General features: G+C 64.2%; 53 protein-coding genes (1 of these 53 cut by a window edge). 32 read left to right on the top strand and 21 right to left on the bottom strand.

The features are described 5' to 3' along the window. A protein-coding gene (gene truB, locus ABJ196_RS07495) for a tRNA pseudouridine(55) synthase TruB (RefSeq protein ID WP_347305884.1) crosses the window boundary here: on the bottom strand, positions 1-330 show its beginning. The gene continues 561 nt to the left of window position 1, outside the view; only the first 330 of its 891 coding nucleotides appear in the window; its start codon is at positions 328-330; its stop codon lies beyond the left edge, outside the window. 38 nt (positions 331-368) lie between these two features. On the opposite strand from truB, the gene ABJ196_RS07490 reads away from it, so the two are divergent. The 4 genes from ABJ196_RS07490 to ABJ196_RS07475 all read left to right on the top strand — a co-directional run bounded on the left by ABJ196_RS07490 (position 369) and on the right by ABJ196_RS07475 (position 3,118). Further along, positions 369-1,391, top strand: a complete 1,023-nt coding sequence (locus ABJ196_RS07490) for a bifunctional riboflavin kinase/FAD synthetase (protein ID WP_347305883.1) — start codon at positions 369-371, stop codon at positions 1,389-1,391. Then, on the top strand, positions 1,392-2,324 hold the full coding sequence (locus tag ABJ196_RS07485; protein WP_347305882.1) for a nucleoside hydrolase: 933 nt from the start codon (positions 1,392-1,394) through the stop codon (positions 2,322-2,324). It abuts the gene before it with no gap. A gap of 101 nt (positions 2,325-2,425) precedes the next feature. After that, positions 2,426-2,695: a 30S ribosomal protein S15 gene (gene rpsO, locus ABJ196_RS07480; protein ID WP_066486675.1), complete on the top strand. Its 270-nt coding sequence runs from the start codon at positions 2,426-2,428 to the stop codon at positions 2,693-2,695. A gap of 120 nt (positions 2,696-2,815) precedes the next feature. Beyond that, the gene (locus ABJ196_RS07475) at positions 2,816-3,118 is read left to right on the top strand and encodes a DUF4288 domain-containing protein (RefSeq protein WP_347305915.1); all 303 of its coding nucleotides are present in this window, start codon (positions 2,816-2,818) and stop codon (positions 3,116-3,118) included. Positions 3,119-3,131: 13 nt separating this feature from the next. Here ABJ196_RS07475 and ABJ196_RS07470 read toward each other — a convergent pair whose 3' ends face one another. Next, complete coding sequence (locus tag ABJ196_RS07470; RefSeq protein ID WP_347305881.1) at positions 3,132-3,638, bottom strand: CPBP family intramembrane glutamic endopeptidase; 507 nt, start codon at positions 3,636-3,638, stop codon at positions 3,132-3,134. A 151-nt stretch (positions 3,639-3,789) separates the two neighbouring features. Here ABJ196_RS07470 and ABJ196_RS07465 point away from each other — a divergent pair, with 151 nt between their 5' ends. Beyond that, on the top strand, positions 3,790-6,033 hold the full coding sequence (locus ABJ196_RS07465) for a polyribonucleotide nucleotidyltransferase (RefSeq protein WP_347305880.1): 2,244 nt from the start codon (positions 3,790-3,792) through the stop codon (positions 6,031-6,033). A gap of 141 nt (positions 6,034-6,174) precedes the next feature. On the opposite strand, the gene ABJ196_RS07460 is transcribed toward ABJ196_RS07465, so the two are convergent. Next, a complete protein-coding gene (locus tag ABJ196_RS07460) occupies positions 6,175-6,870 on the bottom strand; it encodes a hypothetical protein (protein ID WP_347305879.1) in 696 nt (231 codons plus the stop codon). Positions 6,871-6,970: 100 nt separating this feature from the next. On the opposite strand from ABJ196_RS07460, the gene ABJ196_RS07455 reads away from it, so the two are divergent. From ABJ196_RS07455 to ABJ196_RS07415, 9 genes are all read left to right on the top strand, one after another. Further along, positions 6,971-7,585, top strand: a complete 615-nt coding sequence (locus tag ABJ196_RS07455) for a TIGR03943 family protein (protein WP_347305878.1) — start codon at positions 6,971-6,973, stop codon at positions 7,583-7,585. Then, positions 7,575-8,579, top strand: coding sequence for a permease (locus ABJ196_RS07450; RefSeq protein WP_347305877.1), 1,005 nt, complete (start codon positions 7,575-7,577; stop codon positions 8,577-8,579). Before ABJ196_RS07455 ends, ABJ196_RS07450 begins: the two co-directional genes overlap by 11 nt. A gap of 75 nt (positions 8,580-8,654) precedes the next feature. Then, the gene (dapB, locus tag ABJ196_RS07445; RefSeq protein WP_347305876.1) at positions 8,655-9,401 is read left to right on the top strand and encodes a 4-hydroxy-tetrahydrodipicolinate reductase; all 747 of its coding nucleotides are present in this window, start codon (positions 8,655-8,657) and stop codon (positions 9,399-9,401) included. Further along, complete coding sequence (gene thyX, locus ABJ196_RS07440; protein WP_347305875.1) at positions 9,401-10,150, top strand: FAD-dependent thymidylate synthase; 750 nt, start codon at positions 9,401-9,403, stop codon at positions 10,148-10,150. Before dapB ends, thyX begins: the two co-directional genes overlap by 1 nt. A 97-nt stretch (positions 10,151-10,247) precedes the next feature. After that, the gene (gene dapA / locus ABJ196_RS07435) at positions 10,248-11,156 is read left to right on the top strand and encodes a 4-hydroxy-tetrahydrodipicolinate synthase (RefSeq protein WP_347305874.1); all 909 of its coding nucleotides are present in this window, start codon (positions 10,248-10,250) and stop codon (positions 11,154-11,156) included. A gap of 2 nt (positions 11,157-11,158) precedes the next feature. After that, positions 11,159-13,300, top strand: a complete 2,142-nt coding sequence (locus ABJ196_RS07430; RefSeq protein WP_347305873.1) for a ribonuclease J — start codon at positions 11,159-11,161, stop codon at positions 13,298-13,300. 139 nt (positions 13,301-13,439) lie between these two features. Then, positions 13,440-14,078 (top strand): TIGR03085 family metal-binding protein, encoded by a 639-nt coding sequence (locus ABJ196_RS07425; RefSeq protein ID WP_347305872.1) that lies wholly within the window; start codon positions 13,440-13,442, stop codon positions 14,076-14,078. Positions 14,079-14,200: 122 nt separating this feature from the next. Further along, positions 14,201-17,593, top strand: coding sequence for a DNA translocase FtsK (locus ABJ196_RS07420; RefSeq protein ID WP_347305871.1), 3,393 nt, complete (start codon positions 14,201-14,203; stop codon positions 17,591-17,593). A 246-nt stretch (positions 17,594-17,839) separates the two neighbouring features. Then, the gene (locus ABJ196_RS07415) at positions 17,840-18,949 is read left to right on the top strand and encodes a TerC family protein (protein ID WP_347305870.1); all 1,110 of its coding nucleotides are present in this window, start codon (positions 17,840-17,842) and stop codon (positions 18,947-18,949) included. Between the two features lie 69 nt (positions 18,950-19,018). Here ABJ196_RS07415 and ABJ196_RS07410 read toward each other — a convergent pair whose 3' ends face one another. Further along, positions 19,019-19,315: a YciI family protein gene (locus tag ABJ196_RS07410; RefSeq protein WP_347305869.1), complete on the bottom strand. Its 297-nt coding sequence runs from the start codon at positions 19,313-19,315 to the stop codon at positions 19,019-19,021. A gap of 60 nt (positions 19,316-19,375) precedes the next feature. On the opposite strand from ABJ196_RS07410, the gene pgsA reads away from it, so the two are divergent. From pgsA to ABJ196_RS07390, 4 genes are all read left to right on the top strand, one after another. Further along, entirely contained in the window at positions 19,376-19,927 is a 552-nt protein-coding gene (gene pgsA, locus ABJ196_RS07405; protein ID WP_347305868.1) for a CDP-diacylglycerol--glycerol-3-phosphate 3-phosphatidyltransferase, read from the top strand. Continuing rightward, positions 19,920-20,411, top strand: a complete 492-nt coding sequence (locus ABJ196_RS07400; protein ID WP_347305867.1) for a nicotinamide-nucleotide amidohydrolase family protein — start codon at positions 19,920-19,922, stop codon at positions 20,409-20,411. Before pgsA ends, ABJ196_RS07400 begins: the two co-directional genes overlap by 8 nt. A gap of 44 nt (positions 20,412-20,455) precedes the next feature. Further along, positions 20,456-20,812 (top strand): helix-turn-helix transcriptional regulator, encoded by a 357-nt coding sequence (locus ABJ196_RS07395; protein ID WP_066509623.1) that lies wholly within the window; start codon positions 20,456-20,458, stop codon positions 20,810-20,812. A gap of 311 nt (positions 20,813-21,123) precedes the next feature. Continuing rightward, on the top strand, positions 21,124-21,984 hold the full coding sequence (locus ABJ196_RS07390) for a PspA/IM30 family protein (RefSeq protein ID WP_347305866.1): 861 nt from the start codon (positions 21,124-21,126) through the stop codon (positions 21,982-21,984). Between the two features lie 136 nt (positions 21,985-22,120). On the opposite strand, the gene ABJ196_RS07385 is transcribed toward ABJ196_RS07390, so the two are convergent. Genes ABJ196_RS07385 through ABJ196_RS07375 form a run of 3 tightly spaced genes read right to left on the bottom strand, consistent with a single transcriptional unit; the run spans position 22,121 to position 24,017 of the window. Continuing rightward, the gene (locus tag ABJ196_RS07385; RefSeq protein ID WP_347305865.1) at positions 22,121-22,741 is read right to left on the bottom strand and encodes an energy-coupling factor transporter transmembrane protein EcfT; all 621 of its coding nucleotides are present in this window, start codon (positions 22,739-22,741) and stop codon (positions 22,121-22,123) included. A 3-nt stretch (positions 22,742-22,744) separates the two neighbouring features. Further along, on the bottom strand, positions 22,745-23,437 hold the full coding sequence (locus ABJ196_RS07380) for an ABC transporter ATP-binding protein (protein WP_347305864.1): 693 nt from the start codon (positions 23,435-23,437) through the stop codon (positions 22,745-22,747). Then, a complete protein-coding gene (locus ABJ196_RS07375; protein WP_347305863.1) occupies positions 23,430-24,017 on the bottom strand; it encodes a biotin transporter BioY in 588 nt (195 codons plus the stop codon). Before ABJ196_RS07375 ends, ABJ196_RS07380 begins: the two co-directional genes overlap by 8 nt. Positions 24,018-24,140: 123 nt before the next feature. On the opposite strand from ABJ196_RS07375, the gene ABJ196_RS07370 reads away from it, so the two are divergent. The 3 genes from ABJ196_RS07370 (at position 24,141) to recX (ending at position 26,330) form a co-directional block, all read left to right on the top strand. Continuing rightward, positions 24,141-24,356, top strand: coding sequence for a DUF3046 domain-containing protein (locus ABJ196_RS07370; protein WP_257034814.1), 216 nt, complete (start codon positions 24,141-24,143; stop codon positions 24,354-24,356). 237 nt (positions 24,357-24,593) lie between these two features. After that, positions 24,594-25,727: a recombinase RecA gene (gene recA / locus ABJ196_RS07365; RefSeq protein WP_347305862.1), complete on the top strand. Its 1,134-nt coding sequence runs from the start codon at positions 24,594-24,596 to the stop codon at positions 25,725-25,727. A 3-nt stretch (positions 25,728-25,730) separates the two neighbouring features. Beyond that, positions 25,731-26,330 carry a recombination regulator RecX gene (gene recX, locus ABJ196_RS07360; protein ID WP_347305861.1) on the top strand — a complete coding sequence of 200 codons (600 nt, stop codon included), beginning with the start codon at positions 25,731-25,733 and terminating at the stop codon, positions 26,328-26,330. Positions 26,331-26,375: 45 nt separating this feature from the next. Here recX and ABJ196_RS07355 read toward each other — a convergent pair whose 3' ends face one another. From ABJ196_RS07355 to gluA, 4 genes are all read right to left on the bottom strand, one after another. Next, positions 26,376-27,314 (bottom strand): amino acid ABC transporter permease, encoded by a 939-nt coding sequence (locus ABJ196_RS07355; protein WP_347305860.1) that lies wholly within the window; start codon positions 27,312-27,314, stop codon positions 26,376-26,378. After that, entirely contained in the window at positions 27,314-28,000 is a 687-nt protein-coding gene (gluC, locus tag ABJ196_RS07350; RefSeq protein WP_049063442.1) for a glutamate ABC transporter permease GluC, read from the bottom strand. Before gluC ends, ABJ196_RS07355 begins: the two co-directional genes overlap by 1 nt. 63 nt (positions 28,001-28,063) lie before the next feature. Next, entirely contained in the window at positions 28,064-28,951 is an 888-nt protein-coding gene (locus ABJ196_RS07345) for a glutamate ABC transporter substrate-binding protein (RefSeq protein ID WP_066486575.1), read from the bottom strand. Between the two features lie 28 nt (positions 28,952-28,979). After that, complete coding sequence (gene gluA, locus ABJ196_RS07340; protein WP_049145056.1) at positions 28,980-29,708, bottom strand: glutamate ABC transporter ATP-binding protein GluA; 729 nt, start codon at positions 29,706-29,708, stop codon at positions 28,980-28,982. Between the two features lie 266 nt (positions 29,709-29,974). Here gluA and miaB point away from each other — a divergent pair, with 266 nt between their 5' ends. Further along, the gene (gene miaB / locus ABJ196_RS07335; protein ID WP_347305913.1) at positions 29,975-31,597 is read left to right on the top strand and encodes a tRNA (N6-isopentenyl adenosine(37)-C2)-methylthiotransferase MiaB; all 1,623 of its coding nucleotides are present in this window, start codon (positions 29,975-29,977) and stop codon (positions 31,595-31,597) included. A 21-nt stretch (positions 31,598-31,618) separates the two neighbouring features. Next, the gene (locus ABJ196_RS07330) at positions 31,619-32,212 is read left to right on the top strand and encodes a hypothetical protein (RefSeq protein WP_347305859.1); all 594 of its coding nucleotides are present in this window, start codon (positions 31,619-31,621) and stop codon (positions 32,210-32,212) included. Between the two features lie 6 nt (positions 32,213-32,218). Here ABJ196_RS07330 and ABJ196_RS07325 read toward each other — a convergent pair whose 3' ends face one another. Both ABJ196_RS07325 and ABJ196_RS07320 read right to left on the bottom strand, forming a co-directional pair. After that, a complete protein-coding gene (locus ABJ196_RS07325; RefSeq protein ID WP_347305858.1) occupies positions 32,219-33,328 on the bottom strand; it encodes a GNAT family acetyltransferase in 1,110 nt (369 codons plus the stop codon). After that, positions 33,329-34,660 (bottom strand): DUF349 domain-containing protein, encoded by a 1,332-nt coding sequence (locus ABJ196_RS07320; RefSeq protein ID WP_347305857.1) that lies wholly within the window; start codon positions 34,658-34,660, stop codon positions 33,329-33,331. A gap of 136 nt (positions 34,661-34,796) precedes the next feature. Between ABJ196_RS07320 and miaA the strand changes: the two genes are divergently transcribed. Both miaA and dapF read left to right on the top strand, forming a co-directional pair. Then, positions 34,797-35,708 carry a tRNA (adenosine(37)-N6)-dimethylallyltransferase MiaA gene (gene miaA, locus ABJ196_RS07315; protein WP_347305856.1) on the top strand — a complete coding sequence of 304 codons (912 nt, stop codon included), beginning with the start codon at positions 34,797-34,799 and terminating at the stop codon, positions 35,706-35,708. A 9-nt stretch (positions 35,709-35,717) separates the two neighbouring features. Continuing rightward, complete coding sequence (gene dapF, locus ABJ196_RS07310) at positions 35,718-36,566, top strand: diaminopimelate epimerase (protein WP_347305855.1); 849 nt, start codon at positions 35,718-35,720, stop codon at positions 36,564-36,566. A 163-nt stretch (positions 36,567-36,729) separates the two neighbouring features. On the opposite strand, the gene ABJ196_RS07305 is transcribed toward dapF, so the two are convergent. Together ABJ196_RS07305 and ABJ196_RS07300 are read right to left on the bottom strand one after the other, a co-directional pair. Further along, positions 36,730-37,311 (bottom strand): hypothetical protein, encoded by a 582-nt coding sequence (locus ABJ196_RS07305; protein WP_347305854.1) that lies wholly within the window; start codon positions 37,309-37,311, stop codon positions 36,730-36,732. Positions 37,312-37,464: 153 nt separating this feature from the next. After that, on the bottom strand, positions 37,465-38,244 hold the full coding sequence (locus tag ABJ196_RS07300) for a hypothetical protein (protein WP_347305853.1): 780 nt from the start codon (positions 38,242-38,244) through the stop codon (positions 37,465-37,467). A gap of 157 nt (positions 38,245-38,401) precedes the next feature. Between ABJ196_RS07300 and hflX the strand changes: the two genes are divergently transcribed. From hflX to ABJ196_RS07285, 3 genes are all read left to right on the top strand, one after another. Then, positions 38,402-39,910 (top strand): GTPase HflX, encoded by a 1,509-nt coding sequence (gene hflX / locus ABJ196_RS07295; RefSeq protein WP_347305852.1) that lies wholly within the window; start codon positions 38,402-38,404, stop codon positions 39,908-39,910. A gap of 61 nt (positions 39,911-39,971) precedes the next feature. Further along, positions 39,972-41,255, top strand: coding sequence for a solute carrier family 23 protein (locus tag ABJ196_RS07290; protein WP_347305851.1), 1,284 nt, complete (start codon positions 39,972-39,974; stop codon positions 41,253-41,255). Next, positions 41,255-41,710 (top strand): hypothetical protein, encoded by a 456-nt coding sequence (locus tag ABJ196_RS07285; RefSeq protein ID WP_347305850.1) that lies wholly within the window; start codon positions 41,255-41,257, stop codon positions 41,708-41,710. The genes ABJ196_RS07290 and ABJ196_RS07285 overlap by 1 nt, the downstream gene beginning before the upstream one ends. 314 nt (positions 41,711-42,024) lie before the next feature. On the opposite strand, the gene ABJ196_RS07280 is transcribed toward ABJ196_RS07285, so the two are convergent. The 3 genes from ABJ196_RS07280 to ABJ196_RS07270 all read right to left on the bottom strand — a co-directional run bounded on the left by ABJ196_RS07280 (position 42,025) and on the right by ABJ196_RS07270 (position 45,435). Then, the gene (locus ABJ196_RS07280; protein ID WP_066486533.1) at positions 42,025-42,291 is read right to left on the bottom strand and encodes an HPr family phosphocarrier protein; all 267 of its coding nucleotides are present in this window, start codon (positions 42,289-42,291) and stop codon (positions 42,025-42,027) included. 90 nt (positions 42,292-42,381) lie between these two features. Continuing rightward, the gene (locus tag ABJ196_RS07275; RefSeq protein ID WP_347305849.1) at positions 42,382-44,439 is read right to left on the bottom strand and encodes a fructose-specific PTS transporter subunit EIIC; all 2,058 of its coding nucleotides are present in this window, start codon (positions 44,437-44,439) and stop codon (positions 42,382-42,384) included. 33 nt (positions 44,440-44,472) lie between these two features. Continuing rightward, entirely contained in the window at positions 44,473-45,435 is a 963-nt protein-coding gene (locus tag ABJ196_RS07270; RefSeq protein ID WP_347305848.1) for a 1-phosphofructokinase family hexose kinase, read from the bottom strand. A 234-nt stretch (positions 45,436-45,669) separates the two neighbouring features. Here ABJ196_RS07270 and ptsP point away from each other — a divergent pair, with 234 nt between their 5' ends. After that, on the top strand, positions 45,670-47,355 hold the full coding sequence (ptsP, locus tag ABJ196_RS07265; protein ID WP_347305847.1) for a phosphoenolpyruvate--protein phosphotransferase: 1,686 nt from the start codon (positions 45,670-45,672) through the stop codon (positions 47,353-47,355). Between the two features lie 179 nt (positions 47,356-47,534). Here the strand turns inward: ptsP and ABJ196_RS07260 are convergent, their stop codons facing one another. After that, complete coding sequence (locus ABJ196_RS07260; RefSeq protein ID WP_347305846.1) at positions 47,535-48,320, bottom strand: DeoR/GlpR family DNA-binding transcription regulator; 786 nt, start codon at positions 48,318-48,320, stop codon at positions 47,535-47,537. Between the two features lie 373 nt (positions 48,321-48,693). Further along, positions 48,694-49,395, bottom strand: coding sequence for a transcriptional repressor LexA (gene lexA / locus ABJ196_RS07255; protein WP_347305845.1), 702 nt, complete (start codon positions 49,393-49,395; stop codon positions 48,694-48,696). Between the two features lie 555 nt (positions 49,396-49,950). Here lexA and ABJ196_RS07250 point away from each other — a divergent pair. Together ABJ196_RS07250 and nrdR are read left to right on the top strand one after the other, a co-directional pair. Then, entirely contained in the window at positions 49,951-50,151 is a 201-nt protein-coding gene (locus ABJ196_RS07250) for a hypothetical protein (RefSeq protein WP_347305844.1), read from the top strand. 197 nt (positions 50,152-50,348) lie between these two features. Further along, positions 50,349-50,807, top strand: coding sequence for a transcriptional regulator NrdR (gene nrdR, locus ABJ196_RS07245; protein WP_347305843.1), 459 nt, complete (start codon positions 50,349-50,351; stop codon positions 50,805-50,807). A gap of 106 nt (positions 50,808-50,913) precedes the next feature. Here the strand turns inward: nrdR and hrpA are convergent, their stop codons facing one another. After that, entirely contained in the window at positions 50,914-54,810 is a 3,897-nt protein-coding gene (gene hrpA, locus ABJ196_RS07240; RefSeq protein ID WP_347305842.1) for an ATP-dependent RNA helicase HrpA, read from the bottom strand. 177 nt (positions 54,811-54,987) lie between these two features. Here hrpA and ABJ196_RS07235 point away from each other — a divergent pair, with 177 nt between their 5' ends. Further along, positions 54,988-56,034 carry a hypothetical protein gene (locus ABJ196_RS07235; protein ID WP_347305841.1) on the top strand — a complete coding sequence of 349 codons (1,047 nt, stop codon included), beginning with the start codon at positions 54,988-54,990 and terminating at the stop codon, positions 56,032-56,034. Positions 56,035-56,155 lie beyond the last annotated feature (121 nt).

Here is a 56,155-nt window from a genome sequence, read left to right as displayed (position 1 = left end):
GGCGACGCCGTCGGTGATGGCGGCATCGGACAGCGCGGACGGGTCCGCAGCAAAGATGGTCGCGCCCTCCGCGTCATCCGTGGACGTCGCCTCGCCCAGTCGGATGGTGGCGTCATAGGCCTTCGTGGAGGCGACCATGTGCGCGAGGAACTTCGTGCCGCGCTCGAGGCCCAGGACGAGCACCCCCGTCGCCATGGGATCCAACGTGCCCGCGTGGCCCACCTTCTTCGTGTGGAAGAACCTGCGCAGACGCCCCACGACATCGTGGGAGGTCATGCCCGCAGGCTTGTCAACGACAACGAGGCCGGAGGTGGCGAGTGCATCAGTCATGCCCGCTAGTCTAAGCGACGGGGCACGAGTGAACTAACATGGTGCGCGTGGATATTTGGTATGGACTCAGCGAGGTCGAGTGCTCGCACGGCAGCATCGTGACCATCGGCGTTTTCGACGGCGTGCACCGCGGCCACCGGCTGCTTATCGATGCCGCCGTGGAACGCGCCCACGCCGAGGGGCGCGCGGCCGTCGTCGTCACCTTCGACCCGCATCCCGTGTCGGTCTTCCTGCCGGAGCGCGCGCCGCTGGCCGTGACGACCCTCGAGGAGCGCCTGCGGTTGCTGGAGAGCTACGGCGTCGACGGCGTCCTCGTTATCGACTTCACCAAAGAGCTCGCCGGTCTGAGCCCAGAGGAGTACGTGGACCGGCTCCTCGTCGATGCCCTCCACGCCCGTGGCGTGGTCGTGGGCCAGAATTTCTCCTTCGGTGCGAATGCGGTCGGCACGCCGGAACTGCTCACTGCGCTCGGTAAGACACGCGGATTCGACGTCACCGTCATTCCGCTGCTCAGCGACGACGACGTGGATATCTGCTCGACCTACGTGCGCTCTCAGCTTGCCTGCGGCAACGTGGAGCAAGCCAACTGGGCGCTCGGCCGCGCGTTTAGTGTTAACGGCCCCGTCGTCCGCGGTGCCGGCCGCGGTGGCAAGGAGCTTGGTTTCCCCACCGCCAACCAGTACTTTCCGGATACGCACGCGCTGCCTGCTGACGGCGTCTACGCAGGCTGGTTCTACATCGACCCGACCGCCGCGCGAGTGGACGGCAATATGGAACCGGGCCGCGCCTACGCTGCCGCGATTTCCGTGGGCACGAACCCCACCTTCGGCGACGAGGAGCGCTCCATCGAGTCCTTCGTGCTCGACCGCGAGGCTGATCTCTACGGCCACGAGGCCACCGTCGAATTCGTCGCTCACCTGCGCGACATGGTGAAGTTCAACTCCGTGGACGAGCTGCTGGAGAATATGCACCGCGACGTCGCCGCCGCGCGCGTCGCTTTGGCTGCCGATGCCGCCGCCCGCGGCTGGAGCCCCGACCAGTACTTCCTCATGGAGGACTAAATGAAGCTCATCCTCGACCTCGACACCGGTATTGATGACGCGCTCGCGTTGGCGTTTGCGATTTCCGCCCACGAGCGCGGCGAGGCCGAGCTACTGGCGGTGACGGGTACCTACGGCAATGTCTACGTCGAGCAGGGTGTCGCCAACGCCCGCGCGCTCCTCGAACTGCTGGGCCACCCCGAGATTCCTGTCATCCCGGGCCCGCAGAAGCCCGGCTTTGAGGTCCTTGAGATTTCCTCATTCATTCATGGCTCGAACGGCGTGGGCAACGTCGTCTTGCCCGCCGCCCCGGCGCAGACCATTACCACCGATGCAGTCGACTTCCTCATCGAGGCCTACCGCACCCACGGCGCGGATCTCACCATCATTCCCACGGGACCGTCGACCACCATCGCCGCGGCGATGCGTCAGGCGCCTGAGCTTGCCGATGCCCCCGTGGTCTTTATGGGCGGAGCCCTCACCGTCCCCGGCAACGTCACGCCGCTGGCCGAGGCCAATGTCATCCAGGACCCCACGGCAACGGACTTCCTGCTGCGTTACGGTACGAACGTGTCCATGGTGGGGCTCGATGTCACGACGCGCACCGTGCTCACGAAGAGCCACACCGCGCAGTGGCGTGGAACTCGGGTAGGGGACATCTACGCCGACATGTTCGACTACTACATCGACGCCTACGCGCAGTCCGAGCCGGAGTTAGGCGGCTGTGGCCTGCATGATCCGCTTGCCGTCGCCACCGCTTTGGACCCGAGCCTCATCGACTGGCTGCCCATCAACATGATGTGCACGACCGAAGGCCGCACCACGGGAGACCCGGCCCGCTTCCACACGGAGGTTACCTCGCGCGCGGCAGTTGGTGTCAATATCGCCCGCTTCGTCGACGACCTCATGGCGCGTATGGCCGAGCTTTTTGGTAAATCCAGCGCTGAACTGTAATATTTTCCGAAGTCTGTGTACTGCGGTTCGCAGCAGTTGCAGGCGCGCCTTTCGCGGCGCGACATTTCATGCGGACTGAAATAAAACGAGGAGTAATACTCATGGCATTGACCACTGAGAAGAAGGCCGAAATCCTCAAGGAGTACGGCCTGCACGAGACCGACACTGGCTCTCCGGAGGCGCAGATCGCTCTGCTGACCTCCCGCATCAACACTCTGACCGAGCACCTGAAGACCCACAAGCACGACCACCACTCCCGTCGTGGTCTGCTGCTGATGGTTGGTCGTCGTCGTGGCCTGCTGAAGTACCTGGCTGCCACCAACATCGACCGCTACCGTGACCTGATCGCCCGCCTGGGCCTGCGTCGCTAAGCCTTCCGGTTGCTTTCACACCCCGTCTTCGGACGGGGTGTGTTGCGTTCTAGGGCCGTCGTGATCATGAAGCAGGTATCGCGGCCCCGGAGGCGGTAGCTTGGCACCATGGAACCTTAGATCGGCATTATCGTTTTTGAACTTGAATCGGTAGAGCCCAGCGAGCCGTCGTATTTCCGCGAAGATAGTGTCCTCGTCCGTGCCACAGACGACGATGAGGCGCGTGCGAAGGTCGTGGCGCTGGCGCGTAGCCAAGAATCGGCAGAGCATCCCGCAATCGTCATGCGCCACATCGTGGAAGTCGCGCCCGCACTCGACGGCACGGTCGAGGAAGAAGTGGACCTCTACGCGCGTCACTGTGCGTCGCTTGAGGACTATGCGCGCTTCGACATGAAGCTGGGAGGGAGCGACCCGTTCGCCTAGTCCCGCGCGTGGGCTACACGAGGAGCACTGCCGTGAGGATGTTGATGGCAGCGTGCACGGCGGCGCCGGGCCATAGAGAAGCGCTTTTCTCGCGCAGCCAGCCCAGGGCGAAGCCGGTGGCAATCTGCACAGCAAAAAGCGGGATGAGGGTGACATCCAACATGGCCAGCGGTAGGTGGATGAGGCCGAAGAGGAGGCCCTGCACTGTGATTCCCGCGCCGGCATTCCAGCGCTCGGTGATAATTCCCTGTAGGAAACCGCGGAAGAAGATTTCTTCGCCCACCGCGCGCAGCGCCATCGCGAAGAGGACCGCCACCGTGGTGGCCGTGGTGGTCTGCGCGAGAACCTCCGCCGGCACAGGCAACAACACGAGGTAGCTCAGCACCAGCAATACGAGCAGCAGGATGCCGGCCCACGGCCAGCCGTGCGCCTGCGGTCGTCCGAGTCCGACGGTCACGGGCTGGCGCCGGAGAAGAAGAAATACCAGCGTGGGCAGCGACCACAGCAACAACATGACCATGGCTTAAGCCTAAGTCTGTACCGCGAGTCAGGCAGCGTGATGTTCGACATAATCCCAGGAAAGCTGCTAAAATCGCTACTCGTTGTAGAAAACCCAACGATTTTTCAACCGGCGGCACCGATGATCGCCGGGCTACAAGGAGTAGAAAACTTTGAGCGCTAAGAACGCTGTTGAATTTAACGTTGATGAGGAATTTGGCATCACCGAGGCGATTGCCACCATCGACAATGGGGACTTCGGTACCCGCACCATCCGCTTTGAGACCGGCCAGCTGGCCCGTCAGGCGGACGGCTCCGTCACCACTTACCTGGATGACGACACTATGCTGCTGGCCACGACCACCGCGTCGAACCAGCCGCGCGAGGGCTTTGACTTCTTCCCGCTGACGGTCGACGTCGAGGAGCGCATGTACGCCTCGGGCAAGATCCCGGGCTCTTTCTTCCGCCGCGAGGGTCGCCCTTCCACCGAGGCCATCCTGGCCTGCCGCCTCATCGACCGCCCGCTGCGCCCGACCTTCGTCAAGGGCCTGCGCAACGAGGTTCAGGTCGTCATTACCGTCATGTCCATGGACCCGGACGAGTACTACGACGTCGTCGCCATCAACGGCGCGTCCGCTGCGACGCAGCTCTCCGGCCTGCCGGTCTCCGGCGCCGTGGGCGGCGTGCGCATGGCGCTCATCGCCGATGATAAGCACCCGAAGGGCCAGTGGGTCGCCTTCCCGAACGCCGAGCAGCACGAGCGCGCTCTCTTCGAGATGGTCGTCGCCGGCCGCATCGTGAAGAAGGGCCGCAAGGACGACGTCGCCATCATGATGGTGGAGGCAGGCGCTGGCGAGAACGTCGCCGAGCGCATTAAGGACGGCGCCCCGGCACCGCAGGAATCCACCGTGGCCGAGGGCCTCGAGGCCGCTAAGCCGTTCATCCGCACGCTGTGTGAGGCACAAGCTGGTCTGGCCGAGCGCGCCGCCAAGGAAACCCAGGAGTTCCCGCTCTTCCCGCCGTACACCGATGACGTGTTCAAGGCTGTGGAAAAGAAGGCCTCCAAGAAGCTCGGCGAGCTGCTGACCATCCCAGGCAAGCAGGACCGCGACGACGCGACCAACGAGTACATGGAAGACATCGAGGAGGACCTCCTCGATAAGTTCGATGATCTCGATGACGCCTCCAAGCAGATTCGCGCTGCGTACAACGCCGTGATGAAGCAGATCGTCCGTTCCAAGATTCTGGCTGAGGGCTTCCGTATCGACGGCCGCGGCGTCACCGACATCCGCGACCTCGGTGTCGAGGTCGACCTTGTCCCGCGTGCCCACGGTTCCTCGCTCTTCGAGCGCGGCGAGACCCAGATCCTCGGTGTGACCACCCTGGACATGCTCAAGATGGAACAGCAGATCGATTCGCTGACCCCGGTCGACTCCAAGCGCTACATCCACCACTACAACTTCCCGCCGTACTCCACCGGCGAGACCGGCCGCGTCGGATCCCCGAAGCGCCGCGAGATCGGCCACGGTGCGCTTGCCGAGCGCGCCCTGCTCCCGGTTATCCCGTCCCGTGAGGACTTCCCGTACGCCATCCGCCAGGTCTCTGAGGCTCTCGGCTCCAACGGTTCGACTTCTATGGGCTCGGTCTGTGCCTCCACGCTGTCCCTGTACAACGCGGGCGTGCCGCTCAAGGCTCCGGTCGCCGGTATCGCCATGGGCCTCGTCTCCGGCGAGGTCGACGGGAAGGAGAAGTTCGTCGCGCTCACCGATATCCTCGGCGCCGAGGATGCCTTCGGCGACATGGACTTCAAGGTCGCCGGTACCTCCGAGTTCATTACCGCGCTGCAGCTCGACACCAAGCTGGACGGCATTCCGTCTAAGGTCCTGGCTCAGGCTCTGGAGCAGGCACGCGATGCCCGCGCCACCATCCTGGACACCATGGCTGAGGTCATCGAGGGGCCGGACGAGATGTCCGGCCTGGCCCCGAAGATCACGTCCGTGAAGATCCCGATGAACAAGATTGGCGAGCTCATCGGCCCGAAGGGCAAGACCATCAACTCCATCACTGAGGAAACCGGCGCGGATGTCTCCATCGAAGAAGACGGCACCGTGTACGTTTCCGCCGCCACGGGCGAGGCTGCCGATGCCGCCATCGAGCGCATCAATTCCATCGCCAACCCGCAGCTGCCCAAGGTCGGCGAGTGCTTCCTCGGCACCGTCGTGAAGACGGTTGCCTTCGGTGCCTTCGTCTCGCTCACCCCGGGCCGCGACGGTCTTATCCACATCTCCAAGCTGGGGGGCGACGAGCGCATTGAGCGCGTCGAGGACGTCGTCAACGTCGGCGACAAGATTCAGGTCGAGATCGCGGACATCGACAACCGCGGCAAGATCTCCCTCGTCCCGGTCGAGGAGGACTAGTCCTCATCGGATGAGCGCTTGACGCTCACACGGCCCGCACGGATTCGTTCCGTGCGGGCCGTTCGCGGTTTTCAGGACAACGAAGGCCCCAGATCTCGAAAAATTTGGGGCTTCGTTGTTCTGAAATCCAGGCGCGCGGGGCTAGGAAGTCTGGAAGTCGACGACGACGCGCGGCGGGCCCTCGAGGAAGGTCACGGAGTAGGGCAGCTGGCGGTCGAGGCCGATGACGAACTGAGACTGCGCCTCGAAGGCGTTGACGAAGTTGACTCCGGTGACGGCGCCTGCGCCGGGGTAGGTGGTGAACTCGGCGTACTGTTCCTGCAGCTGCGGCGTGGATGGCCACGGGGTGCCTTCGACGCCGAGGACGAGGGCGGTGGCCCCGTCGTAGGCGACGGGTTTTCCGGAGGCCTGGGCTGCGGGGGAGGTGGTGTACTGCGTGTACCAGCCAGGCTTTCCGGCTCCGGTGAATTCGATGACGACGCGGTCGTAGCCCTCGTGCGAGCCGGCGCGCACGGCGATGGGCACGAGCTCGGCGCCTTCGGCTTGCGTGAGCGGCTGGTCCGCGAGCGACGGGGTACCGAGGAAACCGGCGGGTGTGGAACCGGCGGTGTCTTGGGGATCGGTGCTCGTGGTGGGCGGCTCCGGACTCGATGCCGGCGCGCTGGATTCGGCACTGGACGTTGCTGCACTAGTGGTTGCTGAGCCGGAGGTTGCCGAGCTGGAGTTTGCTGCGGGGGAGGAGGTGGGGGCATCGGAAGGCTCGGTGCTTGAGCAGCCAGCCACGATTAACGGCAGGGCGAGGAGAGCGGAGTAACGGAAGTGGCGTGTGGTACTCATGTCTTCCAGTCTAGGCGGAAGGCGGGTTATAGTAGGGCGGTTTCAATAACGGCGTAAAGGTATGGGTGAGGTGCGAGTGCGGCAATGTGGCGTGGTGCTCGTGGGCCTGTTCGCTCTAGGGCTGGTGTGGCTGGTCGCAGGCGGAGACCTGGCGCGTTACCTTGCGCCACGGTTTAGCTGGCTCCTCATTACAGCCGGTGTGGTGCTTTTCGGAGCGGCGATAGTTGCGCGGGCGGATCGGCCCGTGCCGCGCATGGCATGGTTGTTGCTCGTTCCTTTGGCGCTGGTGTGGCTCGCGCAGCCGCATCAGTTGGGCTCGACGGTCGCTCAGAATCACGCAGGCGCCCGGCAGCCTGCGGCCTCAGAGTCGCACGGGAAATCTGCGTTCGCTCCGCTGGGGGAGACCGCGGGAATCCGTGAGTTGAACGTGCGCGCACACTTGGAGCCGGAGAACATTGCCGGCAAAAAGGTAACGGTGCGCGGGTTCGCCGTGCGTGCGGAGGACGGATGGCACCTGACCCGCTTTACCATTTCTTGTTGTGCGGCCGATGCCATGGCCTATTCGGTGCGGCTGGATACCGACGCCGCGCTGAGCGAGGACGCCTGGTACGAGGCGACCGGCACAGTGAGCCCGGGCCAAGAACCGGTGCTCGCCGTGGCAGCTTCTCGCGACATCTCTGCTATTGGGGTGCCGGAGGATCCGTATGAACACTAGAGTCCCGCACCACGCTGATCCGGAGTTTGCGGAAACCATCGCGCGCCTGTGGCAGATTGGCGTGTGGTCTGTCTTCATTTGTGCTCTAGGCGTGGCTTTGCAGCTTGGGGTTGGAGGACCGTTACGTCTGCATGGCGCGCTCGACGCCTGGGCCACGCTTACGGTCGCCATTGTCTTCCAAGCCGCACCGTTCCTTGTCGCGGGCGTGGTTGTTTCTGCGGTGCTGGCTGTGCTTGTCCCGGATTCGGTATTCCTGCGGGCCGGGCGCGCTGGGGTGCCGGGGATGGCCGCGGCCGGGGTTATCTTGCCTGGCTGCGAGTGTTCCGCGGTGCCAGTGGCCGCAACGCTCATGCGCCGGGGTGTGCCTGCGAGTGGAGCCTTGGCGTTTATGCTGGCCAGCCCCGCTATCAACCCCGTGGTGCTCATCGCGACGGCCGTTGCTTTTCCCGATGCGCCTGCGATGGCGTGGGCGCGTCTCGCGGCGGGCCTGGTCGCGGCGTGCATTGTGGGCTGGGCATGGCAGCGCGTGGGCGTTACAGTCGCCGCAAACTCCCGTCATGTCAGGCATGAGCATCACCGTGTCCCGGGCGAGCACCGATGGCGGCACGTTGCGGGACACATCGTGGACGACTTCGCCTCCGCAGGCGGCTACCTGGTGGTTGGCGCGATGATCGCAGCGACATTGAAGGTGCTCCTTCCCGCACAGTGGCTGGAAACGCTGGCACGCCAACCCCTCCTGGCGATCGCCGCTATGGCGATGCTGGCGATTATCATGAGCGTGTGCTCTGAGGCGGATGCTTTCATTGCTGCCTCGTTCGTGGGAGTCAGTCCGGTTGCGCAACTGGTGTTTCTCACAGTGGGGCCGATGGTGGATCTCAAGCTGGTGGCCATGCAATGGGGCGTGTGGGGTCGCCGGTTCGTGCTGCGGTTTGTCCCTTTAGCTCTTGTTGGGTCGGTCGGTGGCGCCCTCGCGGTGGGACTGGTGGCGTTATAAAAACGTGCGCGTGCGAGACGAGTAGGATGGCGAAACGAATAAGAATAGCCGTAATGCGTTGTATGGAGGTCGCACATGACAATCAAGGTCGGGGTTCTGGGCGCGAAGGGGCGCGTCGGGCAAGCCATCGTAGAGGGCGTAAACACAGCGGACGACTTGGAGCTCGTTGCGGAGATTGACCGCGACACCCCACTGCAGGAGCTCGTGGATAACGGCGCGGAGGTTGTCGTGGACTTCACGCAGCCGGGCGTGGTGATGGATAACCTTAAGTTCGTGGTCGAGCATGGCATCCACGCCGTTGTGGGCACCACTGGTTTTGATGCTGAGCGTTTGGCCAAGGTGGAGGAGTGGACCAAGGCTGACGGCGCGGGTCACGTGCTCATCGCGCCGAACTTCGCCATTTCGGCCGTGCTTACCATGACGCTGGCCAAGCAGGCTGCGAAGTTCTTCGAGACCGCCGAGGTCATCGAGTTCCACCACCCAACGAAGCTCGACGCGCCATCGGGCACGGCCATCCACACCGCGCAGGGCATCGCGGAGGCACGCAAGGAGGCGGGCTTGGGCGCTATGCCGGATGCCACGGAACAGTCCCTGGAGGGCGCCCGCGGTGCGAACGTCGACGGCGTGCCGGTGCATGCGGTACGTATGCGTGGCATGGTGGCGCACGAGGAAGTCATCTTTGGAGCGCAGGGCCAGTCCCTGACTATCCGCCAGGACTCTTATGACCGTTCCTCGTTTACCCCGGGCGTGCTCGTGGGCGTGCGCAACATCGCGGAGCACCCGGGTCTCGTGGTGGGCCTCGATAACTACCTGGATCTGTAATGGCGAAGGAAGCAAAACTCGACGTCCAGCTCATCGCGGCCACGGCATTTACCGCGCCGGCCGATGTGTCCTGGGCGCCGGATGATTCCGCGACGGACGCGGAGGCGCTCGTCGAGTTTGCGGGACGGGCCTGCTACGAATCCTTCGATAAGCCGAACCCGCGCACGGCCACCAACGAGACGTACCTCCACCACATCATGGAGGTCGGCCACGATGCGTTGCTCGAGCACGCCACGGCGACGCTCTATATCCGCGGGATTTCGCGTTCGGCCTCGCACGAGCTGGTGCGCCACCGTCACTTCTCGTTTAGCCAGTTGAGTCAGCGCTTCGTCCATTCGGAGGAAGCGGAGGTTGTGCTGCCGAACTTGGTGGCGGCGGATCCGGAGCTTACGCGGTTGATGCTGCAGGCCGTGGACGAATCACGCTTCGTCTACGAGGAGCTGCTGCGCTCGCTCGAGGAGAAGCTCGAGGACGAGCCCAATGCGTTGCTGCGTAAGAAACAGGCCCGCCAAGCCGCGCGCGCGGTGCTGCCCAACGCGACTGAGTCGCGGATTGTGGTCACCGGCAATTACCGGGCATGGCGCCAGTTCATTGGCGCGCGGGCGACGGAGCATGCGGACTCGGAGCTGCGCGCCGTCGCCGTGGAATGCCTGAAGATTCTGCGCGGCCAGGCACCCGTCCTCTTCGACGACTTCCACATCACGCAGCTGCCGGATGGGACGGAGATGGCGTCGAGCCCGTTCGCTTAAGCGTGGGCTGGTGGACCGGATTGAGACGCCACTCATTTAGACGCCACTCGCCGCCCGATGTCCACATGAGGGCCATGAGCGGGTACTCTTGTACCCCATGAGCACAGGTATGACAGCAAAGAATGGCGTTGAGACGTTCGGCCGCGTCGGAGTTGCTATGGTCACACCGTTTGATGGTGACGGCAACCTCGATCTGGCGGGCGCACGACGCCTTGCCGCTTACCTCGTCGACAACGGGATTGACCAGCTGGTTATCTCCGGAACGACGGGCGAGTCGCCGACGACCACGCCGGCGGAAAAGGTAGACCTGCTCAAGGCCGTCAAGGCCGAGGTTGGCGACCGCGCGAAGATCTGCGCGGGCGTCGGTACGAATAACACGGCCGTGTCCATCGAGATGGCACGCGCCGCCACTGAGGTAGGCGTTGACAGCCTCCTCGTTGTGACACCGTACTACTCCAAGCCCTCCCAGGAGGGCGTCTACCGCCACTTTGCTGCTATCGCGGACGCAACGGATACTCCGATCTGCGTCTATGACATCCCTGGCCGCTCTGGCATCGCCATCGAGGCAGATACTCTGCGTCGCTTGGCGGAGCTACCCACCATCCGTGCCGTCAAGGACGCCAAGGGCAACCTTGGACTTGGCGCCGAACTCATGCGAGAGACCGGCCTGGCCTGGTACTCCGGCGACGATCCGCTCAACTTGCCCTGGGTCACCTTGGGCGCGTCGGGCTTTATCTCCGTCGTCGGCCACGCCGCGCCGCAAGCTCTCGCAGAACTTTATACTTCGTTTGAAGCTGGCGATCTGGCGCGTGCGCGCGAGATTAACGCCGAGATCTTGACCCCGCTCATTCACGCACAGGCGCGTCTGGGTGGAGCAACCATGGCAAAAGCGGCCCTGCGACTGCAGGGCATTGATTGCGGAGAGCCGCGTCTTCCGGTCCTCGGAGCGAATGAGGACGAGATTGCTGCTCTGCGCCTAGATATGGAAAAGGCTGGAGTCCTTTAAGAATGACTGAACCCCAAAAACGTGCCCGGAAGGTGACCCGCAAGGCGGGCCCGCCGGCAGAAACCAACGAAGCGGCCTCGAACGAGGCGGCTTCGCCGGTTTTCCAGGCTCCCTCCGAGCAGGCTTCTGCGGCGAATAACAACGCCTCCAACGAGGCTAACTCGTCGTCCTCCAACGATGACGAGGGCAACGGCCGCCGCCGCTCACGCGGTTCCCGTGGCGGCCGTGGCCGCGGCGGAAACAACCGTGGCAACAACGGCAATAACGGCAATAACGGCAATGACAACGGTGGCGCCCAGAACCACGGCGGCAACAACCGGGGCCGTGGTCGCGGCGGCAACAATGGCGGCAAGAATAATGGCCGCGGTCGCCGCAACGTGCCGAAGTCGATGCAGGGTGCCGACCTGACCCAGCGCCTGCCGGAACCGCCGAAGCAGCCGAAGGACGCACTGCGTCTCTACGCGCTGGGTGGTATTTCCGAAATCGGCCGCAACATGACGGTCTTCGAGTACGGCGATGACATCCTCATCATCGACTCGGGCGTCCTCTTCCCGTCCTCGGGCGAGCCGGGCGTCGACCTCATCCTGCCGGACTTTGGCCCGATTGAGAAGAAGCTCAAGAAGGTCAAGGCTCTGGTCGTGACCCACGCGCACGAGGACCACATTGGTGCGATCCCGTGGCTGCTCAAGCTGCGCCCGGATCTGCCGATTGTCGCGTCGCGCTTTACCATCGCGCTCATCGCGGCGAAGTGCAAGGAGCACCGTCAGAAGCCGAAGTTCGTTGAGGTCAACGAGAAGTCGGATCTCAACTACGGCCCGTTCCGCCTGCGCTTCTGGGCGGTCAACCACTCCATCCCGGACGCGCTGGGCATCATGCTTGGCACTCCGGCCGGCAACATCATCCACACGGGTGACATTAAGATGGACCAGACGCCGCTCGACGGCCGTCCCACCGACCTGCCAGCGCTGTCCCGCTACGGCGACGAGGGCGTGGACCTCATGCTTTGTGACTCGACGAACGCGAACATCCCGGGCGTCTCTGCCTCTGAGGGCGACATCCCGGCGACCTTCCGTCGCCTGGTCTCGGGCGCGAAGCAGCGCGTTATCATCGCGTCCTTCGCCTCGAATGTTTACCGCGTGCAGGCTGCTATCGATGCCGCCGTTTACGCCGGCCGCAAGGTCGCCTTCAACGGTCGTTCGATGATGCGCAACATGGAAATCGCAGAGAAGCTCGGCTTCCTCAAGGTTCCGCGCGGCACCATCATCCCGATCGATGAGGCCGCAAAGATGGCCCCGCACAAGGTCCTGCTCATTACGACCGGTACGCAGGGCGAGCCGATGGCGGCGCTGTCGCGCATGGCCCGCCGTGAGCACCGCCAGATCACCGTCCGCGCAGGTGACATGATCATCTTCTCCTCCTCGCTCATCCCGGGCAACGAGGAAGCCGTCTACGGTGTCATGAACATGCTCTCGCAGATCGGTGCTGAGGTCATCACCAACAAGGAAGCCAAGGTCCACGCTTCGGGTCACGGCTACGGTGGCGAGCTGCTCTTCCTGTACAACGCGGCACGCCCGAAGAACGCGATGCCGGTCCACGGCGAGTGGCGCCACCTGCGCGCGAACAAGCAGCTGGCTATCTCCACCGGCGTTCCGGAGGATCGCGTGGTTCTCGCACAGAACGGCGTTGTGGTCGAGCTGCGCAACGGCCGTGCGCAGGTCGTCGGCCAGATTCCGGTCGGTAACCTCTACGTGGACGGCGTGTCCATGGGCGAGGTCGACGCTGACACCCTGGCTGACCGCACCAACCTCGGTGCCGGCGGCGTTGTCTCCATCACCTGCGTCATCGACAATCGTACGATGCGCCTCATGGAGCACCCCACCGTTGCGACGACGGGCTTCTCCGACGATGACCGTGCACTCGTGCCGGAGGTCGCCAAGCTCGTGGAGAACACCATGAATGATCTGGCCGCGGAAGGCGAGAACGACACCTACCGCATGGTTCAGAAGCTGCGCCGCAAGGTCTCCAAGCTCATGGAGTCCAAGTACAAGCGCGAGCCGGTCATTTTGCCGACCATCGTCCCGACTGCGTCGGGCAACGTCGTCGCCGATGATGAGGAGGTCCACGCGTCTCGCGAGTCGCTCTAAGCGACACCGCGCACAGCGCCCCAGCCGCAGCACGGCTGGGGCGCTCGGGGTTTTCAGCCACCTGTACAAGTATTCGTGGTCATCTTGTAGAGACCCGTGGAGTTCCTGTGATGCCATTTCCCGCGGGCCGCGCGCGACTATGCTGGGGCCCATGTCTTTTTCGTCTGCTGAACGCGCCCGATTGGTGGCGCTCTTCCATGAACTTGGTCCGGATGCCCCCACGCTGTGCGAAGGATGGACCACGCGCGATCTCGCCGCACACCTGTGGGTGCGCGAGAACCGCCCCGATGCCGCCGCAGGCATGTTCGTGCCGGCACTCGCTGGTCGCCTCGAGAGCGTCATGGCGGAGGCCAAGCGTCGCGACTTCGATGAGCTTGTGGACGCGTGGGGGAGGGGAGCCTCGAAATACAATCCTCTGCGTTACGCCGACTCGAAGGTGAACTTCGCGGAGCACTACGTTCACTTGGAAGATGTGCGCCGCGCCAATGGGCAGACGACGCCGCGGGACTTCTCGGACGTGGTGAGCGACGAGATGTATTCGACTCTGGGCATGCTCGCCAAGCGCATGCTCTCCAAGTCTGCGCAGCCGGTCGCGCTCTTCGCGGCGGGCTACCCGCGTATCCTCGTCGCGGACAAGAACGGCGTGGCGGCCAACGGCGGCGCCGTCGTTCGCGTGTCCGGCACGGTGGGCGAGCTCATCCTGTGGACCTACGGCCGCGACGCCGCGGAGGTCACCATCGAAGGGGACGCGTCTGCTATCCACCGCTCCAGCCTCTAAGTCAAGCCCTATCACTTGACAATTTAGTGCGCCGCGAGAACGAGCGCCATATATAGAGAAAACATCCCGTCACCCGTGTGGCGCGTGTGATTATTGGGGTTGTAGTCGCTAAAGTGGCGAGTATGTCTGTCAAAAATGCTGCTTCGCGAGGCGCGCGGGGCAAGAAGGGTGCGTCGAGCACCCATCGTCCGGCGCGCCGCAACCAAACAGCCGGGGCCTCGGCGGCGCGCTCGCGTCCTGCAGGCCGGGCGCGTTCCGGCGCGCCCGAAACGCTGTCCGTCACCTCCTCGCACCGCGCTGCCGTGTCCGCCGACGAGCGGACCGGTAGCGCTTTCCGTGCGGTAGGCCACGGTCTCGGCGCGGCGTTTGGTTTCACGGCCCGCGGCGTGGGTTCGCTCACCCGCGGGCTGGGCAGTGGCATAGCCAGCGCCGCGCGGCATGGCGACAGCTATGACGATTATGACGAGGTCGACGAGTTCGACGACAACTTTGAAGCAGAGGAGTCAGACACCATTTCTGGTCGCACGTCCCGGTCCGGAGCTAAATCCAAGGCAGGGAAGAAGCAGGACGACACGCAGGCTGCTGTCGACGCGGAGCTCGATAACCTCGCCAGCCGCCACGCCTCGCGCGGCGTGCGCGTGGAGAACCCGGATGCGTGGGGCTTAGTCCTCATCGGTCTGGCTGCGGTCCTCGGCGCGTCCGTGTGGCTTGATATCGCGGGCCCCATCGGCGCAGCTATCGCGACCGCAGCACACCTGGCCATCGGTGCTGGTGCCGTCGTTCTGCCCGTCGCTCTCATCGCGCTGGCCCTCGTGCTCATGCTCGACCTTCACGGACCCGAGGGCGTTATGAGCGCCCGCGTCATCGGTGGCACCGCCATCATCATCGTGGCCATGCTCGGGCTCATCCACCTCTTCGCGGGCAACCCCACTGAGTGGGTGGAGCGCGAATTCGCCGGCGGTGCCGTGGGTGCCTGGACCGGCGGTCTGCTCGCTGCCGGTTTCTCCAGCTATGTCGCCATCCCGCTGCTCATCCTGGTCATCATCTACGGCGCGCTCACCGTCACCGGCATCACCATGCGACAAGCGTGGGATTGGGTCGTCTCCGTCGTGAAGTCCTGGCTGCCCGAGCGTGGTACCGAAGACTACGACGAGGGAGAGGACTTATATGGCCGCGCCGACTCTGATATCGATGCCATCGCCGAGGGGCGTTCCCGTACGAGCGAGGAGCGCCGCCCCCGCGCCGTGCGCAGCCCGATGGAGAACTACCCGGTGGAGGAGGAGCCCGGCCGTCATCCCATGGATACGGAGGACGTGCCGCGCAGCCCCCGCCGCCGCTCCCAGCAGAACCCCCGCCCGGCCACGAAGCAGCGCGTCGGCGACACGGACGAGTTCCCGGCCGTTACCGAGCCGGCCACGATGTCCTTTGCCGCGCAGGAGCCCGAGCCTGAGTCGGAAGCCCCGACGCGCTCCATCAAGCGCTCGGCGTCGGTTGCCGACATCGTCTCGTCGCGCAAGCAGGATTCCGGTTCGCTCAAGCGCACTGCCGCGACCGCTGCGAACACCGTCGCCGGCGCCGCTGCGGGTGCTGCTGCAGGCGCCGCCACCGGTGCCGTGCGCGAGGGCGCCAAGACCGCCGCAGCCGTTTCCGGTGCGGCCGCTGCTGCTGCCGATGCCACCGGGCGCATCAGCCAGGCCGTCTCCACGCCGACGAAGACGGCCCCGGCTGCCGAAGCCCCGGCTTCTGACGCTATGGCGTCGTCACGCGAAGCCATCCGTGAGGCCATCATCGCCCGCTCCGGCATGGACCCGGCGACCGGTCGCAATGTGGAGGCGGAAGCCGAGGCTGGGAAGGCTGCGGCTGCGGCCCCGGCGGCATCGGCAAGCCCCGCGGCGTCTGGCGCGGCCGGACAGTCGGACACGCACTACGACCTGCCGCAGACCTCGCTGCTCACCGCTGGCGCACCGACGAAGGCCCGTACGGAGGTCAACGACCGCATCATCGAGGCGATTACCGAGGTCTTTGACGAGTTCAAGGTGGACGCACAGGTCACCGGCTTCTCGCGTGGCCCGACGGTCACCCGCTACGAGATTGAGCTGGGCCCAGGCGTCAAGGTCTCGAAGATTACGAACCTGCAGTCCAACCTCGCCTACGCCGTGGCGACGGAGAATGTCCGCCTGCTCACGCCGATCCCGGGTAAGTCCGCCGTGGGTATTGAGGTCCCCAACCCGGACCGCGAAATGGTGCGCCTGCGCGAGGTCCTCGACTCGGACAATATGCATGCCTCGGACGACCCGATGCTCATCGGTCTGGGCAAAGACATCGAGGGCGAATTCATCTCCTCCTCGATTCAAAAGATGCCGCACTTGCTCGTCGCCGGTGCGACCGGTTCCGGTAAGTCTGCATTCGTGAACTCTATGCTCGTCTCGCTGCTTACGCGCGCGACGCCGGAGCAGGTGCGCCTCATCCTCGTCGACCCGAAGATGGTGGAACTCACGCCATACGAGGGTATCCCGCACCTCATTACGCCGATCATCACGCAGCCGAAGAAAGCCGCCGCGGCCCTGCAGTGGCTCGTCGAAGAGATGGAGCAGCGCTACATGGACATGAAGTCCGCGCGCGTGCGCCACATCAAGGACTTCAACCGCAAGGTCCTCTCCGGCGAGATTCAGGCTCCGGCGGGTTCACAGCGCGAGATGCGCCCGTATCCGTTCATTGTCTGTGTCGTCGACGAGTTGGCCGACCTCATGATGACCGCCCCGAAGGAGATCGAGGAGTCCATCGTCCGCATCACGCAGAAGGCGCGTGCGGCCGGTATCCACCTCGTGCTCGCCACCCAGCGCCCGTCCGTGGACGTCGTCACCGGTCTTATCAAGACCAACGTGCCGTCGCGTCTCGCGTTCGCGACGTCGTCGCTGACCGACTCTCGCGTCATTCTCGACCAGGGCGGCGCGGAGAAGCTCATCGGCATGGGCGATGGCCTGTTCATCCCGCAGGGCGGGCGTCCGGTGCGTATGCAGGGTGCCTTCGTCGCCGACGACGAAATCCAGGCTGTCGTCGACGCCGCTAAGGCCCAGGGCGAGCCGGACTACACGGAGGGCGTCACCGAGGACAAGCAGGCCGAATCTAAGAAGGATATCGACGAGGACATCGGAAAGGACCTCGACGACCTGCTCGAGGCCGTCGAGCTCGTTGTCACCTCGCAGCTCGGCTCGACCTCGATGCTCCAGCGCAAGCTGCGCATCGGCTTCGCCAAGGCCGGCCGCCTCATGGACCTCATGGAATCCCGCGGCATCGTCGGTCCCTCTGAGGGCTCCAAGGCCCGCGAGGTGCTCACCAAGCCCGAGGAACTCGAGACCATGCTGTGGTACTTGAAGGGTGCCGATCCAGCAGAGGCGCCCAAGGAGGTTCAGGAGGAGCTTGACCTGGAGGCTGACTCCTCCGATGAGAGCCCGGATACTGAGGGGACGACGACCGTCGAGGCGACGTACAACCCGTCCTCCGGCGCGTTCTAACCCGGCTGTGACCATAAACCCCGTGGCGCTTACGAGTACCACGGGGTTTCGTGTAAGCTAGCCCAAGTATTGGAGGGGAGTACCCCACTCCGTCGGCGCTGATCGTCAACACGGTCAGTCGCGCGGCGCCTAGCGTCGCACGGCTCCCGGTCGCGTCGGTCCGCATCAGTTTCCGCGCCCGCGGGAGCGGGCGGGCGGGGGAGACCTCCGGTCTTTTTTGCAACTTCGACCGGAGGATACGTCTTTATGCACGTCCCGCTATGGATATGGGCGATTACGCTCATTGTCATTCTTGGCTTCTTTGTCTTTGACTTCTACTCCCACGTGCGCACCCCGCACGAGCCGACTCTCAAAGAGTCCGGCATGTGGACCTTGTTCTACGTCGGTCTCGCGCTGCTCTTCGGCGCGATGGTCTGGATTGTCTGGGACCACGAACACGGCATGCAGTACCTCACGGGTTACGTGACGGAAAAGGCGCTGAGTGTCGATAACCTCTTCGTCTTCGCGCTCATCATGGGTGCCTTCAAGATTCCGCGCAAGTACCAGCAAAAGGTGCTGCTCATCGGTATTGTTCTCGCTTTGATCTTCCGCCTCGTCTTTATTTTGCTCGGCGCTGCCGTCATCGCGGCGTGGTCGGACGTGTTCTACCTGTTCGCGATCTTCCTGCTTTACACGGCCGTGAAGCTCATTATCGACGAGATTCGTGATGCCCCGGAGACCGACCCGAACGACATGTTCATCATCAAGATGCTGCGCAAGGTCATCCACGTCACTCCGCACTACCATGGCGATAAGCTCACCCACCGCGACGAGAAATCCGGGAAGAAGGGGCTTACCCCGCTCTTCATTGCCCTGGTAGCCATCGGTGCCATCGACGTCATGTTCGCCTTCGACTCCATCCCGGCCATCTACGGCATCACGAGCGAGGCTTACCTCGTCTTCACCACGAACGCCTTCTCGCTCATGGGCCTGCGCCAGATGTACTTCCTGCTCGACGGCCTCCTTGACCGCCTGGTCTACCTGCCCTACGGTCTCGGCCTCATCCTGTTCTTCATCGGCGCCAAGCTCATGCTCCACGCCCTCCACGAGAACAACCTGCCGTTCATTAACGGCGGCGAGGACGTCCACGGAGCCCCAGAGATTTCCACCGTCGGCTCGCTCATCACGATTGTCAGTATCCTCACCATCACGGTGCTGCTGTCTATCTGGAAGAACAAGCGCGACGAAGCTCAAGGCGGCATTCGCGTCTCCCACAACCACTACGACTGGGATGACGAGGGCAACAAGATTGTCCGCAACAAGAAGGGCGACCTCATCGGCCTTGCCTCCGAGGTGCCCAAGGCCCAACTGCCATAAATTTTCCCTAGGCCGCACCAACGCCCCGCGTCTTCAAGGACTGCGGGGCGTTTGCTTGTTTGAGTCTGTTTAGTCGTCGAAGCTATTAATCACCGGGTTCCACTCGCGCACGGCACGCGCGGTGACAATGCCCTCTGTGTGGAACGGGTCGCCGTCCATGAGCTCAATAGCCTGGGCGACGGTCGTGTTCTCGTCCTCGTACTGCGTGACGATGAGCGCGCCACCCTTGGAATCGGTAAACGGGCCGGAGCCGAGAATGCGGCCCTGTGCCTTGAGACCGTTGATGAAGTCACGGTGCTTCGGGCGGACATCGGCCAGACGGGGGTCGTTGGGGTTGTAATCGTAGATAAAGGCGAAGTACTTCATGGCCCCCAAGTGTAGGCGCTAGCCCGCGGGCGGGGAGGGGGAACGGGTAGGATAACTGGCGTGACTACCGCAAGCCCCGCCCAGAAGCCGTCGAATTGGAACCTGCCCAATCTCTTGACGAGTCTTCGCATTCTTTTTATTCCTGTCTTCGCGTGGCTCGCGCTCACTGACCATCAGTGGTGGGCGTTTATCGTCTTCGTCCTGCTTATGATCACGGACAAGCTCGACGGCGATATTGCCCGCGCCCGCAATATCGTGACGGACTTCGGCAAGATCGCCGATCCCATCGCGGACAAGGCGCTCATGACCACCGCGCTCATCTGCCTCAACATTGCCTATGGCCTGCCGTGGTGGATCACCATCGTCATTCTCGTACGCGAGTTGGGCATTACTTTCTGGCGCATGATCCTCCTGCGCCAGGGCAAGGTCGTGCCGGCCTCCAAGGGCGGCAAGCTCAAGACCGCGCTCCAGTCGCTCGCCGTGGGTCTGTACCTCTGCCCGCTGCCGCACTGGATGGACGTGCCCAACCTCGTGGTCATGCTGCTTGCCGTCGTCGTCACGGTCGCGACCGGCATCCAGTACCTCATCGATGGCCGGCGCGAAAATGCGTAGCGCCGATCTCCTCGCCCTCCTCGTCGCCCGCGGCGAGACCGTCGCGTTCTGCGAGTCCCTTACCGCAGGTCTTGCCGCCGCCACGCTTGCTGATGCCCCCGGTTCCTCCGCCGCCCTCCGCGGCGGCCTTGTCACCTACGCGACTGAGGTCAAGAGTCACTTCACGGGTGTGCCCGTCGCAGTACTCGAGTCCCAAGGCGTTGTGTCCGCCGCGACTGCCCGGGTCATGGCCCATGCCGCCGTGCGCGAAACCGGCGCCGACTGGGGCGTCTCGCTCACCGGCGTCGCAGGCCCCGACCTCCAAGAGGGCAAGGCACCCGGCACCGTCTACATCGGTATCTGGAACAACGCTGCGAACGACGGTCAGGAATTCGCCGCTGTGGGCCTGGGCGGGACGCGCGCCGAGATTCGCCGCGGCGCCGTGGACCAAGCCTTTGATTTCCTCGCAGAATGCCTGGCAGGAGCACCCGTGAAAGAAAATTGAGTCGAGCGGGAACAAGTTTGCACCGCGGCCCGTTGTACTCAGTGATGAACACAACTACTGCACTACTTGATAAGACCGTTTCCACGTCCGTGGCTCCGGCCGAGCGCCGTCGTGCACCCGAGCCGCTCCTGCGCGAAGCCCTTGGACTTACCCTCCGTGCCTTCCGTGCGGATAAGGGCGTGACGCTGCGCGAACTCGCAGCCATCGCCCACGTCTCGCCCGGCTACCTGTCTGAGCTCGAGCGCGGCCGTAAGGAGGTCTCCTCGGAGATGCTCGCCGCCGTCTGCCACGGCTTAGACACCACGGTGGCGGAGGTCCTCATTGAGGCCGCCGGCAACATGGTTCTGCCCTCCGTCGAGGAGGAGCTGGCCAACACCGCTCCCGCCGCCTCCGAGGCCTAAACCCGGACACAGAGCACCCGCCTCCGCGCGGGTGCTTGTGCGTATCTGGACCTACCTGGCCCTCCGAGGATGGTCATTCACCCTGCTCGCGGATTCACGCCAAGAGGCGCATCCTGCATGAATGGCTATCCTCCGAGGGTCGTCTCGTGCGCGTCGAGCCAGAACCTGTGTGTTTCCCGGCAATGAGGTGGCGAATCGATGACAAATGCCTACCCCGTAGGGGAGAATGGCGGCGCCCGGCCGAACGCTTGACTAGGATGGTGGCCGGATTAGAAACGAAATTCTTTAGGAGAAAGGGCCACACAGAAGCTATGGCTAACCCGTTTGTGAAGGCATGGAAGTACCTCATGGCACTCTTTGATTCCAAGATCGAGGAGAACGCGGATCCCAAGGTACAGATTGAGCAGGCCATCTCCGAGGCCCAGCGCCAGCACCAGGAGCTCTCCCAGCAGGCTGCTGCCGTCATCGGTAACCAGCGCCAGCTGGAGATGCAGCTCAACCGCCGCCTGGGCGACATTGAGAAGCTGCAGGCGAACACCCGCCAGGCCATTCAACTCGCCGACAAGGAGCGCGCGAACGGCAACGAGGCCAAGGCCATCGAGTACGAGAACGCCGCGGAGGCTTTTGCCGCGCAGCTCGTCACCGCCGAGCAGTCCGTGGAGGACACGAAGAAGCTCCACGACCAGGCTCTGCAGCAGGCTGCCGCAGCTCGCCAGGCTGTCGAGCGCAACGCCACCGCGCTGCGCGAGAAGGTCCAGGAACGCTCCAAGCTGCTCTCCCAGCTCGAGCAGGCCAAGATGCAGGAGAAGGTCTCCGAGTCCCTGCAGTCCATGAACGAGCTCACCAATACCAACACGCCGTCGCTCGACGCTGTGCGTGACAAGATTGAGCGTCGTTATGCCAACGCGCTGGGCCAGGCCGAGCTCGCGGAGAACACCGTCGACGCCCGCATGCGCGAGGTCCAGCAGTCGGGCATCCAGATGGCGGGCCACTCCCGTCTCGAGCTGATCCGCGCCGAGATGAACGCCCCGAAGTCTGTTGAGGGCAACAAGGCAGACGCCATCGAGGCACCGTCCACCGGCTCCTCGGCTGCCGCTGGCGCCGCACAGCCCAACACGGCCTCCGACGACGCCGTCCAGGCTCGTCTTCGCGAGCTCCGCGGCGAGCAGTAGTCTCCACCGCCTCGAGCCCCGGTACCGCACTGGTGCCGGGGCTTTGTGCTGCCCGGATACGGCAGTCCAGAACAAGGAAGGACCCAGATCCGCGCGGATCTGGGTCCTTCCTTGTTCTGAAATCCAGGCTGGCGTCCTAGTCGCCGACTCCGCGGGCCTGGAGCGCTTCGCCCATCGCGCGGGCACGGCGGATGGACCGGATAATGACCGGCGTGCCGAAAGCCAGCGGACTAAAACCGGCGCCGCGGGCCTTGCGGGCATCGAGGACCTCGTAGACTGTCTCAAACATGAGCGGGATGAGCCGGATAGTCAGCGACATGGCGAGGCTGATGGTTTCCACCGGCAACCCGAAGCGGGCGAGTGGGCGCAGGGAGTCCTCGAGGGATTCCATGATGGCGTCCACCGTGGAGGTGAGCGTGAGGAGGAACGCGGCCATCATCGCGGCGAAGATGGTGAGGAACATGACCACGGCGTACTCGAAGTCGCGCGCCCACCACTGGAAAGCGGCGAGTGGAACGAGGATAAACAGCGGCGGCCACATCTGGCTCCACGCAATCTTCGGCGGACTCTGTGCGATGACAAAGGCGAGCGCCGGGAGTACGACGGAGGCCGCGGCGAGCGGTATCGTGCGGCAGAAGATGCTCGTCACCAGGATGAAGACGATAAGAATGAGGATCTTCCGGCTCGGCTTCATCCGGTGGATGACCGTGTCGCCTGGGACGTAGACGGACAGCGGGATATTCGTGCGACGTTTCATTTTTTAGAGGGGGCGGGTGGCCATGAGGTCACGGTAGAAGGAGATGACCTCATCGGGCGTGCCGTCGGCGGCCACGTGGTGGTCGTCGATGCATATGACGCGGTCGAAGTCCGAAAGGAGCTCGAGGTCGTGGGTAACGACGATGAGCTGTTGCTCAAGTTTGGCAAACTCGCGTTTGATGCGGTCACGGTTGCGCAAATCGAGCAGTGTCGTGGGCTCGTCCGCGATGATGAGGACTGGGTCGATGACGAGCACGGCGGCCAGCGCGAGCAACTGCTTTTGTCCACCGGAGAGAGTGTGTGGCGATTGCTCGGCGCGGTCGGCGAGGCCGAAGCGGTTCAGGGCGGCATCGGCACGCTGGTTGCGCTCGGCCTTGGGGAGCTTGAAGCGGCGCAGGGAGAAGGCGACGTCGTCGCGCACCTGCGGCATGACGATTTGGTTCTCGGCGTCGGAGAAGACGAAGCCGACCTTCTGGCGGATCTCTTTGCCGTGCTCGACGACGTCGAGACCGTCGACGGTGACGGTGCCCGTGGTGGGCTCGCCCAGGCCGTTGATAAGACGCGTGAGCGTGGATTTGCCGCCGCCGTTCTCGCCGATGATGCCGATGCGCTGTTCGGTAAGCGTGAGGTTGATGTCGTCGAGGATGAGCGTCTCGTCATAGGACACGCCCACCCCGTGGAATTCGACCTTAGGCAACGGCGGCCTTCTTCGGAGCGGTCTTCTTGCGGCCCATAAGATCCGGGAACGCGGCGTGGACGGCGAGCGCGATGAGGATGGCGACGACGAGCTTGCCGGAGTCCGGCGCGATGAAAGGCAGTTGGGCCGCGAAGGCTGCCGATGCCTCCATGCCCGAGCGCACCATGAGGCCCAGAGCGCCGCAGGTGTACTGCACCGCAAGGCCGACGAATGCAGCGATGACGAGCATGACCGTCATGCCGCCCTTGTTGCGCGGAGAACGGTAGGCGATGAGGCCAGCGATGGCGGGAGAGATGACGTAGCCGATGATGTAGCCGGCCGTGGGGCCCGCGAGTGCGCGCAGGGTGGTGCCGCCGCCTGCGAGAACAGGAAGAGCGAGACCGAGGAAGAGGAAGAGGAGGCCGACGTACATGCCGCGACGGCCGCCAAGCACCAAGCCGGCGAGGATGAGCGCGGCGTTCTGGAGGACGATCGGAACGCCAGCCGTGCCGATAGGGATGGAGACGAAGGCGAGAACGATGACAAGTGCGGTAAATACGGCCACGTAGGCAAGATCCGTGGCGAGAGAGTTCTTCTTCATGGCGGAAAACTGTAGCACCGAGGATGGAAAACCCAGCAAAAGGGGTATTTTGAACACTGTTCATGCAGGACAACGGGGGACAGTGCCTATTACGGGCTCAGGGGGCGCGGTACACTGGCCGCCATGCGTTTGACCGAATACCACCAATTGATCGTCGACGAATTCGGCGAATCCGAGGGAAAGTGGATTTCGCACTCCCACGTGTTGGCGAAGCTCGGCGGCACGGCGGACGAACTCATCGAACGTGGCGTCGATCCGCGCGACGTCTGGCTCGAGCTGTGTGAGGATTTTGAAGTCCCTGAAGAACGACGTCTCGGTGTGGATTATAACAGTAAGTAGGGCAATTTTCGAACACGCCCCGAAAACTCGAACATCGAACATTCGTGCGTGTAATATTAGGGGCATGTTCCGGCGGGACGTAGAGTTCTGTGCATACCGCGGGACGCAGGATGAGAGAAAATACTTGCACCGCGCGTGGAACCCACATGGGTGGGCGCGCAGTCTAACTCGGTAAGCGGGGTTAGCGCCCCGTAAGATACATAGACGCTCACTAGACTTATTAAAGGACGACACATTATGGCTGCAAAGACCAAGAAGAGCACCACGGTCAGCGCCGCGGAAGATCGCCAGAAGGCGCTCGACTCCGCCATGGCGATGATCGAGAAGGACTTCGGCAAGGGCGCCGTCATGCGCCTAGGCGACGATAATCGTCCGCCTATTCAGGCTATTTCCTCCGGCAATACCGCCATCGACGTGGCGCTGGGCATCGGCGGCTTCCCGCGCGGCCGCATCGTCGAGATTTACGGCCCTGAGTCTTCCGGTAAGACCACCGTGGCCCTCCACGCGATCGCCTCGGCGCAGAAGGACGGCGGCATCGCCGCGTTCATCGACGCCGAGCACGCGCTGGATCCGGAATACGCACGCCTCCTGGGCGTGGATACGGATAACCTGCTCGTGTCCCAGCCGGATACCGGTGAACAGGCTCTGGAGATCGCGGACATGCTCGTGCGCTCCGGCGCCATTGACATCATCGTCATCGACTCTGTCGCCGCACTGACGCCGAAGGCGGAAATTGAAGGCGAGATGGGTGACAGCCACGTCGGCTTGCAGGCCCGCCTCATGTCGCAGGCACTGCGCAAGATGACCGGTGCGCTCTACAACTCGGGTACGACCGCCATCTTCATTAACCAGTTGCGTGAGAAGATCGGCGTCATGTTCGGCTCGCCGGAAACCACCACCGGTGGTAAGGCGCTCAAGTTCTACGCGTCCGTGCGGTGCGATATTCGCCGCATTCAGACGCTCAAGGACGGCCAGGACGCCATCGGTAACCGCACCAAGATCAAGATCGTGAAGAACAAGGTCTCGCCGCCGTTCAAGATTGCGGAGTTCGACATCATCTATGGCGAGGGCATCTCCCGTGAGTCCTCGATCATCGACATGGGTGTCGAGCATGGCTTCATTAAGAAGTCGGGATCCTGGTTTACCTACGAGGGCGACCAGCTGGGCCAGGGCAAGGAAAAGGCGCGCCTGTTCCTCAAGGACAACCCGGACCTGGCGGATGAGATCGAGAAGAAGATCTTCACCAAGCTGGGTATCGGTACCGCGGCCGCCACGGATGAAGAGGTCCACATGGATGTCCCGGGTGCGGATGACGGTCTCTCGGACGAGGCTGTGGACTTGGTGCCGACCGTCGACTTCGACGACGAGTAAGCCGTGTCACAACCCGCTCCCGAGAAGCTCGAAAAGCTACGCCAAGCACTAGAAGCCTACGAATCTGGTGCCGCCGGGGGCGGGCTTTTTGATGTCCAGGAAGAAGAAGCCAAAGCCAAGGTGCGCTCGCGCGCGCTGCTGCTGCTCGATCAGCGTGCGCGTTCGCGGTCGGAGCTGCATGACCGCCTGGTGCAGGCCGAGTTTGACCCGGAGGTCGTCGAGTCAGTCCTCGACGACCTTGCGAACGTGGGCCTGCTCGATGACGCGGCATTCGCGCGCGAATGGGTGCGCCAACGCCATGCACGCCGTGGCAAGTCGGCACGGGTGCTCGACCGCGAGCTGCAGCGCAAGGGGGTAGCGCAAGCAGACCGCGCGGAGGCGCTCGAGCAGGTGACGCAGGAGTCCGAGCAGTCCATCATGGAAGCTCTCGCTGCTAAGAAGGCTCGCTCGGTGAAGACGATTCCGGAAGACCGTGCGGAGCGTGACAAGGCGCTGCGGCGCATCGTGGGCGTGCTTGCCTGCCGCGGCTTCAACGAGGGCGCGTCATTGCGCGTGGCGAAGGCGGCTCTCGAGGCGCGCTGCGCGGAGCTGGAAAACGAGTAAACCCCCAGCTGGCTGCTGGGGGGTCGGCGTGCCCATGCGGGGTGGTTATTCCGCGGGGTTGCGGATTTCCTTGTAACCGGGTGCGTGCCAATCGGCGTTGACCTCGTCCTTGGTGTCGAGGCCCTGCGCGCGATGGTGCGGCACGGCGGCCACGATGTTCTTGCGGGCACGGCCGGCGCGCAGCTGGCGCTCGATGCGTTGGGCCAGCACTGTAAGTCCCCAGTTGATGAGGATCATGATGATGGCGACGACGATGAGCGAAGCCAGGTAGTTCTTGTTGAAGGACGCGGATTGGATACCGGAGCGGACAACTTCGACATAGCCGATCTGGTAGCCGAGCGCGGAGTCCTTGAGGGCGATGACCATCTGCGAGATGAGCGCAGGGAGCATCGCCGCGACGGCCTGGGGGAGCAACACCTTGAACATGGTCTGCTGGTGGCTCAGTCCCAGCGCCTTAGCTGCCTCGGTTTGGCCCTTGGGCAGCGAGCGGATGCCGGAGCGCAGAATCTCGGCGACGACGGAGCCATTGTAGAGCGTGAGCGCGAAGACAACGGCGCCGAAGGCGAGATGTTTGGACGGCACGAGGTCGTAGACCGCGAAGAGCTGGTAGGCGAAAATCATGAGCAGCAGCACGGGGATGGCGCGGAAGAACTCCACGACCACGCCGCACACCCAGCGGATAGGGCGGTGCTCGCTCAGGCGTCCCAGGCCGAAGACCACGCCAAAGACGATGGCCAACAGAATGGAGGCGACGGCGGAGAAGATCGTGCCCTTGAGACCCGGGAGCAGATACGTCGTCCATGTTTGCGAGTTGAGGAACGGCGTCCACAGCTCAGGGCTGAGTTGGTTGCGCTCGTTCAACTTCATGAACACCCACGCGAGGGCCGCGGTGGCGACGATGACGGTGATGACTGTATAGATGGCGTTGTTGCGCCGGCCCTTGGGGCCGGGGGCATCGTAGAGCACTGTGGCGCGTACGGACATTATTTCTTCACCGCCAATTTCTCAGAGAGCTTGCCCAGGCCAAGGCCCATGGGCAGCGTAAGGATGATGAAGCCTGCTGCGAAGATGAGGAAGATGACAAAGAGCTGGCTGGCGTGGAACTCGATGGTCGACTTCATGAGCAGCGAGGCCTCGGCGACGCCGATGACGGAAGCGATGGTCGTGTTCTTCGTCAACGCGATGAGCGTATTGCCCAGCGGGACGATGGCAGCGCGGACTGCCTGCGGGAAGACGATGGTGCTAAACGTCTGGGTAAAGGACAGCCCGAGCGAGCGGGCGGCCTCCGCCTGGCCGAAGTCCACGGTGTTGATACCGGAGCGCAAGGACTCGGCGACGAATGCGGAGGTGTAGAGGATAAAGCCCACGATGGCCAGGCGCACGTTGTTGTCGATGAGGAATGTCGCCGACTCGCGGCTGGCGAGCGTGACACCGAGGGTCTGGTACAGACCGAAGGAACAGAACAGCACGACCAGAGTGAGCGGCGTATTGCGCACGATCGTGATGTACGTCGTAGCCAGGAAGCGCAGAATGCCGACGGGGGAGACGCGCATCGCGGTCAGGATGGTGCCAAGGATCATGGAACCCAACGCCGACCACAGCGTGAGTTTGATAGTGAGCCAAAACGCGGGCCAGAGTTCTGGACCCAGCTGGCTCCACATGGAGCTCATGTTTTCTCCTCGTTCATTGGGGATGGGAGGGGCCGGGCTTGTCAAGCCCGGCCTAAGGGGGCGTTATTCCACGAAGGACAGGTCGCCCGGGGTACCCGGCTCGATGGCGTCGCCCTCGCCAAGGTTGGCGGAGACGAGCTTGTCGAACTCGCCGGAGGAGTGCATTTCCTCAAGCGCCGCATTGATGGCGTCCGTGGCCTCCTGGTCGTCCTTGGCGAGGCCGATGCCGTAGTACTCGTCGGTGAACGGCTTGCCGTCCTTCTCGAGCTCGACAACCTTGAACTTGCCCTCGTTCTGGGCGGCGTAGCCGTTGAGGATGGTCGCGTCCGTGGTCATTGCGTCGATGGTGCCCTGGGAGAGTGCCTCAACACAGGAGGAGTAGGTGTCGAACTCTTGGAGCTGCACGGACGGCAGAGCCTCCTTGACCTTCTGAGCCGGGGTGGAGCCGGTGACGGAGCAGAGGATCTTGCCGTCGAGGCCATCGAGGCCCTTGATCTCCGCGTTGTCCTCGGAGACGAGGAGCGCCTGGTGGGTGACGAGGTACGGGCCACCGAAGTTGACCTTCTCTGCGCGGGAGGCGTTGATGGAGTAGGTCGCGGCGATCATGTCGACCTGGCCGTTCTCGATGAGGGTCTCGCGCTGCGCGGAAGGGGTTTCCTTCCACTCGATTTTTGGCTCAGCCCAGCCCTTGTCCTTCGCGATCTGGTTGACGACGTAGGTGGCGACGTCGACGTCCAGGCCGGACATGGACCCGTCGCCCTCGCGCAGGCCGAGACCCGGCTGGTCGAACTTGGTGCCGAGGGTGACGTTGCCAGACTCGATGTGGGCGAGTAGGCCCTCGCCTTCGCCGGAGGCGGAGTCGGAGGAGCCGCCGCAGGCAGCGAGCAGGGCGCCAGAGGCAAGGACGGCGGAGGTGGCGGCGATAACGCGGGTGATGTGGGAACGAGACATGGTGTTTCTCCTTGATATGAGGATGGGATTAGTGGTGGAGGATCTTGCCCAGGAAGTCCCGGGCGCGACCCGATTGCGGGTTGGTGAAGAAAGAGTCGGGGTCGGTATCTTCGACGATCTCGCCGTCGGCCATGAACAAGATGCGGTCCGCGGCCTTGCGGGCGAATCCCATCTCGTGCGTGACGACGACCATGGTCATGCCCTCCTTGGCGAGGTCCGTCATGACGTCCAAGACCTCGTTGACCATCTCCGGGTCCAGCGCGGAGGTTGGTTCGTCGAAGAGCATGACCTTCGGCTTCATCGCGAGCGCGCGGGCGATGGCGACGCGCTGTTGCTGTCCACCGGAGAGCTGCGCCGGGTATTTGTCTGCCTGGTTGGCAATCCCCACGCGGTCGAGGAGCTGGAGCGCCAGGTCGTTCGCGGCGGACTTGGACATCTTGCGCACCTTGATGGGGCCCAGCGTCACGTTGTCCTTGATCGTCAAGTGCGGGAAGAGGTTGAACTGCTGGAAGACCATGCCCACGTCGGCGCGCAACGTGGCCAGGGCCTTGCCTTCCTCCGGCAGTGGGGTGCCGTCGATGGCGATGGATCCGGACTCGATGGTCTCGAGGCGGTTGATGGTGCGGCACAGCGTGGACTTACCGGATCCCGAGGGGCCGAGCACGACAACGACTTCGCCGCGCTGGATCTCGAGATTAATGTCGCGCAATGCGTGATAGTCGTCGAAGTACTTTTGTACGTCGCTGATGCGAATCATTGGGGAGTCGCTCACATCACTACTTCCTTCCGTATGTCGAACGGGTCATGTTGGGATAATAAAGTGCGGTACCCCACAAAGTGGAACAATAAGGTCACGTTTTTATAACGCTTCACGGACGTGTGAATATGAGTATATCTGTTACCCTATAGAAAGTCGTGGTTAATGACGGAAAATATTCATGTGGCGAAGTTGGTAAAGCGTGGGAGAGCGCGGTTATGAGTTACCCCCGTGCGTCGTTAGAATGAACCGACGTGAGCGCCCCCATGAACACTAGAAACCCCAAGAACGCCGTCACTGGAGTTGATCCGGAGGCCGCCCTCGGCCAGATCGCACAGAGCGCCGGCACCAACCCAGATGGCTCCGCGCGTACCTATGAAGTGCGAACCTTCGGCTGCCAGATGAACGTCCACGACTCTGAGCGCATCTCGGGCCTGCTCGAAGAGGCTGGCTATGTTGCCGCCGCGGAGGAACAGGAGCCTGACCTCGTCGTGTTCAACACGTGCGCCGTGCGTGAGAACGCCGATAAGCGCCTCTACGGCACGCTGGGCAACCTGAAGAAGACGAAGGAAAACCACCCCGGTATGCAGATTGCCGTGGGAGGTTGCCTCGCGCAGAAGGATAAGGACACCGTGCTGGGCAACGCGCCGTGGGTTGATGCCGTCTTTGGCACCCACAACATGGCGGCGCTGCCCACGCTGCTCGAGCGCGCCCGTCACAATGACGAAGCGCAGATCGAGATCGTCGACTCCCTCGAGGAGTTCCCGTCCGTCCTGCCCGCCAAGCGCGAGTCCGCGTACGCCGGCTGGGTGTCCGTGTCCGTGGGCTGCAACAACACGTGCACGTTCTGCATCGTGCCGTCGCTGCGCGGCAAAGAAGAAGACCGTCGTCCAGGCGACATCCTGGCGGAGGTCCAAGCTCTCGTGGACCAGGGCGTGTCCGAAATTACGCTGCTGGGACAGAACGTCAACGCCTACGGCGTGAACTTCGCCGACCCGAATTTGCCGCGCGATAAGTTCGCGTTCTCCAAGCTGCTGCGCGAGGTCGCGAAGATCGACGGGCTCGAGCGCCTGCGCTTTACCTCGCCGCACCCGGCCGAGTTCACCTCGGACGTCATCGATGCCATGGCGGAAAACCCCGTCATCTGCCCGCAGCTGCACATGCCGCTGCAGTCCGGCTCGGACCGCGTCCTCAAGGAGATGCGTCGCAGCTACCGCTCTAAGAAGTTCCTGGGCATCCTCGATGAGGTCCGCGAGAAGATTCCGCATGCGGCGATTACCACGGATATCATTGTGGGCTTCCCGGGCGAAACCGAGGAAGACTTCCAAGCCACCATGGACGTCGTTGAGCGCGCCCGCTTCGCTTCCGCCTACACGTTCCAGTACTCGCCGCGCCCGGGCACCCCGGCTGGCGCCCGCGAGGATCAGCTCCCCAAGGAGGTCGTCCAGGACCGCTTCGAGCGTCTCGTCGCGCTCCAGGATCGTATCGCCGCGGAGGAGAACGCCAAGCTCGTGGGCACCGACGTCGAGCTGCTCGTCCAGGCCACCGGCGGCCGCAAGAACGAGGAGACCCACCGTCTTACCGGCCGCGCCCGCGACGGCCGCCTCGTGCACTTCACGCCTTCCGATGCCGCCGGCGGCAGCATAGCTGCCGGAGATATACGACCCGGCGACGTCGTCCACACGACGGTCACGGACGCAGGATCCTTCTTCCTCATTGCTGACGCCGGCGTCACCGCGCACCGCCGCACCAAGGCGGGCGACATGTCGGCCGCGGGCGAGACCCCGACCACCGCGCCGATTGGCGTGGGTCTAGGCCTGCCCTCCATCGGCAAGCCGGCATCCGCGCCGGTCGCTGGCGCGCCCGGCGAAAACTCGTGTGGCTGCTAAGCCAGGGTAAGGTGGAGCTCCATGAGTGATACGAAAGAATTGCAGGAGGCGCTCGCCGCGGAGAAGCGCGCGGCGAAGACGCTGGAGCTCGGTGGTGCGACGATCCCGCTGGGCGTTGCGGTGCTGCTCTACGTTGTGAGCCTGCTCTTCGTCAACACGAATGGCTTCAGCGGCGCGGAAACGCTCCTGGGGCTGGGTGACGTCTCCATCATGGAGCAGGTCTTCGCCCTCGCCTCGGCCAGCGGAATGATTCTCACGCTTATTACGCTCGTGGTACGTCGCACGGTGATTGCCCAAATTGCGTGGATGCTCGTGGGCCTCGGCCTTTTCGTCGCGCTGTGGGCTTTCTGGGCCGCGAATTCGACGGGCCTGGGCTTCTACCTGTTGCTCCTCGGCGATATCGTTGCCGTCGTCGCGTTTGCGCGGATTATCATGCGCAAGTCCCCGGAGCAGCGCGCTGCCGAGGAGCGCGTGCGCGAGCTCACCGCCCGCCCGAACGCCGTCGTCGCCGTTCAGACGCACACGCCGGAGGACGCCGCAGACAATAATCCGGTCCTCATCGACGACCGTCGTGCGCAGGCCGCCCAGCGCCACCGCCGCCAGCGCGAAAACTAGCGAGAACTAGAGCTTGAGCTCCCAGGCCTCGGCCGCAGAGATCCTCTGCGCGCCGAGGCTGCGTGCTAGCTGGGCCGAGGGGGCATCGGCAGGCGCGAAGGAGCCGTAGGCACGGGTGACCTCGGGCCACACGCGGCGCACCTCGCGCAGCGCGACGAGTTGGGCCAAACGCGCGAGCCCCTCGCCGCGGCGGTCGCGTGCGGTGACGGTGAGCGTCCACTCGGCGACTTCCGGGTCGCCGTGCTCCTGGTGTGCAAGCTCGCTCATGGCCACGACGCGACCCTCGCTTTCCAGGCCCACGAGCAGCGTGTGCGCCTTGCGGTCGCGCAGCCGGGCCGCGGCGTCGCGGAGGCGCTCGGCGGTCCACACGACGGGTTCGACGGTGAGCGCCCCGTTGCACGTATCGGCGCCGGCAACGGTGAGCAGCTCCAGGACGTCTGGCAGCTCCGCGTCCGGGATGTCGTAGTCCTCCCACACGCGCACGACGAGTCCGTGGGGAAGCAGCGGCACCGCTGGGTCCTCGGGGACGGGGCAGACAATCTGTTCCTCACGGTGCTTGCGCTCGAAGCCTAGCTCCCGGAACGCGGGGAGGAACGGGTCTTCGGGCTCGACTGTGAGGCCCACCTGCGCGACATCGCGACCGAGTTTTTCCATGAGCGTGAGGGACTGCGCGGCGAGCCAGCGCGCGACTTCTTCACCCTCGGGATCGAGTGGCTCGCCCGGCAGCGGCAGCAGGTCCACGTCGAGAATGTGCTCGATGTCGGCGTGGCCCTTTTCCTCAAGCAGGGGGAGCGTGAGCAGGATATAGCCACGGTAGTCAAAGAGCGGGGAGTCGGCGCCGGGTTCGACGGCGGCGGGCGTGGTGGGCAGGCCGAGTTCGCCCACTTCGCCGACGGCGGGGCCCTCGACAGCGGCAAAGAGCAGAGTAGTGGACTCGGTGGAGCCCTTGAGACGATTGAGGACGCGCTCCGGTGCGACGGACGCGGCAGGGTCGCCCGTCGCCTCTTGGGCCGCGAGGTTCGAGGCGAAGACGAAGCTGCGCACGACGTCTGAGGGATCGAAGGCGCCCGCCGCCACGAGCGTGGCGGCGGGCGGGGAGACCTGAATGAGGCGCATTTACTGGTCGTTCGCGGCGGCAGCGGCCGTGTCCGCCCACTCCTGCCACTGCGCGGCCTGGGCGCGCAGCTCCTCGGCCTTCTTCGTCTTGCCCTTGGCCTCAGCGGCCTCGGCTTGCGCAGTGAAGTCGTCGACCTTGGCCTGGAATTGGGCGACACGGGCCTGGACCTCGGGGTCCGTGCGGCGCCACTCGGCGGACTCGGCGTCAGCGACGCGCTTCTCGAGCGCCTCGATCTTGCCCTCGTACTCGCGGATACGAGCGCGGGGGACGAAGCCGATGTCCTCCCACTTCTCCTGGAGCTCGCGCAGCTTATTCTTCGCCGTCTCGATGGACTTTTCCGGATCGATTTGGGAGTCGTACTCGGCAAGCAGCGCGTCCTTGGCTTCGGCGTTCGCCGCGAATTCCTTGTCGCGCTCGTCGTTGAGGGCGTTGCGGGCGTCGAAGAACTTGTCCTGCGCGGCACGGAACGCGGCCCACAGTTTGTCATCGATGTCGCGCGGGGCGCGGCCGGCAGCCTTCCACTCGCTCATGAGGTCGCGGAACTTGCGGGCGGTCTCGCCCCACTCCGTGGAATCCATGAGCGCCTCGGCGCGGGCGACGAGCTCTTCCTTCTTCGCTTTCGCGGCGGCGCGGCTACGGTCGAGCTCCGCGAAGTGGGAGCCGCGGCGGCGGTTGAAGGAGTCGCGGGCGCGGGAGTAGCGCTTCCACAGCTGGTCGTCTGTCTTGCGGTCGATTCCGCGGATCTGCTTCCACTCCTCGAGGATGGCGCGGATGCGGTCGCCCGCCGCCTTCCACTCGGTGGAGTTCGCAGCGAGGTCCTCGGCTTCTGCCGCAAGCTTCTCCTTGGCAGCGATGGCCTCCTCGCGGCGGCGGGCCTTGTCGGCCTGCGCCTGCTGGCCGGCCTCATCCGAGTGCTCGAGGACTGCGTCCAGGCGCTTGTCCAGCGCCTCGATATCGCCAATGACGGCGGCGGTGGGCAGGGACTCGCGCAGCTCGGCGGCGGTCTTTTTAATGGACTCAGCCTCGCCCGGATTGGCCTTGAGACGGGCCTCGAGCAGCTCGACCTCGGTGGCAAGGTCGTCGAAGCGCTTACCGTAGTGCGCCAGACCCTCAGCCGGGGTTCCGGCCTGCCACTGGCCAACCTCGCGCTCGCCGCCAGCGGTCTTCAGGTACACGGTGCCATCGTCGGCCACGCGGCCGAACTTGGACGGGTCAGAGACGACCGGCGTGGCCACTGGCACGGGCTGTGCGGCAGGGCGGTGCGCACCGGGTTTGGCTCCCGGGCGCGGGCCGGGCTTGGGCATATTGCCTGGGGTAGGGATGGGAGTCATGTGCGCACACCGTGCTTTCTTCTGCTTGCGTGCCCCGCGCGGGGGCTGCCAATAAAACGTCTTTTCTCACTTTAATAGTTTCCGTGCCACTTTGCCTTAGGTTGTGGGGGCGAATTTCCCTAAGATGGGTCGAGTCATGCCTGAAAATAATCTGCGCCCCATCGCCGTCGTCGGTCCCACCGCCTCCGGCAAGTCTGCCCTCGGCCTCGTCCTCGCCCACGAGCTCGACGGCGAGGTCGTCAACGTCGACTCCATGCAGCTCTACCGTGGGATGGACATCGGAACGGCGAAGCTCACGCGTGAGGAACGCGAGGGAATCCCGCACCACCAGCTCGACGTCTGGGACGTCACCGAGCCTGCTTCCGTGGCGCGCTACCAAGGCGACGCCGTCGCCGACGTTGAGGACATAATGGCCCGTGGCAAGACGCCCATCCTCGTGGGTGGCTCCATGCTCTACGTGCAGGCGCTGGTGGATGACTGGCAATTCCCACCCACGGACCCATCTGTGCGCGCGAAGTACGAGGCGCGCCGTCTGGACATTGGCATCGACGCGCTGCACCGCGAACTTGCAGACATCGACCCCGTCGCCGCCTCGATTATCGAGGACAAGGACCCACGGCGCACTGTTCGCGCCCTCGAGGTCATCGAACTCACCGGCAAGCCGTTTAAGGCGTCGCAGCCGCCCAAGGATGCGCCGCCGCGCTGGGGCACGCGCATGCTCGGCCTGCGCACCACGCCCGAGTGGCTCAACCCGCGCATCGAGTTGCGCACGCGCCAGATGTTCGAGCGCGGCCTCGTCGAGGAAGTGGAGGCGCTTCAGAAACAGGGCCTCGTCGCTGATTCAACGGCCGGACGTGCCATCGGCTACGCCCAGGTCTTCCAGGCCCAGCGTGGTGAACTCACCTGGGACGAGGCCGTCGAACGCACGATCACCGGCACCCGCCGCTACGTGCGCCGCCAGCGCTCCTGGTTTAACCGCGACCCGCGCATAACGTGGCTTGACGCGGCAGGGGACACCGCGGCCCAAGCGCGCGCCGCGCTGGCGTAGTATCGCCGTATGACCACGACTCACTTCACCAAGGGCCACGGCACCGAAAACGACTTCGTCATCATCTCCGATCTGGACGCCACGACGCCCATCGCACCCGAGCGCGTCGCCGTACTCTGCGATCGCCGCGCCGGTATTGGCGGCGACGGCCTTCTGCGTGTCGTCCGCGCGGGCGCGCTCCTCGACGCCGGCGAGGTCGAGTCGATCGACTGCGACCGCGCGGACTGGTTCATGGACTACCGCAATGCGGACGGCTCCGTGGCCGAGATGTGCGGCAACGGCAGCCGCGTCTTTGCGCATTACCTGTGCGCCCACGGCCTCGTCGACGCAGATGAGTTCACCATCGGCACCCGCGCGGGCGCGAAACAGGTGAAGGTCCATTCCTTCGATGACTACGACGCGGTCGTTTCCATCGAGATGGGTGACGCTGTTGTCACCGGCGTGTCCACCGCGTCGATGGCGGGCACGAGCTTCGCCGGCCTGGGCGTCGACATGGGTAACCCGCACCTCGCCGCCGTCATCCCGTCGCTCACGCCTGAGGAACTCGCCGCCATGGACTTCGAGCAGCCCGTCTTCGACCACGAGTTCTTCCCCGCAGGCGTCAACGTCGAGGTCGTCACCCCGCTCGTCGACGGCGCCGTCCACATGCGCGTCTTCGAGCGCGGCGTCGGCGAGACTCGCTCTTGCGGTACGGGCACCGTCGCCGCGGCCCGCGCCGCGCTTGCCGATGCCGCCCAACCCACCGGCACCGTCGCCGTCAACGTTCCAGGCGGACAGGTCGTGGTGGACATCTTTGACGGCGGCTCGCGTCTTACCGGCCCGTCACGCCTCGTTGCGGAGGGCACGACGGTTCTCTAAAACCGCCAGACATTCGCCTTTCTGACGAAGGCGGCGAAGGCAATGTCGTAACAGCAATAACCCCAGGTCGCGGCTCGAGCGCCGATTTTATTGACCTGGGGTTATTGCTTTTGAGATAGTGCCTTCGCCCTGAAGTGGGCGTTAAAGCGTCATAAAGATGGGGCTAGGCGGAGTCGCGCCAGTCCTCATCCTCGTCAGAAGGGGCACCGGAACGCTGCTGCTTGTAGTCCGGGCCCAAGCGGAACGCGGCCTGACGGGCGGCGAGCCAGGATTCCTGGAGGCTCGCGGCGCGCTGATCAGTCACGCTCAAGATCTGCTCGAGCTGATTCGTGTCGAGCATGGGGGAGGCCAGACGAGCTGGGAGGCGCTTGAGGAAGCGCGATGCGGAGGCGAACTGGTAGTGGAAGGCCTCGATGTCCGGATCGTTGGTATCGAGATCGAGCAGAGCCGGGCGGTGAAGCGTGCGGTCCGCGATAATATCCGTGTCCTGGGAGACCTCGAAGTCCTCGAACTGCGCCATGACGTCCCGGATATCCTCGCTGGAGAGCTGGATGGACGTGCGCAGTGCGTCGTGCTCCGTGGACTCGGGACGGGCGCTCATCATGAGCAGCGCAGCGCCGACGAGAAGGAAAGAAATCATGAGCCCTGGCACCTTGAGCAGGGCGATGAGGATGACGCACGCGCCGAGCGTGAGCGCCATGGCCAGCGTGGAGCGACGTGAATAGGAACTCGAAAATAAGTCCATGTCACTGCCCTCCACGTGTAAATAAATAAATTCTTCCGGAATTCTACCGCACCGCGGCGGCGATGCCCAATGATAGGTGCCGCGTCAACTTTGTGTGGGTGCGGGATCAGGAAAGCGCGGCGCGGAGAATCCTGCGACGCGCTAGGGGTCGTCCTAGTGGCCGCCGCAACCGCAGCCGCCACCGCCGCAACCGCAGCCGCCGGTGGGCAAGTTGACGGAGGCGACGATCATCGCGCGGCCAGCGAGGACGGTGTCCTTGGCCGGGAGCTCGCCGTCACCGAAGGTAGCCGGCAGACAGAGATCGAAGGGGAAGAGACCGTCCATGACGAGGTGCATGAACTTCTCGCCCGTGAGCTGGTTGTGGCGCCACTCGGACTCCATGACGCGCGCTGCGAAGGTCGCGGCAGCGGTCGGCGTTGCGGCGGAACCGGCATTGACGATCGCGGCGCCCTCGGACTCGAAGGCGGATGGGAAGATGCCGGTGGCGGCCTCGTAGGCCTCGGCGGAGTCATAGGACTCGACGGCGACGCCCATGGCGGTGAGGCTCACCTGCTGCCATTCCTGCGTATCTTCCTCGGCGAGCAGCGGGCCCTGCGCCAGGTTCGCGGTGACCTGGGCCAGCGAGTTGCCAAACGGGTCGATGACGTCCATGTAGGACAAAACGTCGTTGACCATGTCGACGTGGGCGAAGGTCTGCGTGGTCGCCTCGAAGCCGATGAAGGTCGCGAAAGGCTCAACGGCCAGGATGTTGAGCTGTGCGCCCGACGGATCAGCGAATTGAATAAGCTGGCCGCCGCGGACCTCGCCGGTGACGGTGAGCTGGTTCGTGGCGATGGCGGCCTCAACGGCGTCCTGCCAACGGGAGTAGTTGAGGCCGATGGCCTGCATCTCCGGGTTAGCGGTGGTTTCAACAGGTGTGGTCATGGGGATCATCCTAGCGTGGGGGCCAATGTTTCCAGTAACTTTCAACCGTTGCGCGGGCGTGTTTATTCCCACAGGGTTCCCCGTACTTAATCAATGTGGGGATGCTGTGCGCTGTGGGCGAATTATTCACCGTTTTCCCGCGCGACGTGGAAAGATGGGAAAGCATATGACAGAGAAAGAAAAGCAATCCCACGAGGATCTCCTCGCCGCGGCCTTTCGCGACCATGCGGCGCGGGTGCACGGCGTGCGCCCCGCCGACCACGGAGACCCCACCACCGGCGAGCTCGACCTCGCCGAGCGTAACGCCTTCCGCCGCGTCACGAAGGCGACGACCATTCGTGCCGAAGACACCACTGACGGCTACGAGGTTGAGTACCGTAAGCTGCGCCTTGAGCAGGTCGTGCTCGTTGGCGTGTGGACCGAAGGCACCGTCGCCGAGGTCGAGGCCACCATGTCCGAGCTTGCCGCGCTCACAGAGACCGCTGGCGCCGAAGTCGTCGAGGCCCTCTACCAAAAGCGCGATAAGCCAGACCCAGGCACGTACGTTGGCTCGGGAAAGGTCAAGGAGCTCAAAGAAATCGTCATGGCCACCGGTGCCGATACCGTGGTCTGCGATGGTGAGCTCACCCCCGGCCAGCTCTCCGCGCTGGAGCGCGAGCTCGACACCAAGGTCATCGACCGCACCATGCTCATCCTTGATATCTTTGCGCAGCACGCGAAGTCCAAAGAGGGCAAGGCGCAGGTCTCCCTGGCCCAGCTCGAATACCTCTACACCCACACCCGTGGTTGGGGTGGCAACCTCTCGCGTCAGGCGGGCGGTCGCGCCGGCTCCAACGGCGGCGTGGGCCTGCGTGGTCCCGGTGAGACGAAGATCGAGACGGACCGTCGCCGCATTCGCACCCAGATGGCGCTGTTGCGCCGCGAGCTCAAGGCCATGAAGACCGCGCGCGAGGTCAAGCGTGCCCGCCGCGGGGCGTCGGCCATTCCGCAAATCGCCATCGCTGGCTACACGAACGCCGGCAAGTCGAGCCTGATCAACGCCATGACCGGCGCGGGCGTTCTCGTCGAGAACGCCCTGTTTGCCACCCTGGATCCCACCACGCGCCGCGCAGAGCTTGCCGATGGCCGCCAAGTCGTCTTTACAGACACCGTCGGGTTCGTTCGTCACCTGCCCACGCAGCTCGTGGAGGCCTTCAAGTCCACGCTCGAGGAGGTCCTCGCCGCGGATATCATACTCCACGTCGTCGATGGCTCGGACCCGTTCCCGCTCAAGCAGGTCGAGGCCGTGAACAAGGTCATCTACGACATCGTGCGCGAGACCGGCGAGGACGCCCCGCCAGAGATCATCGTCATCAACAAGATCGACGAGGCCGACCCGCTCGTGCTCGCGGAGCTGCGCCACGTCCTTGACCGCGACAACGTCGTATACGTCTCGGCGAAGACGGGGGAGGGCATCGACGAGCTCACCGCCCGCGTCGAGCTCTTCCTCAACGCCCGCGACGCTCACGTGCAGCTGCTCGTGCCGTTTACCCGCGGCGACGTCGTGGCCCGCGCCCACGCCGTGGGCACCGTGCGCTCCGAGTCCTACACCGAGGACGGCACGCTGCTCGACGTGCGCCTGCCCGTCGCCGTCGCGGACGAGCTCAAGGAGTTCCACGTCTCCGACGCCGCGTAGACGCAGCCGCCGAGGAGTTCACGTTTCCGTATTCGTCGCAGGTCGACCATAATGAGGGTTCGTGACTTACTCTCTAGGTTGGACCGTCCACGGTGACGGTAAGAAAATTGCTCCGGGCGCGGTTGTTGCGCCGGAAGAACGCTTGAGCTGGGGCCGGACCATCGGCATCGGCATGCAGCACGTCGTCGCCATGTTCGGCGCGACGCTACTCGTGCCGACGCTGACAGGCTTCCCCGTGAACACCACGCTGTTGTTCTCAGGTATCTCGACCATCCTCTTCCTCCTGATTACGCGCAACCGTTTGCCCTCGTACCTGGGCTCGTCCTTTGCGTTTATCGCACCGCTGTCGGCCTCGCAGTCTGAGGGCATTAGCGTCCAAGCGGGCTCTGTTCTCGTCACAGGCCTTGTCCTCGTGCTTGTCGGCTTTATCGTGAAGGCCGCCGGCCGCCGCGTCCTCGACGCTGTCATGCCGCCGGCCGTGACTGGCGCCATCGTCGCGCTCATCGGCCTGAACCTGGCACCGAGCGCTACCTCCAACTTCCAGACGCAGCCGCTCGTCGCTTTCGTCACCCTCGTCGCCATCATCGTCGCGACCGTGGGCGGCCGTGGCATGGTTTCCCGCCTGGGCATCCTCATTGGCGTTGTCATCGGATGGGTCTTCGCCGCTGTGACGGGCAACCTCGCGCCGGGCACCGCGCAGACCATCGCCGATGCTGACTGGATCGGTTGGCCGCAGTTCCACACGCCCTCCTTCCACCTCTCGGCCATCCTCGTGGCGCTGCCAGTCCTCGTCGTCCTCATCGCGGAGAACGTCGGCCACGTCAAGGCTGTGTCCGAGATGACCAAGCGCGACCTCGACGACCTCGCTGGCGACGCCCTCATCGCCGACGGCCTCGGCACTGCCATCGCGGGCGGCTTCGGCGGTTCCGGCACCACGACCTACGCGGAGAACATCGGCGTCATGGCCGCGACCCGCGTGTACTCGACGGCCGCGTACTGGGTTGCGGCACTCTTTGCCATCGCGCTCGCCTTCATCCCGAAGTTCGGCGCACTCATCTTCACCATCCCTACCGGCGTTCTCGGTGGCGCCACGCTCGTGCTCTACGGTCTCATCGGCATGCTCGGCATCCGCATCTGGATGGACAATAAGGTGAATTTCAACAACCCGGTCAACCTCACCTGCGCGGCCGTGGCACTGGTCGCCGGCATCGGCAACCTCACGCTCAATGTCGGCTCCGTCTCACTCGAGGGCATCGCCTGGGGCTCCGTGGGCGTTATCGTCGTCTACCCATTGGCCAGGTGGCTCTATGAGCGCATGGGTGAAGGACATGGAGCGAAATACTAATGGAGCCGCGTCCCATCCCGCGCCACACGGTGCTTGCCCTGCGCCGCGAGGTCACTGACCTCCGGACCTTCTTCGACGCCGCCTATCCGGTCCTCGCGCGCGTCCTCGAGGCCGCTGGCGTCGTTCCCGCCGCCTGCCGGGCCTACTATTTCTCGGCCCCCGACGAGAGCTTCGACGTCGCCGCTGCCTTCGTGCTTTCCGATGCCCATCGTGCCGCCGTCGCCACCGTCCTCGACGCCGCGGAGTACCCGGCGCAGCTCCTCGATTTTCCCGAGGGTTCCGCCGTGGTCGCGCGCTGTGAGCAGGACTACGCCCTGCTTCCCGAAGCATGGAACCAGTGTGAGACCGCCCTGCGCGAGTCCGGTCACGACCCTAGCGAGGTCGCCTTCGAGGATTACGTCCTCATGCCCGGACAGGACGGCGGCCCCGTGACGGACCTGTACTGGTACGTCTAACCCCGCCGCTGTTCTGCCTGCCCGCTGCCTCACCGCAGCGGGCTTTCACATGTCCCTGGCCGCCCACCGCACAGTCTTTGCGCGGATTTCACGACAACGAAGTCCTTGAGGTCCGCGTTCCGGGGCGCCTTCGTTGTCCTGAAAACCGAACCCGCGGACTTCGCGGAAGGGGAGACGGGATTTCACGACAACGAAGCGCCCGAATGTCCTCGGTTTTGAGGCCTTGGTTGTCGTGAAATCCGGGTACGCCAGGGGACAAGCCTTTTGAAAAACGCGAAAAGCGGGCCCGAGGGCCCGCTTGTCAGGATGAAGACTTAGGCGTCCAGGTCCTTCTCGATGAGAGCGGCGATCTTCTCGACAGCGTCCTCGTTGTCAGAGGTAACGGTGACCTCGTCGCCCTGCTCGGCACCGAGGGCCATGATCATCAGGGACGAGGCAGCGTCGGTCTCGTCGTCATCGTCGCCACCCACGAGGGTGAGGAAGATGTCCTCGTCGTACTCGCCAGCAGCATCAGCGATGATGGAAGCCGGACGAGCGTGCAGGCCGACGGAGGAACCAACCTTAACGGTCTTAGAAGCCATGGTATGTAAGTCCTTTCATACAGGGTAAATCGTTGTAAACCAGTGTACTCGTCCCCGGCCGGATGTGCCGGGGACCATACGTGAGAAGAATTACGCGGCGGTTGCTTCAGCCTTGGCGGCCTCGGCCTCGACCGTCTTGTTGGGCCAGAACTGCTTCATGGCGATGACCGCGAGGGTGGAGACGGCGATGCCGGCGAGCAGCGCGATGATCCAGCCCCAAATCGGGTCGATGGCGAAGAAGACGAAGATGCCGCCGTGCGGAGCACGGGAACCGACGTGGAAGGCCATGGACAGGGCACCGGTGACGGCGCCACCGGCCATCATGGACGGGATGACGCGCAGCGGGTCAGCCGCGGCGAACGGGATGGCACCCTCGGAGACGAAGGCCAGGCCCAGCAGCCAGGAAGACTTGCCGTTTTCTTGTTCGGCAGGGGTGAACAGGTTCTTGCGCAGGAACGTGGCGATGGACAGGGCAATCGGCGGGACCATACCGGCGGCCATGACGGCAGCCATAATCTGCATGGAGGCTTCGTCGCCCGTGGACAAGCCAGCGGTGGCGAAGAGGTAAGCCGCCTTGTTGACCGGGCCACCGAGGTCGAAGCACATCATGAGGCCGAGGATGATGCCAAGCAGGACGGCAGAGGAGCCGGACATGGACGACAGCCAGTTCTGCAGGCCGTTCATGATCGCCTCGAGCGGTGCGCCGAGGACGAGGTACATGAGCAGGCCGGTAACGAGGGAAGCAAACAGCGGGATGATGACGACCGGCATGAGGGAGCCCAGCCAGCGCGGGACCTTCCAGCTGCCGATCCACATGGCGACGAGACCAGCGATAAGACCAGTGACCAGACCACCGATGAAGCCGGCGCCCAGGGTCACGGCGATGGCGCCGCCCACAAACCCCGGTGCGATGCCCGGACGGCCAGCGAGCGCGAATGCGATGTAACCGGACAGGACCGCAACGATGAATCCCATCGCCGCTTGGCCGGTCGCGAAGAGTACCGCGCCGATGTAGAGCAGGAAGCCGGAGCGTTCGAAGGTCATCATCGTGCCATCGACCTCGACTTCGTGGCCTGGCAGGTTGGTCAGCGAGTACTGCGTAGAGATGGCGCCCCAACCGTTGGCCATGTCATAGCCGCCGAAGAGGAAGCCGAGGGCGAGCAGCAGACCGCCGGCGGCAACGAACGGCACCATGTAGGACACGCCCGTCATAATCGCCTGCTGGATGCGCTTGCCCCAGCCCAGGCCTGCGCCTTCTTCGTTTGCAGAGCTTGCCGATGCCGCCCCAGCGGTGCCGGCTACCTTGCGCGCGTTGGGATTCTTCGAGGCAGCGATGGCCTCGTCAATCATCTTGCCCGGCTCGTTGATGCCGCGCTTGACGCCGGACTCGATGACGGGCTTGCCCGCGAAGCGCTCGCGGTCGCGGACTCCCACGTCGGTGGCGAAGATGACGGCGTCAGCCGCGTCGATGGTCGCCTGGGACAGGGAGGCGTTATTGGAGGAACCCTGGGTCTCGACCTGCAGGTCGACGTCGGAACGCTCGGCGGCGGTCTGTGTGAGGGCATCGGCAGCCATATAGGTGTGGGCGATGCCGGTGGGGCAGGCCGTGACGGCGACGATACGCGTGACGTTGGCAGCCGGTGCGGCGGCTGCGGTAGCGGGGGCCTCGGCAGGCTGGGCCTTAGGCTTCTTCTCGGCGTTGACGACGTCGAGGACGAGCGTGACGATTTCTTCCTTGGTGGTAGCGTTGCGCAGGGCCTCCAGGAAGTCCTTCTTCACGAGCGCGCGGGCGAGCTTGGAGAGGATCTTGAGGTGTGCCTTGCCGCCGCCGGCGGGGGCTGCGATGAGGAAGACGAGGTGCGCGTCGCCGTCCGGGCCCGAAAAATCGACGCCCTGAGACAGGCGCGCGAACGCGAGGGTCGGCTCGGTGACAACCTCGGAACGGCAGTGGGGGATAGCCACGCCGCCGGGCACGCCGGTACCGGCCTGTGCCTCGCGGTTGATGGCGGGCTGCGCGAGTCCCTCGATGTCAGTCGCGCGGCCAGTGTCGTGGACGAGCGTGGCGAGGTTCGTAATGACCGATTCGACACTGTCACCAAAGTCGGCGTCAAGCGCGACCAGGTCGGTCGTAATCAGATCGGATGCCATGTCAGGCTCCTTACTTCATTTGTCTGGGGTGGATTACAGGGCAGAGACTGTGGTCTCTTCAATATTCAATTGTTCCGGGCGCGGAATCGTTGTGCCGGGCAGTCCGGCTGCCGCGGTGCCGTAGGCAACCGACTGAGCGAGTGAGTCCGCGAAGTTCTTGCCCTGGCTGCGTGCCAGGATGTAGCCAGCGAGAGAGGAGTCGCCTGCGCCGACGGTCGACTTGACCTCGACGGGCGGCGGGGTCGCAATCCAGGCGCCCTCCGGGGTAACGAGGACGGCGCCTGCGCCGCCCAAAGTGACGAGCACCTGGGGAATGCCGCGGGCGATGACCTCGCGCGCCGCCTCGACGACGCCGCTGAAGTCCCCGTCTTCCGCCTGGCGTTCGAGCGCCAGACCGTCGCGACCGGTGAGCTGTCCCAGCTCCAAGCCATTGGGCTTGATGAGGTCCGGCGCGGAGTCGTCCAGGCGGGCGCCGAGGGCCTCCATGGGGCCATCCGAAGTGTCGACGGCGATCTGCGCGTTGGGGTTGGCCGCTCGTACGGCGCGCACCAGGGTGGCGTACCAGTCCTTGTCCACGCCACGCGGCAGAGAACCGGCGAGGACAACCCAATCGGCCGTGGCCGCTGCGGCGCTCAAGCGGGCGACGAGCTCGGTCTGAGTGTCCTGAGACAGTGACGGTCCCAAGCCGTTGATCTTCGTGGTGCGGCCGTCCGGCTCCGTGATGGTGGAGTTCGTACGCACGGGATCCGTCATAGGGATATTCTCGAACGGGACTTCGGAATTCTCGACGAGACTGAGGAAGCCGTCGCGGTTCGCAGCCGGGAACAGCGCGAGCGTCGGTGCGCCTGCGAGATGCACGGCGTGGGAGACGTTAAGTCCCTTGCCGCCGGCGACGTGGCTATAAGCCACAGTGCGCTGGACGGCGCCGGGCTCCAGCGGTCCACCCAGCTCCAGGGTGGCGTCGACGCTGGGGTTCGGTGTCAGTGTGACGATCATCTAATAAACATCCCTCTCCGGATATTTCCGTATGCTGGTGTTTGTTGGCGTTTCTCCCGGATGATGGACACTCAGGGAAAACGCTCGTGAATTATATTTGCGGTCACTGTTGATTTTTGTCCGAATCTGTCCGTTTGTCAATGATTTCCTGTGATTTCAATTGATTTTGCGTCCGATTTGTGATGATCTAAACAAAAGACACCATTCGATATGAATGCAAGGGAGTTTCCACGCATGGAAAACGCATCTCAGTCCACTATCAAAGGTACCGGCGTCGTTTCGGGCGTCGCTTTTGCTGAGGCCGTCTGGGTACGACCCCGCCCCGCACTGCCGACCTCGGGCACGCCGATTGCCGAAGGCGAGGCCGCGGCAGAATTCGATCGCTTTAACGAGGCCGTGCTCACTGTCTCTGGTCGCCTGGAGACCCGCGCCGCGGGCGCGGAAGGCAACGCGGCTGAGGTGCTCAACGCGACCGCTGGCATGGTCAAGGACCGCGGCTGGCACAAGGCCGTGCGTAAGAACATCAACGCCGGCAATAACGCGGAATACGCCGTCGTCGGCGCGACCGATAAATTCATTGCCATGTTCGAGGCTGCGGGCGGCGTCATGGCTGAGCGCACGACCGACCTCAAGGACGTGCGTGACCGCGTTATTGCACAGCTGCGCGGCGAGCCGGAGCCCGGCCTGCCCACCGTTGAGGGCGAAGCCGTTCTCTTCGCCGATGACCTCGCGCCGGCCGATACCGCGACCCTCGACGGCACCCACATCAAGGCGCTCGTCACCGAGCTCGGCGGCCCGACCTCGCACACCGCGATCATTGCGCGTCAGCTCGACATCCCGTGCATCGTCGCCGTGGGCGCCAAGCTGCGCGACATCGAGCCGGGCACCAAAGTCTTCGTCGACGGTTCGTTGGGTACCGTGACCCTCGGTGCTGACCCGGCTACCTCTGAGGCCGCCGTCGCGGAGTACCGCGAGCGCGCCGCCAAGGTGGCGCAGTGGACCGGTCCGGCCCAGACCAAGGACGGCCACCGCTTCCAGCTGCTGGCCAATGTGGCAGACGGCAATGCCGCGCGCGTCGCCGCTGACACGCAGGCAGAAGGCATCGGCCTCTACCGCACGGAGATGTCCTTCCTGTCCGCGACGGAAGAGCCGACTGTTGACGAGCAGGCACGCATCTACGGCAAGGTCTTCGCTGCCTTCCCGCAGTCGAAGGTCGTTGTCCGTACGCTCGACGCAGGCTCGGATAAGCCGATTTCCTACGCCACCCTGGAGACCGAGGAAAACCCGGCTCTCGGTGTGCGCGGTCTGCGTATTGCCCGTGACAACGAGTCGCTTCTTACCCGCCAGCTCGACGCCATCGCGAAGGCCGCCGCTGAGCGTGACGAGAACGCTCCCACCTGGGTCATGGCTCCGATGGTCGCTACCTCTTCTGAAGCCAAGTGGTTCGCAGATCTGTGCCGTGAGCGCAACCTCACCGCGGGTGCGATGATTGAGGTCCCCGCCGCAGCGCTCATGGCCGACACCATCATGCCGTACCTCGACTTCGTGTCCATCGGTACCAATGACCTCACGCAGTACACCATGGCTGCGGACCGTCTGTCCCCGCAGCTGGCCTACCTCACCGACCCGTGGCAGCCGGCCGTGCTGCGTCTTATCCAGCACACCTGCGTTGTCGGCCGCGACAACAACGTGGCCGTGGGCGTCTGCGGCGAGGCCGCCGCTGATCCGATGCTCGCCGGCGTGCTCGTCGGATTGGGCGTGAACTCCCTGTCCTGCGCCGCCACCGCCGTCGCCGGTGTGGGCGCTCAGCTCTCCGAGCTCACCCTCGAGCAGTGCCAGAAGATCGCCGACATCGCCGTCAACTCCGTTGGCGCTTCTGAGGCCCGCGAGGCTGTCCGTGAGTACATTGCGAACCTCTAAGCGACTTCTGCAGCCGCTGCCGCCCGTGCCACGTGCACGGGCGGCTTTGTCGTCTTGGCCAGCACGTGCGTCTTAGCACGTGTCGGTCAAGCGGAACACGGCTGGAGACACCGAAACGCCCCAGCGGCTTATTGTGTAAACCGATGGGGCGTTGTGCAGTGGAGCGTGGGAAGTCTGGTCTACTTGTCGTCTACGACAACGACCTCAATCTCGCGGTCGCGCAGTTGGTCGATGAAGGACTGCGGTGCCCCGGAGTCCGTTATGACCACGTCAAGGTCAGCGATTGACGCGAAGCTCACGAGGTAGTCATTGCCCAGTTTCGTGGAGTCGCAGAGCACGACAACCTTGTGCGCGTGGGTAACGAACGCGGACTTCATTGCTGCCTCTTGGGAGTCTGCCGTGGACAGTCCGTGGTCGAGGGTGAGCGCGTTCGTACCGATGAAGGCGACGTCAGCGCGCATGAGCGCCATGGTGCGCAGCGCCGTATCGCCGACCACTGCCTGCGTGATGGCGCGGACCGTGCCGCCCAGCAGCTGGACCTCGGAGAGGCCATTGCTGGCCAGCGAGAGCGCAATAGGAAGGCTATTGGAAACGATGGACCAGCTGTGCGCGTTAGGCTGAACCGAGATGAGGTCAGCGAGTGCGTTGATAGTAGTGCCGGCGTCGAGAAAGATGGAGCCGCCCGGCTGCGGGAGGTAGTCCACCGCAGCGCGTGCGATGGCCGACTTGGCGGTTGACGCGGAGCGTGAGCGTGCGTCGAGGGTAAACTCCGCGGTCTGGAAAGACTGGGAAGCAACAGCGCCGCCGTGAACGCGGTGGACGACGCCATCGCGGTCGAGCACCGCTAAGTCGCGTCGAATGGTCTCCGCGGTGACATCGAATCTCTCGGAAAGTTCGGTGACGTTGACGCGCCCTTCGACGGCGGTCAACGAAGCAATCTGACGGCGGCGCTCCTCAGCGTACATGGCGGCATCACTTCTTTTACTCGGGGACAATTCCGGTCAACGCGTGGTGCAACGAAGAGGGGCAGTGCTGCGCAGGCCTCGGCGGGGAGCCGGGGGCTGGTGCGGCGCGGTGCACTGCATTGCTGCGGTCGCGTTGCCTTATGGGGATATATGGCTATTGTCCCAAAACACGCGTAAAACAAAGGCGTTCGGATCTAATCTCACATTGAGGTATGCGCCACATCGCCCCTAAAAATTGTTCTACATGGGATTTCGGCTGTGTCCGGACGTCAATCTGTGATGAGCGTCCATGCAGGTTTCGCCCCAATTAAGGGGTAAAAAACACGAGAAAAGGGTGGGTAATCCCACCCTTGGCGCGTAAAAGGTTATCCGATTAAATCTTGCGGAAAACGGACACGACCTTGCCCATAATGGTGGCATGAGTGCCGTCGATGGGGTCAAAGTCATCATTGTGCGGCAACAGCCACACGCCGGTAGAGTCACGGTGAAATTCCTTGACCGTCGCTTCATCGCCACCCAACAATGCTGCGACAAAGTCGCCTTCCTCGGCGGTGGACTGCGAGTGAACGATGACCCAGTCGCCATCGAGGATGCCCGCGTCCTTCATGGACTCGCCGACGACCTGGAGCATGTACAGATCCCCGGAGCCGACAATCTCGTCCGGCATGGGGAAGTACGTGTCCACGTTTTCCTCTGCCGTGATGGGGGCGCCCGCGGCAATGCGGCCGACGACCGGCACGTAGCTTACTCCCGAGGCCTCCGGCGGAACCGGCTGTGTGTCCGCAGACTTCGGTGCAGGGCCCGGCTTCTTCTTCTGATCGTGGAGGTGGCGAACGTCCACCGCGCGCGGCTTGTTCGGGTCACGGCGCAAAAATCCCTTTTCCTCCAGCTGCTTGAGCTGGTAGGCCACGGATGAGGTGGACTGTAGTCCGGTAGCGTCACCAATCTCGCGAATGCTCGGCGGATAACCGCGCAGCAGGACTGCGTCGCTGATGACTTCGAGGATGCGACGCTGGCGTTCGCTCAGCGTGGAAACGTCGGGCTTGCCGGTATTTTTTGCTGACTTGCGGGGCATGGGTTCAAGGCTCCTTTGGGTGGGGCGGAAAGTCGTGTGGTCGATGGGCGGGACGAACGTGCGGATACGGACTAGGCGTATAGGAACGAGCCGGAAGAAGGCTGGGCGGGGAACGTGATCCGCCGCGGTGCTACCTCCGAGTCGTGCCCGAGACGCGCGACTGCCATGAAATGGCTTCCCCTCTATTTTTAGCACGCTAAGCACGGATGTTCGAGAAATTTGCGCGATTTGTGGACAAATTTTCGAAAGCTTGCTATAAATCGAACATAGCAACTAATTCGAACATAACAGCGACCAACTTTCGAACATGTTCTTACCGCTTCGTATGATGGCCGCACACGACGAAAGGACTCTCTCATGGCTATCGCATTGAACACTACTCGCTTCGCGGCTCGTACCTCGTCTTTGGTTGACAATCACTCCGCCGCAGTCGTGCCGCCGGCGGCCGTGTGGGATGTTCCGGCGGGGCATCGTACTCCACGTCGAACTGGTGCCTACGGCGGGAGCGTTCGAACGCTAGATATCGAACGCCGGAGCGGTCATGGACCAGCATCCGTGCGTCCTCGCACTGCTCGTGTTGACGTTTCGAACACGGAGGAGAGGGACTCGTTGCGCGGCGGCGCGGTGCTCGGTGCTGTGTTTGGAGCAGCGCTCTTCTTCACCATCGTCTTCGGCGGAGGCGCCGCGGAAGAGACCATGACTGGTGCGGATATGGCGCCGCAGGCAGAAATGGCCGCCGTCAACGTTGCACGTTAGGCCGCTTGGTTACGGGGGAGGTAGGGAAAGCTCCGCTTGGGGACGTCACGGCGCGGCATGCCGGGGACGTTCGCAAGCGAGACATAAGTAAATAGGGCCCGCGAGGGCAGGGCGCTACACTGGGACATCGAATCCGTACCGCACCCATGGCCGCACAGGTGGCCGTGGTCGCTGCGGCACCGTGGAGAGGAGTCCCAGTGTATTGCCCGTTTTGCCACAATGAACAGTCGCGCGTCATCGACTCACGCGTCGTGGACGCGGGCACGGCCATTCGCCGGCGCCGCGAATGCACGAACTGCTCGGGTCGCTTCACGACCGTGGAGAAGGCCGTGCTGCTCGTGGTCAAGCGCAATGGCGTAACGGAGCCGTTTAGCCGCGACAAACTCATCCGCGGGGTGCGACGCGCATGCCAGGGACGCCATGTGCCGGATGACGCGTTGAAGCGCCTGGCCCAAGAAGTCGAGGAGACCGTGCGCAGCCACGGCAGTTCCCAGGTCAACGCCAACGACATCGGTTTGGCGATTCTCGAGCCGCTGCGACATCTCGACGAGGTGGCCTATCTGCGCTTCGCGTCGGTGTATAAGTCCTTCGAAAGCGCGGACGACTTCGAGTCCGAGATTCGCCTCATGAAGCGTCGCGACCGCGCAGACAGTTAAAAGAGCCGGGTCGTGCGCACTGTGCCCGGATGCATAGAGCAAAAAGGGGCGGGGCGATCTTATTTATGAGAGCACCCCGGCCCGACGCGTTGCCGTGGGGCGCTGCTTAGCGCAGCTTGTCCACGGCCTTTTGCACGCGACGTAGCGAGATGGGGCGCGCGGTGCCGAGGCGCTGAGCGAAGAGGGAGACGCGCAGTTCCTCGATCATCCAGGGGATCTCCTTGACCTCGCGGGTCTTCTCGCGGCCAGCGGGGAGGTTGCGCAGTCGGTTCTTCAGGTAGGCGTAGGCCTCGTCGATCTCTGCCTGGCGGTCGGCATCTTTGTCAGGGTCCATGCCCATTTCCTCCAAGCGGATACGCATGGCGGCAACGTAGCGCGGCAGGTGCTGCAGATGGACGAGCCCGTGGACCGTGACGGCGTTACGCGGCAGCAGGAACTCGAGCTGGCGGCGCATATCGTCGATGGCGGGGCCTTCCCACTTGGCGAGCTCCGTGACGACGTCGGCGTATTCCACGAGACCGGGCGCGAGCGCGACGACGGTACGGCGCACGGCACCGGGGACATCGGGCTTGACCTTGGCGCGCAGCTTTTCAAATTCCTCGGGTGAGCGCACGGGACCGCCGGCGGACATCATGAGGTCGCGGATTGCGGCGACGCGGGCGTCGTCGACGAGCCCCTGGGCGCCGCCGTGAGGATAGGAGTCCACGGCGACCCGCTGTTGCAAGGGCAGCCCCTTGACCATGGGCCCAGCCTGCACGTGGATATCGCGCATGAGCAGGGTGAGTGTGGTGGTGAGCATGGCGGCATCGGCAGCAGCCTTGGTCGGGTGAACCTTGATCTCCACGCCATCCTTGGTGGCGACGAGCGCTGGATAGGCTTGGACCTCGTGGCCGTCGACGACGGTGGAGATGGTCTCCTCCACGGTGCCGAGGGTCTGCGCGTTCCATTCCTTTACGGCCTTGGACTCGGACGTGCGGCTCACGCGGGACACGGAGGACTTGATGGAACCGGCTTGGCGCTCGACGAGGGCGGCTAAGTCGCGGTCGGAGTCTACGACCTTGCCGCGCTTGTCGATGGCCGCGTAGTTCATTTTCAGGTGCGCGGGCAGAGCGGACGGGCGGAAGTCCTCGGCCTGAATGCCGGAGCCGCCGAGCTCATGGAGGACAGCGGCAAGTTGCTGCGTGACGGTGCCTTCGTAAGGGATGACGCGGTCGAGCGCGCGCTCGGCGAACTCGGGTGCAGGAACGACGGTACGGCGCAGGGCCTTGGGCAGGGTGCGGATGAGCTCGGTGAGCAGCTCCAAGCGCAGACCTGGGACCAGCCAATCGAAGCCCTCGGTGTCAAGACCCGCGAGCAACGGGATGGGCACCATGAGGGTGACGCCATCGAGAGGATCGCCCGGTTCAAACTTGTACGTGAGGTCGTAGTCGATAGACCCCTTGAGCCAGCGGTCAGGGAATGCTTCCTCCGTGACGCCGGCGTCGTCTTCCACGAGCTTCGCGGGATCGAAGTCGAGGAGGTCGGGGTGCTTCTGGCGCTCCTTCTTCCACCAGGAGTCGAAATGGCGGCCGGTCGTAATCTTTGCGGGCAGGCGCGAGTCGTAGAAGTCGAAGAGCCTGTCCTCGTCGACCACGAGTCCGCGGCGGCGTGCCTTCTCCTCGTATTCGGCGGCGTCTTCCAAGGCCTGCGCGTTCTTCTTAAAGAATGTGTGGTGCGTGTTCCAGTCGCCAGCGATGAGGGCCTCGCGGATGAACATGTCGCGCGCGGCTACCGGATCGACGCGGTGGTAGGGCACGAGGCGGTCGTTGAAGATGGGAACGCCGTAGAGCGTCGCCTTCTCATGTGCCATGGCGGCAGCGCGTTTGCGCGACCACGTGGGCTCCGAATAATGGCGCTTGAGCAGATCAGCGCCGAGCTTTTCCACCCAGGCGGGATCGATGGCGGCGACGTCGCGGGCCCAGAGGCGGGAGGTCTCCACGAGCTCGGAGGCCATGAGGAACTCCGGCGGCTTCTTCGCGAGTGCGGAGCCGGGGAAGACGAGGAAGCGCGTGTTGCGCGCACCCTGGAATTCCTTGGAGTTGCCGTCGCGCGCGCCGATGTTGGACAGCAGGCCGGACAGCAGGGACATGTGGATACGGTCATCATCCCTGGAGGAGGACTCATTAAACTGCCAGCCCAGCTGCTTTGCCACGTCACGCAGCTGGCGCACCAAGTCGAACCACTCGCGGATGCGCATGTAGTGGAGGTATTCCTTCTTCATGCGCTTGCGGAAGGCGTTGCCGGACTGTTCATCACGGGTTTCCACGATGTAGTCCCACAGCTTGAGCATCGCCAAGAAATCGGACTTCTTGTCCTTGAAGCGGGCGTGGGCTTGGTCGGCCTGGGCCTTGAATTCGGTGGGGCGTTCGCGTACGTCCTGGATGGTCATGGCGGCGACGATGACGATGACGTCCTCGAGGCAGCCGGTGGTGTGGGCTTCGACGAGCATGCGGGCCATGCGCGGATCGACGGGGATGCGCGCAAGGTCGCGGCCGATTGGGGTGAGGACGGGCAGGCCGTTTTTCTCCTCGTCCTTGAGAGCGGAGAGCTCGTGCAGGAGGAGTAGACCGTCGCGGATGGCCTTCTGGTCCGGCGGCTGGACGAAGGGGAACTCGGAGATATCGCCCAGTCGCAGCGAGATCATCTGCAGGATGACGCTGGCCAGGTTGGTACGCAGGATTTCCGGATCGGTGAACTCGGGACGCGAGTTGAAATCGTCCTCGGAGTAGAGGCGGATGGCGATACCGTCGGCGACACGGCCACAGCGGCCGGAGCGCTGGTTGGCGCTGGCCTGCGAGATGGGCTCAATCGGCAGGCGCTGGACCTTGGTGCGCGTGGAATAGCGAGAGATGCGCGCGGTGCCGGTGTCCACGACGTAGCGGATGCCGGGGACGGTCAGGGAGGTCTCCGCGATATTGGTGGACAGCACAATCCGCCGTCCGCGGTGCGAGGAGAACACGCGGTGCTGTTCCTCGTTGGACAGGCGTCCGAACAGGGGTGTGACCTCCACTCCGCGCCATCTGCGGCCTTCGATGGCCTCCATCGCGTCACGGATGTCGCGCTCGCCAGGGAAGAAGCAGAGGATATCGCCCTCGCCTTCGGCCATGAGCTCCTCGATGGCCTCGCACAGTCCGTCAAGAGGATCTTGGTCCACCATCTTGCCGCCGGCCTCGAACTCGAGGGGACGGTAGCGAATCTCGACGGGGAAGGTGCGCCCAGAGACCTCAATAATTGGCGCCGGCGTCCCATCCTGGGACGCGAAATGGGACGCAAAGCGCTCCGGGTCAATCGTCGCCGACGTAATGATGACCTTGAGGTCCGGACGCTTGGGCAACAGGCGCTTCAAATAGCCCAGCAGGAAGTCGATATTCAGCGAACGTTCGTGCGCCTCGTCAATAATGATCGTGTCATAGGCGTTGAGGAAGCGGTCGCGCTGCATCTCCGCGAGCAGAATACCGTCCGTCATGAGCTTGACCGCAGTCGTTTTCGACACGCGGTCGTCGAAGCGGATGGCGTAGCCAACGGTCTCGCCGATCTTCTGATCCAGCTCGTGCGCGATGCGCTCGGCGACGGTGCGTGCGGCCAGACGACGGGGCTGCGTGTGACCGATGAGTCCGCGGCGTCCGCGGCCGAGTTCCAAGCAGATCTTGGGGATCTGCGTGGTCTTACCGGAACCGGTTTCACCAGCGATAATGACGACTTGGTTGTCGCGGATGGCCTCCGCGATGTCCTCCTTGCGCGCCGAGACGGGCAGCGCGTCGGGGTAGGTGATCTCCGGAACGGAGGCATCGATAAGCGCGACGCGCTCCTGGGCCGCCTCGATGTCGCGGCCGAAAGCGGTGCGGGCGCCCTCAGAGCGGGCCTTGTGGAGCCGGCGCTTGAAACTGCGCGCCTCAGCGAGGGATACCTTCTCAAGCGCGGCGAAGAGTTCCTCGCGCGAAGGGGCTGTGGTGTTTTCAGACATAGTTGCGCCCCAGTCTACCCGCCGCTGCGCGTAGCTTTCCGATGCCGCCGTGCCCGGCGCCCCGCAGCCTCCCGCGCTGTGGATTGTGAGCACATCAGTGGCGGTTCTTCGTTACTCTAGAACCGTTCAGCAGCGCGGGGAGAGTCCCCGTAGCAACAACGTGTGAGGAGCAGTGACGTGACGAACCCACAGGATCCACGCAATCCGTTCGGCGGCGGTGACTACAACTCTGACGGCACTGGTGAGAACGGTGGTGTCTACGGAAACGGCGGAAACTATGGCTACGGTGAGTATGGCCCCACGAATCACCCGGAGGACGCGCCGGGCTTTGGCCAGCATCCCGCGGGCGGAATTCCGAACTACCCGGGCTACCCGGGGAAGGACGGCTGGGCGATTCCGGGCGGCCAGCCGGGGCCGGGCTACCAGGGCTACAGCGCGAACGAGGCGCTCTTCGGTTACGGCGGCGCGGCGACCGTGAAGGCCGGGCCCGGGACGTCCGTCACGGATGCCATCGGCTGGGGCTTCAGGGCGACGTTCGGCAACGCCAAGCTGTGGATCGTCGGCGGTCTTGTCTACTTCCTGGCTGCCGCGGCCTTCGGCGCGCTGGGCGCTGCGATCGGCGGCGATGAGGGCTCGAATACATTTGTCGATGTCGTTTCCGGCATTCTGTCGCTCGTCGTCATGCCGTTCATCCTCCGGTTGGCGCTGTGGCAGATCGATGACCCCACGACGGAGTGGGGCTTCGTTGGCCGTGACGTGAAGTTCTGGCCGACATTGGGTGCGGGGCTTGTCGCCTCCATCATCCCGGGCATCGTGACCTTCGCGCTTATCGCGGCGCCGTTGTTCGGCATGATCGACATCATCGACAAGCCGGGTGTGAGCGATGATGAGCTCTTTGCGGCGTTGGGCTCGTTGCTGCTCATGCTGCTCGTCGTTCTCGTGGTCACCGTGATCATGACCCCGCTGTTCCTGCTGATGCAGTGGCACGCGGCGGACGGCGCCAGCGTCAAGGACGCCATCGTGCAGGGCTTCCGTGCCGGCCTGCGTCACTTCTTCCCGCTGCTCGGCTTCACCCTGCTCATGGGTCTCATCATGATGTTTGGCCTCATCGTGACCTTGGGTCTCGGCGCGTGTGTGCTGCTCCCGGCGTATACGCTGGGCACTGCACACTACTACCGCCAGGTCGTGGGTGGCGAGATTCCCGCAGCAGGCCGCAAGGCATAGCCGCCTCCACGTATACAGCGAAGCGGGGGGGGCCGGGGGGGGGGGGGGGGGGGGGGGGTGGGGCGGGGGGGGGGGGGGGGGGGTGTGGGTGGGGGGGGGGGGGGGGGCGGGGGGGCGGGGG

The sequence above is a fragment of the Corynebacterium sp. SA-MJD20WY100 genome, assembly GCF_039822565.1.
Classification (GTDB): domain Bacteria; phylum Actinomycetota; class Actinomycetes; order Mycobacteriales; family Mycobacteriaceae; genus Corynebacterium; species Corynebacterium phoceense_A.
This window is presented reverse-complemented; position numbering and strand designations above follow the sequence as displayed.

Excerpts from the sequence above, each read along its gene's own strand:
- ABJ196_RS07280 (WP_066486533.1), bottom strand. The coding sequence starts at position 42,291 with ATGGCTTCTAAGACCGTTAAGGTTGGTTCCTCCGTCGGCCTGCACGCT.
- gluA (WP_049145056.1), bottom strand. The coding sequence starts at position 29,708 with ATGATTCGCATCAGCGACGTACAAAAGTACTTCGACGACTATCACGCA.
- ABJ196_RS07270 (WP_347305848.1), bottom strand. The coding sequence starts at position 45,435 with ATGATCGTCACACTGACACCGAACCCCAGCGTCGACGCCACCCTGGAG.
- ABJ196_RS07390 (WP_347305866.1), top strand. The coding sequence starts at position 21,124 with ATGGCTAACCCGTTTGTGAAGGCATGGAAGTACCTCATGGCACTCTTT.
- ABJ196_RS07450 (WP_347305877.1), top strand. The coding sequence starts at position 7,575 with ATGAACACTAGAGTCCCGCACCACGCTGATCCGGAGTTTGCGGAAACC.
- ABJ196_RS07485 (WP_347305882.1), top strand. The coding sequence starts at position 1,392 with ATGAAGCTCATCCTCGACCTCGACACCGGTATTGATGACGCGCTCGCG.
- ABJ196_RS07260 (WP_347305846.1), bottom strand. The coding sequence starts at position 48,320 with ATGTACGCTGAGGAGCGCCGCCGTCAGATTGCTTCGTTGACCGCCGTC.
- ABJ196_RS07305 (WP_347305854.1), bottom strand. The coding sequence starts at position 37,311 with ATGGACTTATTTTCGAGTTCCTATTCACGTCGCTCCACGCTGGCCATG.
- ABJ196_RS07355 (WP_347305860.1), bottom strand. The coding sequence starts at position 27,314 with ATGTCCGTACGCGCCACAGTGCTCTACGATGCCCCCGGCCCCAAGGGC.
- ABJ196_RS07330 (WP_347305859.1), top strand. The coding sequence starts at position 31,619 with ATGAGTGATACGAAAGAATTGCAGGAGGCGCTCGCCGCGGAGAAGCGC.
- ABJ196_RS07325 (WP_347305858.1), bottom strand. The coding sequence starts at position 33,328 with ATGCGCCTCATTCAGGTCTCCCCGCCCGCCGCCACGCTCGTGGCGGCG.
- ABJ196_RS07275 (WP_347305849.1), bottom strand. The coding sequence starts at position 44,439 with ATGGCATCCGATCTGATTACGACCGACCTGGTCGCGCTTGACGCCGAC.
- ABJ196_RS07285 (WP_347305850.1), top strand. The coding sequence starts at position 41,255 with ATGGAGCCGCGTCCCATCCCGCGCCACACGGTGCTTGCCCTGCGCCGC.
- ABJ196_RS07345 (WP_066486575.1), bottom strand. The coding sequence starts at position 28,951 with ATGTCTCGTTCCCACATCACCCGCGTTATCGCCGCCACCTCCGCCGTC.
- ABJ196_RS07385 (WP_347305865.1), bottom strand. The coding sequence starts at position 22,741 with ATGAAACGTCGCACGAATATCCCGCTGTCCGTCTACGTCCCAGGCGAC.
- ABJ196_RS07395 (WP_066509623.1), top strand. The coding sequence starts at position 20,456 with ATGAACACAACTACTGCACTACTTGATAAGACCGTTTCCACGTCCGTG.
- ABJ196_RS07400 (WP_347305867.1), top strand. The coding sequence starts at position 19,920 with ATGCGTAGCGCCGATCTCCTCGCCCTCCTCGTCGCCCGCGGCGAGACC.
- ABJ196_RS07490 (WP_347305883.1), top strand. The coding sequence starts at position 369 with ATGGTGCGCGTGGATATTTGGTATGGACTCAGCGAGGTCGAGTGCTCG.
- ABJ196_RS07375 (WP_347305863.1), bottom strand. The coding sequence starts at position 24,017 with ATGAAGAAGAACTCTCTCGCCACGGATCTTGCCTACGTGGCCGTATTT.
- ABJ196_RS07410 (WP_347305869.1), bottom strand. The coding sequence starts at position 19,315 with ATGAAGTACTTCGCCTTTATCTACGATTACAACCCCAACGACCCCCGT.
- ABJ196_RS07415 (WP_347305870.1), top strand. The coding sequence starts at position 17,840 with ATGCACGTCCCGCTATGGATATGGGCGATTACGCTCATTGTCATTCTT.
- ABJ196_RS07370 (WP_257034814.1), top strand. The coding sequence starts at position 24,141 with ATGCGTTTGACCGAATACCACCAATTGATCGTCGACGAATTCGGCGAA.
- ABJ196_RS07430 (WP_347305873.1), top strand. The coding sequence starts at position 11,159 with ATGACTGAACCCCAAAAACGTGCCCGGAAGGTGACCCGCAAGGCGGGC.
- hflX (WP_347305852.1), top strand. The coding sequence starts at position 38,402 with ATGACAGAGAAAGAAAAGCAATCCCACGAGGATCTCCTCGCCGCGGCC.
- ptsP (WP_347305847.1), top strand. The coding sequence starts at position 45,670 with ATGGAAAACGCATCTCAGTCCACTATCAAAGGTACCGGCGTCGTTTCG.
- lexA (WP_347305845.1), bottom strand. The coding sequence starts at position 49,395 with ATGCCCCGCAAGTCAGCAAAAAATACCGGCAAGCCCGACGTTTCCACG.
- dapB (WP_347305876.1), top strand. The coding sequence starts at position 8,655 with ATGACAATCAAGGTCGGGGTTCTGGGCGCGAAGGGGCGCGTCGGGCAA.
- recA (WP_347305862.1), top strand. The coding sequence starts at position 24,594 with ATGGCTGCAAAGACCAAGAAGAGCACCACGGTCAGCGCCGCGGAAGAT.
- dapF (WP_347305855.1), top strand. The coding sequence starts at position 35,718 with ATGACCACGACTCACTTCACCAAGGGCCACGGCACCGAAAACGACTTC.
- miaA (WP_347305856.1), top strand. The coding sequence starts at position 34,797 with ATGCCTGAAAATAATCTGCGCCCCATCGCCGTCGTCGGTCCCACCGCC.
- ABJ196_RS07470 (WP_347305881.1), bottom strand. The coding sequence starts at position 3,638 with ATGGTCATGTTGTTGCTGTGGTCGCTGCCCACGCTGGTATTTCTTCTT.
- ABJ196_RS07425 (WP_347305872.1), top strand. The coding sequence starts at position 13,440 with ATGCTGGGGCCCATGTCTTTTTCGTCTGCTGAACGCGCCCGATTGGTG.
- ABJ196_RS07420 (WP_347305871.1), top strand. The coding sequence starts at position 14,201 with ATGTCTGTCAAAAATGCTGCTTCGCGAGGCGCGCGGGGCAAGAAGGGT.
- miaB (WP_347305913.1), top strand. The coding sequence starts at position 29,975 with ATGAACACTAGAAACCCCAAGAACGCCGTCACTGGAGTTGATCCGGAG.
- dapA (WP_347305874.1), top strand. The coding sequence starts at position 10,248 with ATGAGCACAGGTATGACAGCAAAGAATGGCGTTGAGACGTTCGGCCGC.
- gluC (WP_049063442.1), bottom strand. The coding sequence starts at position 28,000 with ATGAGCTCCATGTGGAGCCAGCTGGGTCCAGAACTCTGGCCCGCGTTT.
- hrpA (WP_347305842.1), bottom strand. The coding sequence starts at position 54,810 with ATGTCTGAAAACACCACAGCCCCTTCGCGCGAGGAACTCTTCGCCGCG.
- ABJ196_RS07460 (WP_347305879.1), bottom strand. The coding sequence starts at position 6,870 with ATGAGTACCACACGCCACTTCCGTTACTCCGCTCTCCTCGCCCTGCCG.
- ABJ196_RS07320 (WP_347305857.1), bottom strand. The coding sequence starts at position 34,660 with ATGACTCCCATCCCTACCCCAGGCAATATGCCCAAGCCCGGCCCGCGC.
- ABJ196_RS07300 (WP_347305853.1), bottom strand. The coding sequence starts at position 38,244 with ATGATCCCCATGACCACACCTGTTGAAACCACCGCTAACCCGGAGATG.
- thyX (WP_347305875.1), top strand. The coding sequence starts at position 9,401 with ATGGCGAAGGAAGCAAAACTCGACGTCCAGCTCATCGCGGCCACGGCA.
- rpsO (WP_066486675.1), top strand. The coding sequence starts at position 2,426 with ATGGCATTGACCACTGAGAAGAAGGCCGAAATCCTCAAGGAGTACGGC.